Genomic DNA, 57,671 nt, shown 5'->3' with positions numbered 1-57,671 from the left:
GTGGCATTACACCATCATCAGCTGCAACAACCAATACCACGATGTCAGTTGCTTTCGCACCACGTGAACGCATCGCTGTAAATGCTGCGTGTCCTGGTGTATCTAAGAAGGTAATAATACCTTTGTCGGTTTGTACGTGGTAAGCACCAATATGCTGGGTAATACCACCGGCTTCGCCTGCTGCCACTTTGGCACGACGAATACGATCTAGCAATGATGTCTTACCATGGTCAACGTGACCCATAATCGTTACAACAGGAGGACGAGTCGTTTGAACACCACGTGCCTCTTCTGCTGCTTCAAGTAAGTTATCTTCGGCTTGAGTATCTGAAACCAATACTGGGTTATGGCCCATTTCTTCAACTACAAGTGCCGCGACTTCCTGCTCAATCGCTTGGTTTTGCGTAACTAACTCACCCATTTTCATGAGTGACTTAATTACTTCGCGCACCTTAATAGCCATTTTTGCTGCAAGATCAGCGACAACAATGGTTGCACCAATTTCAACATCATAAACTTGTTTTTTAACTGGTTTTTCAAAGCCGTGCTTATTCGCTTGACTAGTTTTTAAACCACGTTTATGCGGGTTTTGGCTAAACGATTGCTCTTCTTGACCACGACGGCCACCTTTTTTCGGTGAACGTGTATTGGTAGTATTGGTACCACGTTTGATTTCGCGGTCTTCTTTCGCGAATGAATCTTCATACGCTTGACCAACCAAACCAGCGGCCAATGGAGAATCATCTACCACGCGAATAGTTGCAGTAGCATCTTCATTTGAATATTTAGATGCCATCTGACGCATTTGTTCAAGCGTACGTTGCTGCGCTTCTTCAGCTGCCTTACGACGTGCTGCTTCTTCAGTCGCTTTCAACTGTGCCGCTTGTGCTTCACGCGCTTTCTTCTGTTCAGGTGTTTCAGTCACCTTCACCGCTTGCTTCACAATTGGCTTGTTGGTTGACTTACGTTTCACCACAACCGCAGCTTTAGCCACTTCTTGCTTCGCTGTTTCTTTTTTTGCTGCTGCACGCATTGCATCTAAAGCTTGTTTTGCTTTTGCTGCACCTGCTTGCGGCGCATCAGCTTTTGCTTGTACTTTTGCAGTCGCTTGTGATTGCTGTTCCGCACGAGCTTTTTCAGCTGCTTCAGCCTGTGCTTTTGCCAGTGCTTCCGCTTTAATTTGTTCAGGGTCTGGCTTTACAAACGTATGTTTCTTACGAACTTCTACATTAATCGTTTTCGCCTTGCCCGAAGTACTTGCCACTTTAGCCGTACTGGTGGTTTTACGTTTCAACGTGATTTGTCCTGCATTACCCTCTTGACCGTGAACCTTTTTCAAGTGGTTCACTAGGGTATTTTGTTGTTCAGTGGAAATAATATCGTCAGCCTTACGCTGTGGTAAACCTGCGTCACGAACCTGTTCCAGGAGCTTCTCAACTGGACGACCTACACTGAGCGCTAACTCTTTAATCGACTTGTCCGTCATACATTACCTCCTAGTTAAACCATGATTCGCGCGCTTTCATAATCAATTGACCCGCTTTATCTGAACCTAAACCTTCAATATCTTCGATATCGTCAGTTGCTTGGTCAGCTAAATCATCAACTGTGATGACACCACGAGCGGCAAGCGCATAAGCGATCTCTTGTGTCATGCCTTCCATTGCCAGAAGTTCGTCACTCGGATCTTGAATATTTTCTTGCTGTTGCAATGCATCTGCCAATGCCACTTCTTTGGCACGGCTTTGTAGCATTTCAACGATTTCTTCATCTAAATCAATTTCGTCAAATGTTTCCGCAGGAACATACGCAATTTCTTCTAATGAAGTGAAGCCCATTTCAACCAAAGCCATTGCCAAGTCTTCAGCAATGTCTAAACGTGAAACAAATAAATCTAAGTACTGTTGTGCTTCGTTTTGCTGACGTGCGTGATACTCTTCTTCAAGCATCATATTCAGCTTATAACCTGTAAGTTCAGACGCTAAACGTACGTTTTGACCTTGTGAACCAATTGCACGTGCTAACTGATCACTGGTTGCAAAAATAATGTCAGCCGTACGTTCTTCTTCATCAATCACAATACCCGATACATCGGCAGGCTCTAAAGCGCTGGCAATATATTGAGCTGGATCATCAGACCATACCACGACGTCAATACGCTCACCATTCAACTCTTGTTGTACTGCTTGGATACGTGTACCACGCATACCAATACATGCACCTACAGGGTCAATACGATGGTCGTTGGTTTTTACGGCAATTTTTGCACGTACACCTGGCTGACGCGCTGCTGCTTTAATCTCGATGATTTCTTCAGAAATCTCTGGAATTTCTTTCTTCATCAAAGCAATCAGCATTTCAGGCTTAGCACGTGACAACAATAATTGTGCACCACGACCTTCACGGTTTACGTTGTACAAAATTGCATTCACACGTTGCTTAGGACGCAAAATTTCTTTGGCAATCATTTCTTCACGTGCCAAATACGCTTCTGCGTTATCGCCTAAATCAATAATAAAACCATCTTTAGTTTGCTTTTTCACTTCACCGTAAATCAGCTCGCCTACTTTGGCTTCATAAGCATCTGCAACCAATGCGCGTTCTGCTTCACGAATTTTTTGCACAATCACTTGTTTAGCGATTTGTGCCGCAATACGACCGAAGTCAATCGACTCAACCTCAAGTTCGCGAATATCGCCAATTGACCATTGTGCAGGGTCTAGATCAGAAATCGCATCTTGGCATGCAGGCATTTCATGATCTTCATCTGCCACAACTTCCCATTGACGGAAAGTGCGGTAGTCACCTGTTTTACGATCAATTTCCACACGCAAACGTGCTTCTTCTGAGTTTGTGCCTTCGTAGAATTTCTTTTTCGTCGCAGCAACAAGAGCCTGTTCAAGCGCCTCAAAAATTGCCTCACGACTTACACCTTTTTCGTTACTAACCGTTTCAACGACGGTAAGAATTTCACGTGCCATAAGTCACCTATTCGTTCAGATTCTTATTAATTTGATTAATCTTGGTAGATCAGGTTTGCTTTATCAATATTGTGACTGTCAATCTCCAATACTTGCTGCCTTTCAACTTCAACCTGAATGGTTTCATTTTCTAGATCTACCGCAACCAATTTCGCTTGAAATTTACGACGGTTATCTACAGCACTGATCAAACGTAACGCGACAGTTTGCCCAATATAAGCAGGCAACTGCTCAAGTTGGAAAAACGGACGATCCCAACCAGGAGATGACACTTCAAGTGCATATTCACCTGAAATTGGGTCATGCACATCCAACATTGCGCCAACTTGCTGAGTCACACGCACGCAGTCTTGCACACCAATACCACGGCCTTGCTCTAACTCACCATCTTCATTTAAGACAGGTTCAGCATTTTCATCGACCGCTTTGTCGATATAAATACGCAATAAAGAACGCTTACCTTGTGGAATAAATTCGATTCCCCAAAGATCCACATCACATGCTTGCACTGCTGGCGCAATTAAGTCCTGAAGTGCTTGAGTTTTATTTGATAGCTTCATTTACTCTCGTCATTCTGCTGCGGTTCAATGGTCTTATTTGACCACTACACATTCATACAAACTATAGTAGTAGTGAAACATGACACTTTGACTTTAGGCCGCGCACGGCTTGTATCGACACTACACGATAGCCAATAAAAAAGGGCGTAATCGCCCCTATTCTTACACAGCAAAACCAATGTCCACTGTGCAAAAAGGCCCACCTTGTTGTGAGCCTCTTAAGAAATTTGGTAATGGAAACTGGGTCTGAACCAAGTATCTTCGCTAGTAATTTAAAGTCATGCTTGAGTAGCGACTTATCAATAAACAGCGTTACCATACTTTCAAAAATGGTAGCGGGAGCTGGATTTGAACCAACGACCTTCGGGTTATGAGCCCGACGAGCTACCAGACTGCTCCATCCCGCATCAACGTGCAAAAATTATATACAAAAATGAATAAGTTTTCAATCAAACTTAGCATGTTTGCCTGACTAAGTTGCACCTTAATCAGTTAAGTCTAACAAGCTTAAGGCTTATTACACTTTTAAATCTTGGTAGCGGGAGCTGGATTTGAACCAACAACCTTCGCCAAGTTATAAAAGCTGAGCCCAATGAGCTACAACGCCTTACAACTAAACCTTACCACCTTAAATCTTGGTAGCGGGAGCTGGATTTGAACCAACGACCTTCGGGTTATGAGCCCGACGAGCTACCAGACTGCTCCATCCCGCAACAATATGCAAAAATTCATCTCAACTTTAAATTAAGTTGCCTAAGTTTATTTGCAATTAAACTTAAGATTTGATTGGTAACGGGAGCTCGGATTAAACAAAACCACCTCCGCTAAGTTATAAAAAGCTAAGTCCGACAAGCGAGCATCTCATTTTATGAATAGCAATACCAAACCATTAAAAATGGTAGCGGGAGCTGGATTTGAACCAACGACCTTCGGGTTATGAGCCCGACGAGCTACCAGACTGCTCCATCCCGCATCAACAGATTTGCTGCTCACACCAACTTATGTTCTGGATTACAAGTTGGTGCGGAAGGGGGGACTTGAACCCCCACGCCCGAAAGCACTACCACCTCAAGGTAGCGTGTCTACCAATTCCACCACCACCGCAGCTGTGACGCATTCTAGTCGCATCATGCGCAAAAAGAAAGTGCTAAATAAAATTATTCAGCGCTTTTAGGCGCAGTTGGTGAAGTTTCAGGCGATACAGGTTGTGCTGGTACAGTATTTTGTACGGTCTGCAAACTATATGCACCTGTCGTTTGTTTTTTGGCAAAGACAGCCAAAGTTAAACTGGTGGCAAAAAATAATGCCGTTAAAATTGCGGTCAAACGGGTCAAGAAGTTACCCGAACCCGAAGCACCAAATACAGTTGCAGCACCACCGCCACCAAAAGAAGCGCCCGCATCTGCACCTTTACCATGTTGAACCAAAATTAGTCCAATCATTAAAATGGCCAAGATAATATGTACTACCAGCACAAATGTTTGCATGCTGAACTCCTCATTATTGTGTATTTGCAAAGGCTTGTGCAATGTGATGGAACGATGCTGCATTCAGTGATGCACCACCCACCAAGGCACCATTAATGTCTGGGCAAGCTGCTAACTCTACGGCATTTTCTGGTTTTACACTACCACCATATAAAATCGGTAAAGTCACGGCAAAACTAGTTATTTGGCTTAAACCTTCACGAATTTTAGCATGCATGGCTTGAGCATCTTCAGGAGATGCTGTTTTACCCGTACCAATAGCCCAAATTGGCTCATAAGCAATTACAATTTTCTGCCATTGTTCTGCTTCAACCACTGCAGCGATATCACAAATTTGCTGTAATACCACCTGCTCTGCCTGACCATTTTCACGCTGTTCCAAACTTTCGCCAACGCAGTAAATAACAGTCAACCCCGCCTGCAAGGCATTTTTTACTTTTTCATTCAAAATGGCTGGTGTTTCTGCAAACAGCTCGCGGCGTTCAGAATGTCCGACCAACACATATTCAACCTGGCTATCTTTAAGTAATTCTGCACTCACCTCACCCGTGTAAGCCCCCAAGCCTGCAATACGTGAAAGGTCTTGCGCTACGGTATAAACAGGACGCACTGCATCAGCCAATGCCTCCTGCGTTTGCGCTAATGCCAACGTTACAGGGGCAACACCCAAATGACACTTTTCAGCATCTACAGGACTTTCTTGTAATAATGTTTTAAATTCAGAAATAAGTTGCTGAGCGTCGGCATGCATCGGATTCATCTTCCAATTGCCAACCACCCAAGGCTTAATCGTCGTAGCCGACATAGAATAACCTACAAAAACAATTCATTTAATCGCGCACATTCTACACGCAAATCACATTTCTGCTGAGTTTTTTGTGCAAGCTTTGCATCAAAGCTCAGCATGAAGTATCTTTTCAGGGCAAGACTTACAATTTTTTTAACAGATTAATGTAACTGGTTCATGCTTTTAAGCGATACTTAGGTGGTGACAGCACTTTCAGATATGGTATTTTTATGCAACAAAAGTATAATTTTACGATACCAATTATAAACAATCTTAAATTTGAGGACGTTGGGGAATGTCAGTACAACAAGCTACACCTAGATTCACAGGTTTTATTCGGCGTTTGGTCGAAGATGGGCTCGTTTCTGCTGAAAACATGCAAACTGCGATTGCCTCTGCACAAAAAGAAAAAATTGACATTGTTCCCTATCTCATTCAGAACCTGAATATTTCACCTTTGCTGATTGCTGAAAAAATTTCCAATGAATTTGGTGAACCTATTTTTGACTTAGGTGTCTATGATTCCGCTTTGATTGTGCGTGAAGGCATCGATGAAAAGCTGTTCAGCAAATATTGCCTACTGCCTATTTTTAAACGTAATAATTTACTTTACGTTGCGACCAGTAACCCAACCAATATCGAAGCGATGGATGCGATTCGTTTCAACAGTAAAATGAATGTTGAAGCAATTGTGGTTGAACATGACAAACTGGCCAAACTGATTGAGCAGAACTTCGCAGGTGAATCTGCTTTTGAGTTTGAAGATGATGACTTTGAACTCAACTTTGACGAAGGCGACAACGAACAAGAACAAGCCACAGAAGATGAGCCACAGGGCGATGAATCCCCTATCGTCAAATACATCAATAAATTACTGATTGATGCGATTCGTATGGGTGCCTCGGACTTACACTTTGAACCCTATGAAAAAACCTATCGCGTGCGTTACCGTGTCGATGGGGTCTTACGTCAAATTGCCAATCCACCATTACAGTTAGCCAATCGTATGGCATCACGCTTGAAAGTCATGTCGCAAATGGATATTTCTGAAAAACGTGTGCCGCAAGATGGTCGTATTAAACTTAAACTGTCTAAGAATAAATCCATCGACTTCCGTGTTAACTCCTTGCCAACCTTGTTCGGTGAAAAAATTGTACTGCGTATTTTAGATCCATCTAGCGCCATGCTTGGGATTGATGCCTTGGGTTATGAGCCTGAACAAAAAGCTTTGTTTATGGAAGCTCTGGACAAACCGCAAGGTATGTTACTGATCACAGGTCCAACAGGTTCAGGTAAAACGGTATCGCTCTATACAGGTTTAAACATTCTAAACCGAGAAGACACCAACATTTCCACTGCCGAAGACCCTGTGGAAATTAACCTTGAAGGGATCAATCAGGTTAACGTCAACAATAAAGTTGGTCTGACCTTTGCTGCAGCGCTGAAATCATTCTTACGTCAAGACCCTGACATTGTTATGGTGGGTGAGATTCGTGACTTAGAAACAGCAGAAATTGCAATTAAAGCAGCACAAACGGGTCACATGGTGATGTCAACACTGCATACCAACAGTGCACCAGAAACTTTAACCCGTTTACGCAACATGGGAGTACCATCCTTTAACATTGCGACTTCAGTCAATATGGTGATTGCACAGCGTCTGGCTCGACGCCTATGCTCGTATTGCAAAACACCGTCAGATATTCCAAAACAAAGCTTATTGGAAATGGGTTTTACAGAAGCCGACTTGAACAATCCAGAGTTTCAGGTCTACCAACCAGTAGGCTGTGCTGAATGTCGTGAAGGCTACAAAGGACGTGTCGGTATTTATGAAGTGATGAAAGTCACACCAGAAATTTCCAAACTTATTATGGAGGATGGCAATGCCATCCAAATTGCTGAAGCATCGGCAAAATTGGGGTTTAACAATCTACGTCGCTCGGGGTTACTTAAGGTCATGCAGGGGGTGACTTCACTTCAAGAAGTCAATCGTGTGACCAGTGAATAGATGTAATATTTAAAATAAGGATAAATACGCATGGCTGTCAAAAAAGCACAGATGATGCCCACCTTCGTTTATGAGGGGATTGACCGCAAAGGGGCTAAGCTTAAAGGGGAAATTCCAGCGCGTAATATGGCTTTGGCAAAAGTCACATTGCGTAAACAAGGAATTACCATCAAGACCATTCGCCAAAAGAAAAAGAATATTCTTGATGGCTTAATGAAAAAACGGGTGTCAACGCTCGACATCACGATTTTCACGCGTCAGCTTGCCACGATGATGAAAGCAGGTGTGCCTTTGGTACAAAGCTTTGAAATTGTTGCCGAAGGTCTAGAAAACCCTGCCATGCGTGAAGTGGTACTGGGCATTAAAGGCGAGGTTGAAGGCGGGAATACCTTTGCTGGTGCATTGCGTAAATATCCTCAATATTTTGACAACTTATTCTGCTCTTTAGTGGAATCTGGTGAACAATCAGGTGCGCTGGAAACTATGCTAGATCGTGTTGCGATCTATAAAGAAAAGAGCGAATTGTTAAAACAAAAAATCAAAAAAGCCATGAAATACCCTGCAACGGTCATTGTAGTGGCTGTGATTGTGACCATTATTTTGATGGTAAAAGTTGTTCCTGTATTTGAAGAATTGTTTAGCTCTTTTGGTGCAGACTTACCTGCCTTCACTAAAATGGTGGTAAACATGTCACAATGGATGCAGAAATATTGGTTCCTGCTGATTATTGTAATTGGTGTCATTATTGCAGGTTTCCTCGAAGCTAAAAAACGGAGTAAAAAATTCCGTGATTTCTTGGACAAAGCTGCACTCAAAGCACCTATTTTTGGTGATTTGGTCTATAAAGCCATTATTGCACGTTATAGCCGTACCTTAGCCACGACCTTCGCTGCGGGTGTACCATTAATTGATGCTTTGGAATCAACTGCAGGTGCAACCAACAACGTGGTCTATGAAGAAGCGGTCATGAAAATTCGTGAAGATGTCGCCACAGGTCAGCAACTACAATTCGCCATGCGCGTTACCAATAAATTCCCAGCGATGGCCGTGCAAATGGTGGCGATTGGTGAAGAGTCTGGTGCACTCGATGCCATGTTAGATAAAGTCGCAACCCACTATGAAAACGAAGTAGATAACGCAGTAGATGGTTTAACCTCGATGATGGAACCTCTGATTATGTCTGTGTTAGGTATTTTAGTCGGTGGTTTGGTTGTGGCTATGTACCTTCCAATCTTCCAAATGGGTTCTGTGGTTTAATGCAAGAATTAATCGCGTATTTTATTCAAAATCCAACTGCGTTGTACATCGCAGTTGGACTTTTTAGTTTATGTATTGGCAGTTTTTTGAATGTGGTCATATACCGCACACCAAAAATGATGGAGCAGGAATGGCGTACAGACTGCCAAATGCTGTTACATCCAGAACAAGCTATTATTGATGAAAGTAAAATCACACTGAGCAAACCCGCCTCGACTTGCCCTAAATGTCATACACCTATTCGTTGGTATCAGAATATTCCTGTACTGAGCTGGTTAGTTTTACGTGGCAAATGCGGGCACTGTCAAAACCCTATCAGTATGCGCTATCCACTGATTGAAGTTTTAAGCGCAGTTTGTGCGCTGATTGTGGTTGCCGTATTTGGCCCAACTGTACAAATGCTGTTCGGTTTGATACTGACCTATATCTTAATTGCCCTCACCTTTATTGATTTCGACACTCAACTCTTGCCCGATCGCTATACCCTACCTTTGGCTGCATTGGGCTTAGCAATCAACAGTTATGCCATCTACACCTCACCTACCTCTGCTATTTGGGGTTATGTCATTGGCTTCTTATGCTTATGGGTAGTGTATTACCTGTTTAAAATTATTACAGGCAAAGAAGGCATGGGCTATGGCGACTTTAAACTCCTTGCAGCCTTAGGCGCTTGGATGGGTCCAATGATGTTGCCGCTGATTGTGCTTTTATCTTCTTTGGTTGGCGCTATTATTGGCATTATTCTGCTAAAAATCCGTAAAGAGAACCAACCTTTTGCATTTGGCCCTTATATTGCAATTGCAGGCTGGATTGCCTTTTTATGGGGCGAGCAAATCATGAAAGTTTATTTAGGACAATAAGGACAGCACATGCGTTTTGTTTTGGGTCTAACGGGAGGAATTGGCAGCGGTAAATCTGCAGCCAGTGCATGGTTTGAGACCCAAGGCATTCACGTGGTCGATGCTGATGTTGTCGCACGAGAAGTGGTACAAAAAGGACAACCCGCACTGACCCAAATTCAACAACAATTTGGTGACTGGGTTTTACTTGAAAATGGCGAACTTGACCGCCGTGCCTTACGTGAACATATTTTCAAAGAACCGAGCGCCCGCCAAGCCTTGGAAAAAATTACTCATCCTGCAATTCGTGAGTCAATTATTCAGCAATTGCAGCAGGCCAACAGCCCATATGTGATTTTAGTTTCACCATTGCTCTTTGAAACCAATCAACATCAACTGACGCAACACACTTTACTCATTGATGCGACCGAAGCATTACAAATTCATCGAGCATCTCAACGAGATGGTCAAACGGTTGAACAAATTCATAAAATTATTCAGGCACAAATGCCACGTGCTGAAAAACAGCGCTTGGCCAATGATATTGTGCTGAATGATGGGCATTTAGATCATTTGTATAGCAAACTGGAGGTATTACACCAACAGTATTTAACTCGAGCCAATCAATCCTCACACTAATCTGTGTGTGTTTTTTGCTGCTCTAGTTGTGCTTTTAAGCTATCAGGTCTAGCCCACCAACGCCAAGGTTGCAACGCGCCAATCCCCATCCCCAATAAACCACACAAAATTGCCAAGCTCAAAGGCTCACCCAACAACGGCACTGCAAGAATGGCGGCAATAAATGGCGCCAAAGTAACAACACTACCCGCTTTAAATGCACCTAAACGCTTAATTGCTTCAACATACGTTAAGGTGGCAATAATCACGACGAATACACCATGAAAAATGGTTTGTAGCAATAAATGCATGGGTTCGGGTGCGCCAAGTTGTTTTGGGAAAAACAGCAGGTAGATTGGCACATAGACGATTGCCGACCAGATTGCTACACCTGCCATGGCATGCCATGCCGAGAGCTTCCATTGTCTAAGTAAAACAGTAAAGATGCCCCACCAGATGGCACTGATGAAAAACAAGCCATCCCCCAAACCAAAGGCGACACCTGTTTCTTGATACATCAACACACTCATACTGGCAATTGCGGTAAGCATAATCGCAATGCTGATCCAAGTATGTCGATCAAATGGAATACGGAACAACACCCAAGCGGCAATAGCTGTACAGACAGGAATACAACCATTCAGAAAGATAGCTGCATGTGCGGCAGGGACATAATGAAATGCACTATAGGCGGTCAGGCAATAACCCACCCCACCAATCATTGCCAAAATAAATGGCTGTTTTTTCCATAAAAATGCCGTATCTTTTTTCCAGATCAAGATCGGCATTAAAATACAAAAAGCCAAGGCAAAACGTAAGGCAGTAATATCCCAAGCACTGATCTGCCATTGTGCATTGAGCCGTGCGGTTAAGGTAAAACCACCCCAAATACACATGGTGACCAATACCAAGGCATAGCCCTGCTTTTGGGGAGATAAATGAATCACAGTGTTAAGGCATCAATCCAATAAAAATTCAGTATCTGTACTTAAGCTTGGCGCTGGCGACAGGCTTCATAAAGTGCCATCCCTGTTGCAACACTGACATTTAAACTTTGCAAATTGCCTGCCATCGGAATAAATACGGTTTGATCGCATTGTGACTGAGTAATTGGACGTAAGCCCGTATCTTCTGCTCCCATTACTACACACACCGCAGTACCGGTAAAATCGAACTGCTGAATTGGTAAGGCTTTTTCATCCAACATGGTACCCACCACACGCACATTAAACTCTTGTTTCAAATGTGCCAAAGTACGGGCCAAATTGGTGACTTGAATAAATTTGACTTTTTCTGCACCACCTGCAGCCACTTTGCGTGCGGTTGGGGTCAAACTTGCAGAACGATCGCGTGGCACAATCACTGCAGCAACACCCATTGCGGCAGCCGTACGAATACAGGCACCTAAATTATGTGGATCAGTCACTTGATCGAGTGCTAAAAGTAATGGCTGAGCATCCGCTTGCAACAAACTATCTAAGTCTTTTTCATTCAAGCTTGGATGTGGGCGCACTGCCGCCACCACCCCTTGGTGAAAAGGTAGACCTGCTAATTTTTCTAAACTGTCACGGCTGGCTTTTTGCACACTAATGCCAAATGGCTCTGCCAGTTCCAGAATTTTTTGCAAACGTTGGTCTTCACGCCCTTTTAAGGTAAATAAAGTTAAAACGCGCTCTGGCTCAAGCTCCAATAATGACTCCACCGAGTGAACGCCATAATAATATTCAGGTTTTGCCATGAACGACCTCTAAATTAATGCACCAATAAAACAGCGAAAACGAAAAATCCTGCAAAGCTGACTTTACAGGATTTCAATAGAGCTAGTTTAACCGATTCAGGGGAAAATTTCTTAACTCAATTTCTCTGATTATTTGACAGGCAAACTGTGTTGAGAATGTAAAATACCCTACTCTTGATTAACCTTCGAAATGACACACGTAATCTAAAACATCGTCAGTTTCGATGGTAAAGCGGCTGCTACCTTGCACATAGAATGACTGACCTGCACGGAACAATTCACTTTCTTCGCTGTCTGCAATTTTCACACGACATTCACCAGAAATAATTTCCATGCGTTCAGGCACATGCGTTTCAAAAGTTAAGGCTTGTTCGGTCGGTAAAATCACCCCTAATGTTTTTTTGGTGCCGTCTTCAAACTGCACAGTATGACTGATGCATAGCCCACCAAAATAGACATTCGATTTTTTTACAACTGATACATGATCAAACTGAGCTGACATGCGTAATCTCCAGGTAACGCGTTTTTATATTTTTGACTGATGTAGTTTAATTCTGTCCTCAGAACTAATCAATCTGTGTTTACAAAGGGGCTAGCGTAAAGTTGACCATCCCCCAGACAATGCAGAGCACGCTATACATGCTGTCTAAGGTCTTGCCGCTCCTATCCACAAATATGCACCAAGCTCCCGCGACTAAAGTGCTAAAGCTGAATGTGAAATAGTTCACCCATTCTGCCTAGACAGGCACATCTTCCCCGCTCAAACTGCACTTAAAACTCCCCAAGTAAAGCATGCCCTGATTCAATGACCATAAGATGAAATGATCTGGACTTTGCTGCATTTTTTGTTGTTTGCGCTGTAATTTAAGCTAGAATTAAATAGACTCGAAGATGCTTTGATTGAAAATAACAGCCGCAATGTGGCATATCAAAAAACTTGACTCTTTTTAACTGCCACTTTTCGCAGCTTGGATGCGTTTATGCTGACTCACTTAACACTGATTAACTTTGCCCTTGCCGATCACCTAGCCTTGGATATTGAAACTGGGTTTAACGTCCTAACTGGGGAAACTGGTGCAGGTAAATCCTTACTTTTAGATGCGCTTTCTGCCTGTTTAGGTGAACGTACCGATACCAATTATGTACGTTTTGGTGCAGATAAGGCTGATGTAACTGCCAGCTTTAGCTATCAGGAACACAGCCCCGAAGCACTATGGCTCAAAGAACATGAGTTAGCAGACGAGTCCGGAGAAATCCATTTACGACGTGTGATTTTTGCCACAGGACGCAGCAAGGCTTGGATTAATGGTCGTCCAAGTAGTTTGGCAGAGCTCAAAGAAATTGGGCGCTTGCTGGTACAATTGTATAGTCAGTATAGTCAGCAACAATTGCTTGAGCCGCCTTATCCAAAGCATTGGCTCGATCGTTATTATAATTTTTATGCGCCCGCCCAAGCGGTGCGTGATGCCTATAGCACTTGGCAAAAAAATATCCGTCAGCATCAAGCCGCACTGGATGCGCAAGCCACCCGTAAACAACGCATGGAAACGCTGAATTTACAGTTGGAAGAACTCGAAGACTTGGTGCAATTAGATTACAAAGAGATTGAGCAAGAGTTTGATCGTCTAAGCCACCATGAACATATCATGCAAGATTGTAGTTACAGTCTAAATGCACTAGATGAAGCTGAACCGAATATCACCCAAGAAATTGCATCTATTATTCGACGTTTGGAATCACATGCGGGGCGAAGTGAGCAACTGTCCGAAATTTATAATTCTCTGCTCAATGCGCAAAGTGAATTGGATGATGCAACAGCAAACTTGCGCCAATTTATTGACCGTCAAAGTTTTGACCCAGAGCGTATGGAAGAACTCAATCAGAAACTTGAGGTTTTCCATCGTTTAGCACGCAAGTATCGTACTCAACCCGAATTACTCAAACAGGAATACGAAACGTGGCAAGCCGAACTCACTGCGCTGCATGAATTGGAAGACCCTGAAACTTTGGCAGAACAAGTTGAAGTGGCGCATCAGGACTTTTTAGCCAAAGCGCAGCATTTAGATGATATTCGTCGTGAGGCAGCCGCTCCATTGGCCAAACAACTGACCGAGCAAGTCAAACAATTGGCACTGCCTGAGGCACATTTTGAATTTAAATTTGAACCTCTGGAGCAAGTTTCTGCCGAAGGCTTAAGCTTTATTCAATTGCTATTTACCGCCAATAAAGGTATTCCAGCTCAACCTTTAGCGCGTGTGGCTTCTGGTGGTGAGTTATCGCGTATTGCCTTGGTGATGCAAGTTATGAATGCCGAAAAAACTGAAGCCGAAGTCTTGGTTTTTGATGAGATTGATGTCGGCATCAGTGGTGGTACTGCGGAAATTGTCGGACGCTTATTGGCAGGTTTGGCACAACATGTACAGATTTTATGTATTACCCATCAGGCACAAGTGGCGGCACAGTCCGATCAACATCTTTTAGTGAAAAAACGTCAAACTGATCCCGCTAGCAGCACCATAGTTGAATTAGAAGAAGATGAACGTATTTTAGAACTGGCACGCATGACGGGCGGTGTTGAAATTAGCGACACTACCTTGCAACATGCCAAACAATTACGTCAGTTGAAGTTTCAACAGGCTTAAAAAACCAACTCTGTCACAAAAAGAGCTTGGTGAAATCGCAAAGCTCAAGTAACGTGTACCCTAAAGGAATAGGTTTTTTCTAGAAGCAACTGTTTTTAAGGAGAATTGCTTAGGTGACCAAACAATATCTGACGCATCGCTGTCTCATTGCCCCGCCCGATATGAATGACGATTTTTTTGCAAATACCGTTATTTATTTGGCTCGTCATGATGAAGATGGTGCGCAAGGCATTATTATCAACCGTCCTTCTGGCATTCAGATCAAGGAATTACTGAATGATTTAGACATAGACGCCGATAATGTGCATCCTCACGAGGTTTTACAAGGTGGCCCATTGCGACCTGAGGCAGGTTTTGTTTTACACACTGGTCAGCCAACTTGGCATTCGTCTATTGCAGTGGGTGAAAACGTCTGTATTACCACCTCTAAAGATATTTTAGATGCAATTGCCCACAACGAAGGCGTAGGTCGCTATCAAATTGCACTAGGCTATGCCAGTTGGGGCAAACAACAACTAGAACAGGAAATTGCTCGAGGCGATTGGCTAATTTGCGAATCAGACATGGACTTGATTTTTAATTTACCCTATGACGACCGCTGGGATGCTGCCTATCGGAAAATGGGCGTAGACCGCACTTGGTTATCTTCAGAGATTGGTCATGCCTGAAACATCATCAGCACAGAGCATTATGGCCTTTGATTTTGGTACACAAAAAATGGGCATGGCGGTGGGACAATCCCTGATTGAAAGTGCCAGCCCTTTGGCGCTGTTCCCTATGAAAGATGGCATTCCTCAATGGGATGCTCTGCTTAAAATTGTGCAGCAACATCAACCCAACTTATTTTTGGTGGGTCTGCCTTTAAATATGGATGATAGCGAATCAGAGCTGTCTACCCGCGCACGAAAGTTTGCCAAACGTCTGCGTCACCAAACCAATATTCAAACTTTTATGGTGGATGAACGTCTGACCACACGTGAAGCACGTGATGAACTTGAACACTATCAAGCACAAGGTCGGGGCAAAAAATTAGCGGCAGATAGTATTGCTGCAGCCTTGTTGATTGAAAGCTGGTATCGTGATCCGCAGGCAATCAATCCTTAAAGGTTAGTCCTAAAACAGCATTGATCGCTGGAATGCCTAAAGCCATCTGTAAAAAGTCTATTTGTTCGGCTATTTTTTGATATAAAGTAACATCATTCTTTTGGTGTGAATGAGTAAATCCGCATGGCACTGTCTAGCTTTGGCAAGATTCTCACGGTCTTAGACTTATTTTCGACCTCACGTCCTGTGATTAATGTCGATACCATTAGTGCAGAACTCGGTTTATCTAAGCCCACCAGTTATCGCTATTTAAAAGAATTGGTGTCTGCAGAACTACTGCAACGCATGAGTGGTACATCTGGGGATTACACCCTTGGGCCCAAAATTGCGGTATTAGATTATATTTCCCGCACCACAGACCCATTGGTCACCATCAGCACACCGTTTATGAAAAAAATTGCAGAGCGCACCGAGTTTTGCTGTTTACTGACCCAGCTCAATCAAGATTCGTGTATTGATGTGCACCATGAAATTTTCAAAGACACACCATTACTCTCGTATGGTCGTGGTTGCCCACGTCCTGTCTATGTTGGCTCATCCCCTAAAATTATTATGGCGCACTTGCCCAAGCAAAAAATTTTAGACTATTACCAGCGTTTTTCTACTGAATTGGCACAAGTCAACTTTGCACAGAATGAAGATGACTTTTTGCAACAGATGCGCAAAATTAAAAAACAAGGCTATTATTTTTCAAATGGCGAACTGAGTGCAGAAATTGCAGGCTTGTCTGTCCCGATTCGCTTTTCATCTAAAGATGCACCTTATGCCTTAACGTTGCTGGCTTCAAAAAACCGTTTTGAATTTGTGAATTTGCAAAAGTTGATTGAAATTTTGCAGGATAATGCCCAACAAATTGAAAAACAGGTTGAAACCCTGAATACAGATTTAGGCCTAGATGTGAACTAGGACTAGCATGGCAAAATTTTAATCTGAGGATAATCTTATTTAGAAATGCTATGAAAATAGCGAAACGTGAGATTAATTCTGGGTTGTAAAATTTTACTCGATTTAATTAAAGCATGTTTCCAATGCTGCTGTGTTTGTCCTCGCATCACGAGCAACTGACCACTCTGCAATAAAAGCTCCACTTTATTTGCCGTACGTTTATGCTTAAAACTGAACTTACGGGTTGCACCAAAACTCAATGAAGCAATAACGGCATTTTTTCCTAAATTTGGCTCATCGTCACTATGCCACCCCAAGCCCTGCGTACCATCTTGATATAAATTTGCCAAACACGAATTAAAGGGATGCCCCACCCAACGCTCAACTTGCTGTTTTAGTCGCCACAAAGCAGGTTGCCAAACATGAGCTTGCTTTAAAGCACCCGAATACCGATATTGATACTGTTCATCGCCATACCATGCCACTTGGCGCTGTGTCCGATAATACTGACCAAATAGCAGGCCTTCATCGGCTTGCCATGCCAAATGCTGTAAAAAATATTCCAAATAACGTGCGCTATGCTCTGCACTTAGCACTACGCCATAATCCTGAACAATACCATCGTAAGGCAACACATTGTCACATCGTTCAGGTGCAAACAACTCCAGATTCATGGCAGTTCCAGTAATTAGCTTTATTTAGCATCTAACTTAAAAGTTAAACGAGAAGATTGCACACAAAATGATACAGGATCTTGGCTTGTGAGTAGATGGCTTCATCCTTAGACTTAAAGCAAACCTGCTTATAAAAATAACAGCCTATGAATTTATGGAATTTGTTTCAGAAATTGCGTCCCTTTGTTCGTCCCTACCGAATGTTGGTGGTCGCAACCCTGATTTTGACCTTAATTGGCTCATTCACCGCCCAAGTCAATGCACTCACTTTACAATATGCAGTCGATAGCATTAATGCCTTAATTGAAGCAGGACAAGGACTTGCGGCAGGCTGGCATATCTTAATCACCATTTCAGCAATTTTACTGGGCAAAGAAATCATCAATGCCTTTGTGCAATTTGGGCAGAAGTTTTACGGTGAAAAACTACGTATTTTTGTCTCACAAGATTTAGCTCAAGGCATTATTGAAAAGTTTTTACGTTACCGTTTGGCTTTTTTTAATCAAGACAACAACCAAGCAGGCAAATTACAAACACGTATAGACCGCGGGATTGGTTCACTCACCCGCTTAGTCCAAATTTTCTTTATTGATATTTTACCGCTATTTACCAGTGCATTCGTGGCCTTAGGCTTGATGTATTATGCCAATGTATATGTAGGCTTGGTCGCTACAATTATTGTTCCGATTTATTTTTGGCTGACCTATCTGCAAGCGCAAAAGTTAGGCAGTTGGCGACGTAATTTGCGTGATGGACGTGAGAAAAAAAGCCAAGGGATTCTCAGCATCATTAACTCGATTACCGTGATTAAATCCTTTAACCGAGAAAGTATAGAGGCAGAAAAACAACTCACGCTGCAAAAAACACTCACGCATAACCAAATGCAAACCCGCCAAACCAGTTTTTTATTTGATGGTCTCAAAAGCTTTATTGAACAAATTGGGGTGGTGCTGATCATTATTTTAACGGCTTATTTTGTCTTGGATGGGCAAATGAGCATTGGCATGATCATGTATCACGTGTTGCTGTTTAGCAACGTTTCTGCGCCAATCCGTTCATTGCATCGTATTTATGATGAAGTGAATGATGCCATGATCTATTCAGAAAGCTTCTTCCAAATTCTGGAAGCCGATGATGAAATCGAGCCGAGTGGTACACAAAAGCCAGTCATTCGCGGGCAGTTTGACCTCAAAAACATTAACTTTTTTTACCCCAATGGACACCATGCACTCAAAGATATTCAGATGCAGATTCAACCCAATAAAATTACCGCTTTGGTCGGCTTGTCTGGGGCGGGAAAATCGACTCTGATTAGTTTATTAGATAAATTCTATGAACCACAAAATGGTACGATTCAACTCGATGGAATAGACATACAACAGATCGACACCCAGTATTTACGTGATCATATTGGCTTGGTCTTACAAAAGAATCATATTTTCCAAGGCTCTATTTTTGAAAATATTCGTTATGGCAAAACCGACGCCAGTTTAGAAGATGTCATACAGGCTGCCAAAAAAGCCTCTATTCACGAACAAATTTTACAATTACCACAAGCTTATGATGCAGATGCCCTGATGCTTTCTGGTGGTCAGCAACAACGGATTGCCTTGGCTCGAATGTTCCTTAAAAATCCGCCAATTATTTTTTTAGATGAACCCACTGCAAGTCTGGACGCTATTGCAACTGAACAAATCAAGCAAAGTCTGGATGAAATCAAACAGGGACGTACGGTTATCATCATTTCACACAGCTTATCGCAAATTATTGATGCCGATTACACTTATGTCATGAAGGAGGGCAGAATTGCAGAACATGGTGAACATGACACGCTTTATCATCAAAATGGGGTCTATAAAGAAATTTTTGATGCGATGGCAAAGAGCTTAAATATTGAAAAAATTGCCAAAACCTTTGAAGACGATGCCGAAGAAGAAACTCATAGCTAATAAAAAGTGCTTCAGGATAGAAGCACTTTTTTATGAGGAAGCTCTGTGTAAAGCCTGCTTTAAGGCTGTTTCAAATAAGGCCAAGCGGCTTTTAAGTAAATAAACATCGACCAAAGCGTTAAAATCACAGCGGTATAAAGCAGTAAATACGCCAACATTTCTAAAGGTTGCCAGTTCAATAAAAATACTGAAATTGCAATCATTTGAAATGCAGTTTTGTATTTACCTACAGTAGACACGGCCACACTTGTACGTGCGCCCAATTCGGCCATCCACTCACGCAATGCAGATACAGTAATTTCACGAGAAATAATTACAATCGCAGCAAAAGCCATAGAAATAGTGGGTTGCCATTGCACCAACACAATCAATGCCGCAGCCACCATCAGTTTATCTGCTACAGGGTCTAGGAAACGCCCAAATGCAGAAGTCTGATTTAAAGAACGTGCCAAATAGCCATCAAACCAATCTGTAACAGCAGCGATCACAAAAATAGAAGTCAGCAGAATATGACGTGTCATACCACCATCGTAACCATTTACGCCCATTGCAGGCGGCCAATAAGCCACCAACAAAAATACAGGAATCAAGGCGATTCGAGCCAAAGTTAATATATTTGGAATGTTCAGGATACGACCTGTTGTCATAGACACCGCCAATGTTTCCCCTCTATACGCTGTTCATTCACAAGTTTTTTGAGGATTTGTCATCATGAATAGGCTTCACTTTATACGAAATGGCAGAATGTGTCACTAGGCAAACACGGTGATGGTCTGTCGGGCAATTGCAATCAAACGATTCTGCTCATCCCAAAGGTGTGCGTATTCGGTGGCATAACCATGACTGGCATGATCGGTAAATACTTTATATTTCATCCAGTCATGTAACTGATTTTGCAAAGGATTGACATAGGTTACATGCCACGTCAAAGAGCTGGCAGGTGCAAGTTGACTAAACATCGGCAATACCCCAGGTGGCCACATATCAAATGCCACCATTAAATCTGCAATATTCATGGCGCGATTGCTGTGCTGTTCAGGCTTAAAGCGCATCCACCCTGCAAAATCAGGTTTATGGCTGGCACTGAATGGATATTGCCCTTCTGCCCAGACCAAATCCATTTGCTGAAAACACTCAGGTGCTAGGGGGTGATGCTGCGTGACGGGTAATTCACTGACAGGTGCAAAGTTTGGTGCAGTACGTTCTTGCTGCACCACAATACTAGATTCACGTGCTACGCCAAAACTGGCAATCAAAATGCTTTGTACGGCATCATCCTGCCACAAACGCACCTCAATGCTAGTGACTGACTTACCCTGCCGCAGAATTTCAGCTGTAAGACGTGCCCGACCTTGTTGTACAGGTCCAACAAAAGTCACGCTGCTACTGAGTAAGCGCTTTTCAGGATCAGCAATACAATACTGAGCTTTTTGCATCATCAAGCCTGCCACCAACCCACCATAAATGGTGCGTCCTTGTAACCAACCCTGCGGAATATCGATCCATTCTTGTTCGGCAATGGCCTGATAGGTCTGTAGCAACGACATGGTTTTTCCTTAAGCGATGATGTTGTCGATATTACAGCGTTTCGATTGGATGTGAATGTTCAATGACGGCAGAGTCAATGCGCTTTTTTGCTATTTACCTTTGCAGAAATACTGCTTTTATGGATAAAACCATCACTCATGCAGCACTTTATAAATAGTACGTGCCATCACCTCGCCCAGTCCTGGCACTAAGGTCAGCTCTTTTTCAGAGGCTTTAAGTACCCCTTGAATGCCACCAAAATGCGTGAGCAAATCACGACGGCGTTTTGGCCCTAAACCCGGAATCACTTCCAGTACCGATGAACCACGCTTTTTATCACGTTTGGCACGATGTTTGGTAATCGCAAAACGGTGTGCTTCATCACGTACCTGCTGAATCAGATGCAAGGCTTTATGATCTTCAGGCAACTGAATTTTATTGCCATCGGTAAAATGTAGGGTTTCTAACCCAGGTTTACGTCCTTCACCTTTAGACACCCCTATCATAAAGGCATCTAGCCCTAATTCCTGCATGACTTCCATCGCCATATTCAACTGCCCTTTGCCGCCATCAATCAGCAATAAATCGGGCAACATGGCTTTTTTATAACGGCGGGTCAGTGCTTGACGCATGGCGGCATAATCATCTCCCGCCTGAATATCCTGAATGGAAAATTGTCGATAATCACGTTTGCGAATGCCGCCACTGTCAAACACCACACAAGATGCCACCGTGTCTTCGCCCATAGTGTGTGAAATATCAAAACATTCAATTCGATCAATAGGCCGTCCAACCACTTGCTCAAGTTGATAAAAACGCTCATTTAATTCAAAATGATTGGCCAGTTTACCTTTAATGGCATGCTGCACATTCATTTGCGCCAGCTCTTGCCACTCGGCACGGGTTTCACGCACCTTATGCTTAATCTGGACTTTTTTATCGAAGTGTTGCTGTAAGGCTTGTTCTAGCTCTTTGCAATCTGCTACATCCACATTCACAATCAATTCAGCTGGAATTTCATCGGCCACCTGAAAGTAAAAGTTGGCAATAAAGTCGGCCAGCATTTGCCCTAAATCATCACCTAGCATGTCTGGAAAATAACTTTTCCCACCCAGCATTTTGCCATTTCGCACATGCATAATTTGCACGCAGGTCACCCCTGCCTGATATGCAATGGCAATAATATCGGCCTCACCTTTGAGTTTGTAAATGGCTTGCTGTGCCTGCACATCACGTAGCAATGCCATACGGTCACGGTAAAAGACCGCTTTTTCAAACTCCAATGCTTCGGCAGCGGCTTCCATTTTGCTAATCAATTGCTGATTCAGCTCTTTACTGTCGCCCTGTAAAAAACGGATCGAATTATTGACATCTTCTTTATATTCTTCAGGTGAAATGAGTCCCACACACGGCGCCGAACAACGCTTGATCTGATATTGCAAACATGGGCGCTGCCGCTGGGCAAAATAACTATTTTCGCACTGCCGCACATTAAACAACTTTTGTAACACCACCAAAGTATCACGAGCATTATAGGCACTCGGATAAGGCCCAAAAAACTTCCCGACCTGATGCTTGCCTTTGCCACGTCCACTGGCAATACGCGGGTATGGCTGATCTGCTGAAACAAAAATGTAAACATAAGACTTATCATCACGCAGCATAATATTGTACGGTGGGCGATGCAGCTTAATCAGATTTTGTTCAAGCAATAAGGCCTCAGTTTCCGAACGCACCACCAAAGTTTCAATATCATAAATACGTGCAACCAAGGCTTGAGTTTTCGGATGCTCAATGGTCTTAATAAAATAACTCGACACACGATTTTTTAAGTTTTTGGCTTTGCCCACATACAACAACTCTCCGTCTTTACCCAACATACGGTACACCCCAGGCAACTGGGTCATGTTTGCCAAAATTTTCTCAATATGCTCACGTGCGTTTGGGTTCACGAGTCATCCTATAATCGCTGCATTGTCTACATGATGTGATGCTTCAGCTGACTTTTTCAAGCTTTATCCTGTAGCCAATTACAGGATCTATCCACAAAAACAATCAACTCAGTGCTAAAAGCGATTAGTTCACAACACAAGGTTTGCTATGCTCAGGCATCTTGTCAGCAAAACAAAGGTGCAGGATGACGACCACGCAACACGGCCTACATATTATTCAACCCGCGACCTCCGAACCCACCCGTCCTAATCCACACAACTCTGAAAAAGATCGCCTGATTGGTCAACCACGCTTTCATTTTGAACCTGCGCACGTCATGCAGTTGTTGCGTCAGCGGATTATTGGACAAGATGCTGCACTGAATGAAATTGAAAAAATGCTGTATGTGGTCAAGGCCGATTTTTCCAGCACAGAACGACCACTTTCTGTGACCTTAATGCTTGGCCCAACAGGTGTGGGAAAAACTGAAACAGTACGCCTGATAGCTGAAGCCATTTACGGCCGTCCCGATGCTTTCTGCCGTATTGATATGAATACCTTGGCGCAGGAACATTATGCTGCAGCACTGACAGGTGCACCACCGGGTTACGTCGGCTCCAAAGAAGGACACAGTTTATTTGACGAAACAGCCATTGCAGGCTCACATACCCGTCCAGGCATTATGCTGTTTGATGAACTGGAAAAAGCGTCAACTGAAGTACTCCGTGGCTTAATGAATGTATTGGATACAGGCAAACTGACGTTGACCGCAGGCACCAAAACCATCGACTTTCGCAATTGCATGATTTTTATGACCAGCAATGTGGGGGCACAGGCTGCACAGCAATACTTGGATAAACTAAATTTGTTGCCGCAAAAGCTGCAGCAACTGTGCCTAACACGCATGCCAACTCAACGAATCATTGAAAAAGTCATGCAACGCAGATTTGACCCTGAATTTTTAAATCGGATTGACCGCAGCTTGCATTATCAGGCTGTATCTGCCGATGCTTTACCTCAACTGGTTGAAATTGAGTTGGAAAAATTAAATCATCGCCTGCAACATCAACAGCGCCAAGTTCAGCTGACAGCTGCAGCCAAAGCATATTTTTATCAGGGGCATGATATTCGTTACGGCGCTCGGCATTTGGGGCGCAAAATCCGTACCGAGCTAGAACCCATTTTAGCGTTGTATTTTTTAAGCCACCCAGAACGGACAAAGCTGTGTCTGGATTGCAACGCAGGCGCATTACACATTCAAATAGATTGATCTTTGGTTGAGGATGATAATGCTCATCCTCAATGCTTTGACATTTATATATCGTGATGTGTATGGGGCGATACTTTCAAATTCTGTAGATTAGTCAATAATTTCTATTCCCAATGCCTGACTAAACTTGGCTTGATCTTTAGGCGAAACCAAGACAAATTTTGACTGCCCTGCTTGCACATAATCAATTTTTAAACGTTTTAAAGATAAGGCGGGTGATGCCACAGAATTATTGGTTTTAGATATTCTCTGAATATTGGCACGTGGAATATCCCACTTTAAAAACATACAGCGAATCTGCAAGCGTTCTGCATCGACCTGATAGCGAGTATTAAAAATAGGCCACCACAACACAAAAATTGTGATGATATATACCCCCGTATGTACTGGAAATGCAGGCATCGTGCCTTTGGCATACATGGTCAGCAATAATTGAATTAATAAGCCTGACATACAAATCACAAAGGCCAAGACCCACCAATCTTTTTTAGAACGAAACGTTTGCATAAATTTTCCCCTAAGTTGCTTCATTCTATACATAAAAGCAGCGTGAAATTGAAGCTTGACGCTAAAATTATGGAAAAATGCCATAAAAAAACGCCCCGAAAGGCGTTGTGATGATTTAAAACAGATAAGGACGAATAAAAATTAGGAAGAAAATACCTAACATCAAAAACCATTTTAGAAAGTAATACAAACGGCTATTTCTGGCCTTTAAAGCTTTGGCTTTTAAACGCACTTGGTAAACATAACCAAAGACTTTATTTAAGCCGCCCGTTTGGTCACCGGCTTCATTTGGAGAACTGGCTGCAGTCATGACATTCTTACCAAACCAGTGATTAAACTTTTGCATCAAGCGCGATTTTAACGGACGCTCAACATCGGCAAAGAAAATAATACGGTTTTGATCAGTGCCATTTTCGGCATAGTGAATATAGGTTTCATCAAACACCACACTTTCACCATCACGCCATGAATAGCGCTCACCATCTACATCAATAAAGCAGCGCGCGTCATTTGGTGTCATCAGTCCCAAATGGTAACGCAATGAACCTGCGTACGGGTCACGATGGCGCACCAAGCGACTGTCAGGTGCAAGCTCGGTAAACATGGCTGCCTTAATGCTTGGCAAGGTTTTTAATAATGCTTGGCAAGGTTTTTAATAAAGCTGTGGTTTTTGGGCATAATTCTGCTGCAGATGGATGTGCCGAGTCATACCATTTTAAATAAAAGCGCATCCAGCCTGTTTTAAAGAATGAGTTAAAACCCAAGTCATCGTAGGTACTTGAGGCTTTAATGCCACCCTGCTCATACAGAGCCTTGGCTTCATCACGAATCATTTCCCAATTTTCGTCCAGTACTTTTAAATCTTGAAAGTACTGCGTGTCGATATACGGTTGATTCGGCACTTTTGAAAACAGATACATTAAATAGTTAATCGGTGCCAAAATCGTAGAATGGTCAAAGAACTGACGATAAAAACTATGACGCACCTTACCACGCTGTTGAATATACAACGCTGAAGCGATAAAAATCGCCAAAATAATCCACTTCAACATAGAACAACCAAAGTTGTTGAACACAACTCAAAATTTAAAATGCCGAATATTTTAGCCAATTTGCCGCAAGCGGTCATATCCAAAAATAGAACACAGCATTGCAGCTGCTAATTTTTTCTACAGATACTGCTCAAAGTTTTGCTGGAATTACCGTGAATTGACTTTTCTGCCGAAAATAGCATCGCAATACTGTATTATTTTTAAGCTTTTCAAGGATTCACCTGCAACTGTTCAAAATTAAAAATAAAATAGAAAACAAACACTTTCATAGAACTTTAAAAAAACAGTTTTAAAATTAGGTCAAAAAGCAATTCAATGCTGCGATAAAAATCATGACCCTTGCGTCACGGCTTGATACAACTTGCTATATTTTTTTTCGATATAGTTATCGTAAGATTAGCGAGGCATATATGTGTGCAGGACTATCGCACACGCTTCATAACATCAACTTAGAAGTCCTCCAAAATAAAGGAGATCAGGCATGATCCACGCTGGCAATGCCATTACCGTCCAAATGCTTTCGGACGGAATTGCAGAATTCCGCTTTGACTTACAAGGTGAGTCGGTCAACAAATTTAACCGTGCAACGATTGAAGACTTTAAAGCTGCAATTGAAGCTGTTAAAGCAAACAGCGAAGTAAAAGGTTTAATTGTCACTTCAGCTAAATCGACCTTCATCGTAGGTGCAGACATCACCGAATTTGGTGCAAACTTCGCTCAAGGCGAACAAGCAATTGTGGATTGGGCATTGCCTGTTCACGACATCTTCAATGCTTTTGAAGATTTAGAAGTTCCTAAAGTTGCTGCAATCAATGGTATGGCATTGGGCGGTGGCTTTGAAATGTGTTTGGTATGTGACTACCGTGTGATGTCTGACCAAGCACAAGTGGGCTTACCAGAAATTAAACTGGGTATTTTCCCAGGCTTTGGTGGTACGGTACGTTTAAGCCGCGTTATTGGTATCGACAATGCCGTTGAATGGATGGCAATGGCGAACCCTAAACGTCCAGATGCAGCACTCAAAGATGGTGCTGTAGATGCCGTAGTTGCTGCAGACAAATTGCAAGATGCTGCGCTTGACTTGGTTAAACAAGCCATTGCAGGTCGTTTGGACTGGAAAGCAAAACGTCAGGAAAAATTAGACCCTGTTAAATTGAACCCACTTGAACAAATGATGGCGTTCAACACAGCAAAAGGTGCGGTACTGGCAAAAGCAAACCCTGCACAATACCCTGCGCCAAAATTGATGCTTGATTCTTTACAAGCCGGTGCAAGTTTACCACGTAACGAAGCACTTAAAGCTGAAGCTGAAGGCTTTGCTAAAGCGGCTGTAACACCACAAGCAGGTGCGTTGATTGGTTTATTCATCAACGACCAAGTGGTGAAGAAAACTTCTAAGAAATATGAAAAAGGTGCACACCCTGTCAACCAAGCGGCTGTGCTAGGCGCGGGTATCATGGGTGGTGGTATTGCTTACCAAGCGGCAAGCAAAGGCACACCAATCATCATGAAAGACATTGGTAATCCTCAACTTGCTTTGGGTATGAAAGAAGCCAATGGCTTATTGACCAAACAAGTTGAACGCAAAAAGTTAACCCCTGCAAAAATGGGTGAAACTTTGGCACGCATCCGCCCAACTTTAAGCTACGACGAGTTTAAAGAAGTGGATATCGTGATTGAAGCCGTGACGGAAAATCCAAAAATCAAAGGCATTGTACTCAAAGAAACTGAATCTAAAGTACGTGAAAACACGATTATTGCATCGAATACATCGACCATTTCAATCACACGTTTGGCTGAAAACCTAGAGCGTCCTGAAAACTTCGTCGGTATGCACTTCTTTAACCCAGTGCACATGATGCCATTGGTTGAAGTGATCCGTGGTGAAAAAACTTCTGCTGAAGCGATTGCTACCACTGTTGTTCTTGCTCAAAAAATGGGTAAAACACCAATTGTTGTAAACGACTGCCCAGGCTTCTTGGTAAACCGCGTATTGTTCCCTTACTTCGGTGCATTCGACTTATTACTTAAAGACGGTGCAGACTTCCAACAAGTCGACAAAGTCATGGAAAAATTCGGCTGGCCAATGGGTCCTGCATACTTAATGGACGTGGTCGGTATTGACACGGGCGTTCACGGTGCAGAAGTTATGGCTGAAGGTTTCCCTGACCGCATGAAGCCTGACTATAAAGGCTCAATCCAAGTCATGTACGAAAACAAACGTCTTGGTCAAAAGAATGACGTTGGTTTCTACAAATATGAATTGGACCGCAAAGGCAAAAAAGCCAAAGTGGTTGATCCAACTGCATACGAGCTTGTGGCATCTGTTGCAACTGCTGAAAAACGTGAATTTGATGCACAAGAAATCATTGACCGTATGATGCTGGCTTTCTGTAACGAAACTGTTCGTTGCTTAGAAGACAACATTGTGGCAACACCATCTGAAGCAGATATGGCCATGATTATGGGTGTAGGTTTCCCTCCATTCCGCGGTGGTCCATGCCGTTACATCGACCAAACAGGTGTTGCTGAATACGTTGCACTTTGCGACAAATATGCACACTTAGGAAAAGCTTATGAAGCGCCACAAATGTTGCGTGACATGGCTGCTAACAACAAAAAATTCTACGGTTAAGGAGCAACGTGAATGGCTACTTTAAATCCACGTGACGTTGTCATCGTTGATGGCGTACGTTCAGCAATGGGTAAAACCAAAAACGGTATGTTCCGCAATGTACGTGCTGACAGCCTATCGGCTGAATTGGTTCGTGCTTTAGTTGCTCGTAACCAGTTTGATGTTAACGAAGTTGAAGATGTGATCTGGGGCTGTGTCAACCAAACCCTAGAACAAGGCATGAACATTGGCCGTAATATTGCGTTATTGGCTGATCTTCCAAAAACTGTTGCAGGTCAAACTGTAAACCGTCTGTGCGGCTCTTCAATGCAAGCCATCCACACGGCTGCGGCACAAATTGCAACTAATCAAGGTGATATTTTCATCATTGGTGGTGTAGAGCACATGGGCCACGTAGGCATGATGCACGGTATCGACATCAACCCTGCTGCATCTAAGCACTATGCCAAAGCATCTAACATGATGGGCTTAACTGCTGAAATGTTGGGCCGTATGAATGGTATTTCGCGTGAAGAGCAAGATGCGTTTGGTGTGGAATCTCACCGCCGTGCTTGGGCTGCAACGCAGGAAGGTCGTTTTAAAAACGAAATCATTGGCATTGAAGGTCATGACGCAAACGGCTTTAAACAGCTTTGCGACATTGACGAGGTAATTCGTCCTGATGCCAACCTTGAAGCATTCCAAGCGTTACGCCCTGTATTTGATCCGAAAGGCGGTACAGTAACTGCAGCAACATCTTCAGCATTGTCTGATGGTGCATCTGCAATGCTACTTATGTCTGCTGAACGTGCACAAGCTTTAGGTTTAAAACCACGTGCTGTGATTCGCTCTATGGCAGTTGCAGGCTGTGATGCAGCTATCATGGGTTACGGCCCTGTACCTGCAACGCAAAAAGCACTGAAGCGTGCAGGCTTATCAATTGCCGACATTCAAACTTTTGAATTAAACGAAGCATTTGCTGCACAAGGTTTGTCTGTACTGAAAGGCTTAGGCATTTATGACAAGCAAGACCTTGTTAACTTGAACGGCGGTGCAATTGCACTCGGTCACCCATTGGGCTGTTCAGGTGCGCGTATTACCACTACGTTGTTAAACGTAATGGAACAACAAGATACGCAAATCGGTCTTGCGACCATGTGTATCGGTCTTGGTCAAGGTATCGCGACCATTATTGAACGTGTGTAATTTGTTTTAAGCAATAAAAAATCCTCGCAATATGCGGGGATTTTTATTTTATTGTTTTCAGAATTTATAATTTTAAGATTTTATTCTTTTGCATAGTTATATTTGAATATAAATGCTTGATCACGCAACTAAATCAGCAACTCCCCCATCAACCAAGTCATATAACGGTCTTTATCCATAAAGTCTGGCGCACTACCTGTATCTAGACAGTAATATTGCTGATTAAATTCAATCACGATTTGTTCAGTTTGATGCCAGTCTTCAATCAAATGAAAGTGCTGATTGAAAAAGAAACGGTTTTTTCCCCAATTATTTAAGTTTTCCAGTTTAGGGTAGTTTCTATTTTCTAGAAATTGTAAATACAGTTGTTGAATGTCATCAAAGACTTGAATGTTGTTCATCTCAAACCTGCCTATACCAAGCTGTTAAATCAACAGGCTCAGTCTAGGCAAGACAGTTGAACAGCAGATGACATTCTTTTGACAATTTGATGTAAGTGTTTAAAACAACTGCACTATAACTTGGCTTGCAAAGCACGTTGATGATGCTGACTGATTTGCTGCATTTGGTGATTTAATTGCACAATTTCTTGATAAACTGTATTAAATTCTTTTAATGGTGCATCTTCATAAAACATGAAAGTCTTATTTTTCAGCTCCCATTTATTATTTTTTAAAATGGCAAATAACACATAAGCTTTGCCCAAGTTCTGTTTTTCCAACTCATACAAAGCATGTCCCTGATCATTATGGCGGCTTTCAATTAAAGATTCTGCCAAATGACGGCGTAAACTGTTGTCAATGGGCAAGGCCTCAATTTGCTCCAATGCCATTGCTTCATGTTGTTCTAAATGCTCCTGATACAATTCCACCATAGCACGTACTTGTGCCAGCATGGCTTCGGTGTCAGCATAGTCCTGTTTTTTATCTTCAGCCAAACGCTGTGGATCTAAAAACTGATCCCAATTTAAAGCTTTGAGTTCACGCAAATAGCTATTTCTAGCTTCAGCACTTTGTACCATATGGCTCAGCACAAAACTGGCCATGACCTGATAATCACCCTCTAAGCGTGAGTCTTGTACATTAATCTGAATCGGTTTAGACCAATCCTGTGCCTGTACAAAAATCTGTTCCGCTTTTTCATAAATCACGTTTTGATAGGCGTGTAATTGCGTCACTTGTTTTTGCTGACTGCTGTATTGATAAAACATCCACCCAAAAATAATAACCGTTACACATCCAATGATTAGCACTATCCGTCGCATGAGTGCCCTCTTATTTTTAATATTTGCTTTATCTTACCGTGAAGCCCATCACATTTGTATAGATTTCATACTTATTTTATTACTAAGCTATTGGAATATACCAATTTCTATTTGACCAGACACTCAAAAACAAGTTTCCTTTAACTTGCTGCTTTAAATTTTGTACAGCATCCCCATCTTAGTAAAAAATAGAATTTGAGATTTTTCATGCGCGTTGATATTTGGTCAGATATTGTTTGCCCTTTTTGCTACATCGGGAAAAAACGTTTAGAAGCTGCAGCTCAAGAGGCAGGTGTGGAATTAGAAGTGCACTGGCACAGTTTTGAACTTGATCCAGATGCCCCACCTCGTCAGGAAGTTTCCAATTCTGAACGCTTGGCACAAAAATATGGTCGTAGTGTAGCCGAAGTTGAAGACATGCAACGCAATATTGCTGAAATGGCCAAAGCTGAAGGCATTGACTTTCAATGGGAAAATGCCAATTCAGGCAATACCTTTAACGCACATCGCTTGGTGCATTTGGCGCAAAGTAAGGGCTTGGGCAATGAAGCCAAAGAAGCGTTTTTCTATAGTTATATGACGCAAGGTCTTGCTATTGGTGAGCGTGAAACACTGGAAGATGTGGCAGCACGAATTGGTCTAAATCCCGTAGAAGTGGATGATGTGCTCAATTCAGATGAGTATGCAGATTTTGTTAAATTTGACCAAGAAGTTGCCCGTGATCAATTGAAAGTCACAGGTGTACCATTTTTTGTATTTGATCAACGTATTGCTTTGGCAGGTGCACAACCCCGTGAAGTGTTTTTGCAAGTCATGCAAAAAGCCTTAGAAACAGCACAAAATCTAGACATTGAAGATGCTGCAAGCTGTGATAGCGAACAGTGTGATTTGCCTGAGCCTAAAGCTTAAGTATGAAATATAGGCTATGCTAAATAGCGCTATTTCTAAAAACTTAGACCTACAAAAAAATCCCGAAACGGGATTTTTTTGTGCTTTTAAGCGATTTAAATATTATTCAACCAAAAAGCTAATTTTTAAATTTACACGATATTCAGTAATTTTATTGTCTTTAATCACCACTTTTTGTTCATTAATCCAAGCACCTTGGACATTCTTAACCGTTTCCGTCACTTTGGCGATGCCTGTCTGAATGGCATCTTCAAAACTTTTTGCACTACTTGAATTAACTTCTACTACTTTTGCAATTGCCATGATGGTCTCACTGTCCTTTATCGTTATTGCAGATTCATCATAGAATAAAAATGCAGCATTTTTGCTATTGTTTAACCAATCACAGCCAAAACATTACATGTTTTCACAGTGCCAAAAATTGACATAAATTTTCTGTTATTACATTTGCTTAAAATTGAATTTTGTTAATATCTCAATCACTTAAAGCAGCACTAAAAACTAGAGTTAAAACTCTAATACATTGTTTTATATTGTTATTTTTATAAAAATTGCCGAAACGATCATTTTGTAAATTTCAAACTTTGTTATGATTCATGTGAATTTTTTATTTCACTTTATCTCCCTCACCTCCCCTTTCTATGTATAGACATAGAAATGTTGAATGGACATTCTCATGAATATGCTTAAATCTGTTTTAGTGGTTTCAATTTTGGCTATGGCTGCAAATGTTTCAGCTCAAATTGTACATGTACCCGATTTTCCTACAAAAAAAGCTGCGACTGAAACCGTTGCTTCTGAAGCAGCAACCTCAGAAACAGCAGACAAGAAAGCAGCCTAAGTTTTCTAGTTACTGCATGGCGTAACAAACCATTTTATCTCCCATTCTTTTCTCTCCCAAAAAGCAGCTGTCATCAGCTGCTTTTTTTATATGCTGAGTGAAATAAAAGAGAGCTGCTTTCAAACTGAATATAAGTTAAATCTCATCCTATTTAAGTTCAAATTGGCTTTTTAAAGCCATGCTTTGCATTCAGTCTCAGAAAATTTTCAATATTTGTTATAGAAACACCGCACTTTTTGTCAATAATGTCAAAAAAAGCACAAAAGCTGACAATTTTTTGCATGTATTTTTTTATTAAATGCCTATAATTAAACTGATTTGTTTTCATTGCTTTAGCCAATGCCTATGCAACAACTTCAAGCACTTATACAAAAGAAAATTTCACCACAAGACATTGATGTGAATCATTTGGTTGAGTTAGCCAAGCGCTACCCTCAACCACAATCGGCTGAATATAAACTGATCGAGTTGGCCTTGAATATCGTCTTAGCCAGCTATTTAGAAAAAGCGCAACAACATATTTAAGTGTGCATCTATGAATACATTAGAAAAATCACTGCTTATTAAAGAATTACATGATTTAACCAGTGCGTTATCGCTTAAAAAATTAAGTCTGTACGAAACAGCCAAAGCTAAAACACGCATCAAAGAAATTTTTATGCGTTGTGATGAACCTGTTTTTCAAAAACAATTGCTCGCGTTTAAAACACAGCTTGATCCTATTCAGACGGCGCAAGAATTTGCACAACAAAGCTTATATGCACAGTCTTTCCGCGGGATATTTACTCAAGTTGAAGCATTGGAAACTGCACTGTATCAACAACCTGAGTCTGGCTGGGCGATGCTGTATCACGCCCGTACAGGTTGGCAAATTTGGTTAATTCCTGCAGAACATCGCAGCGCATTACTGAGTGAATTTCAAGATTTAGAACAGACGTATCGCTGGCTGTTAGAACAACAGCAACAATACAACTGCCTAAAAACAGATGCTGAACTGAACCAAGCGGCACAACTTACTCAATTACAAGTAGCAGAGCAACAGATACCACAAGTTCTACCACCCGTGGCTGTGACAGAAGTAGATACAAGTAGCACAACGGAGAACATAATTAGTTTTGATCTGATCATAGAACCTACACTTGTCTCTAAGGCTGACTCTCTGCAAATAGAGCCTACGGAAGATAGCCCGCCAGAAATGGCACTTGAGCCTATTGAAAATCAAGTTATGGCGACGCCAATAGTAAGCGAAGCAAACAATAGCACTGATACCACATCAGCCTTACTGAGTACTGCTCAAGCTACAGCAATTGTAAAACCAAGCTCAAATAAAGTAAAAATTTTGCAATTAAATCAATATGATTGCCCAATTTCCGCATTAAACTTAGTGCAAAACGAATCCGCTGAGCTATATCGGGTGTTTGTTCCCGAAGTTCCTGAACTCACTCAATATGCCGATGTAGTGGTGCATCTGTCTACGCCAGAAGAAGATCAACAACAGGTTTTGGCTCGTGCTGTCTATGTAGCTGAACAAACCGATCTTCATGGGAAATTCGTCAAATATGTGGTCTTGCTTGGTGCTTTAGATCAAATGCAGGCCATTCGGCTGATGCGCAGTTTTTGTGATCAGTTTGAACATGAACTTGCTGCAGTCCGTGAAATATCTTGGGAAAAACTACAGTCTCATTTATTTGACTTTGATCGTTTATTTGAATGTTATAGCCATACTGCACAAGTGGTCTGGCAACAAGAAAATTATTTTCCTTTTATTCCGGTACAACATGTTCACGCCACAAAATTTATTCAGTTTGAAGAAAGTGAAGCACAAAGTCAGACGCCATTAATTTTATTGAAAGAGCGCCAAAAAAATCGCCTGATTCATGGGCAAAAGCGCTTGCAGCTCTCACGCACAGAGCAAGCCGTTCCGCATATCCTACTTGACCGTCAACACGGTATTAGCTGGCAAATGATTCAAAAAATCATTTCACAATTACAACAACCCATTGATGCGTTACAACTCTGCCAAGCGATTCAAATGCATCAAGAAAACTAAAACAGATACTCAAATAAACCTTTGTATTATGATTTTGTAGCTAGGGCTTGCTTTTATCTGACAGATTTTCAACACTAACGAAAATAGCTTAAAGATCAGTAAATAATGTCAAGAATAAAGCATACTTCACCCTTTATATTAAGCTGTCTCTTGAGTGGGGTTACTGGCATTACATTTGCCCAAGAATCTAACCAAATCACTGTAGATACAGTTACACCAACACCACCTTATGAACTGCCTGTGGTTCCACCAAGTTCGGCAGAAAAAAACAGTTTTTATTACACTATTCCACGTTGGGTGGATGCAACACCTACCATTTTACCTGAACAGTCCAATGACCCGATTGTACCCAGCACAGCTGATACTGAGCATTTAACATGGTTTGATCAACGCCAAAAAAAGATTCGTCTTTGGGCAGATAAAACAGCACATAAACTTGACAACTGGTTTGGCGAGCCAAGTCCTGAAGAACCAGCATCTGCTACGTTACGTGTTTTAGTGGATAGCCGTTGGGATAAATATAATGATTATGAGGTTAAACCACGTATTCGAGGTAAAATCGATTTACCCACGCTTGAAAAGAAACTCAGTGTGGTTTTTGGTGATGACTCTCTCGATAACGAATTGCAAAATAACGTCGCCATAACCAATGAAAACCCTGCCAATGCTGAAGACAAAACAGTAGATGGTAAACGTAGCCGTGAAGATAACAGCTCTTTAGCCTTACGTTGGTCTAACTTTGCCGAACATCTGCCTTTCGAGACTGATGCCGATTTAGGGGTGCGTTCAGGCGATGATATTTATGTGCGTTTAAAAGCCTCTAAAGATTGGACGCTGGAAAATGATTTCTCGTTCCATGCCGAACAAATTTATCGTTATGGTATCGACAGCGAAAACTATCTCAGAACCAACTTAGAACTTATCCATGCGCGTCCTGATCATGCCTTTTTATCCAATCAATTCAGCCTGACTTATGCCGATGCACAAGAGGATGATTTACGCTGGGATAACTACACCTTTAGACAACACCAATTCTTTGCAGGCAACCGCTTTAACTACGGCGTTTATACGGGGGGTTATTACCATGATGATGACTTACGTTTAAACAGTTGGGGGCCGTTTGTTTCTTGGCGCCAACCTTTTTTACGTGAATGGTTCTTTATTCAGGGCGATGTCAATTATTTGAATGATGATCGCGAAGATCGTAATCATTATTTAGGGGCTTTAGTTCGTTTAGAGGCAATTTTCTAAACGATCTATGACTTAAAATATTACAGCCTCCCATAAAAAGACCAAGCCCTGATGTCATCAGGGCTTGGTCTTTTCCACTGATTCACTGCATACCACACAGTGAATCAAGTTTAAAACAGCGTTTTAACAACTTATTTTAATAATAAACTGTTAATGCGTTTCACGTATTCAGCAGGGTCTTCAGGTAAACCACCTTCAGCAATCACAGCCTGATCAAAAATCACATGTGCCAAATCATCAAACTGATTTGAAGCCTGCAACTTTTGCACCAATGGATGCTCAGGATTGATTTCCAAAATTGGTTTGCTCTCAGGTACAGGCTGACCTGCATCTTTCAACATACGAATCAATTGTGGCGAGAGTTCGCCCTCACCTGTTACCAAACATGCAGGTGAATCTACCAAACGTGTAGTTACACGTACTTCTTTGGTTTTAGCGCTTAAAGATGCAGACAATTGTTCAATCACTGGTTTAAATTGTTCCGCTGCCGCATCTAAAGCCTTTTTCTCTTCGGCATCTTGCAGGTCACCTAAATCGACCGCCCCTTTAGATACGTTTTGCAATGGCGTACCGTCAAACTCTTGGACAAAATTCATCGCCCATTCATCTACACGTTCTGCCATTAACAACACTTCAATGCCTTTTTTCTTAAATAACTCAAGTTGCGGTGAGTGTTTAGCAGCATTCAGACTATCAGCCGTTACATAATAAATTGCTTTTTGGCCTTCTTTCATTCGCGCTTTATAATCCGCCAATGATGTACTCATTTCATCATTATTCGAGGTCGCATAACGCAATAATTTCAGGATACGCTCACGATTACCAAAGTCTTCACCCAAGCCTTCTTTTAAGACTGAACCAAACTCTTGATAGAATTGCTTGAATTTTTCTTGGTCTTTTTCATCTTCTGACTTAGCTAAATTATCCAACATGTTCAGAACACGGCGGGTATTGCCTTCACGGATGGTTTTCACATCACGGCTTTCTTGAAGTAGTTCACGACTGACATTTAACGGCAAATCTGCACTATCAACCACACCTTGCACAAAGCGTAGATAATTTGGAATCAGGTTATCTGCCTCATCCATAATAAAGACACGTTTTACATATAATTTAATGCCCGCTTTGGCTTCACGGGTAAAAATATTGTGTGGTGCTTTACTTGGCACATACAACAACTGGGTATATTCCGTACTGCCTTCCACACGGTTGTGGGCCCATGCCAAAGGTGCATCAAAATCGTGGCTTAAGTTTTTATAAAACTCAATATACTGTTCTTCGCTGATCTCGCTTTTATTACGTGTCCATAAGGCACTGGCCGAGTTAATCGCTTCCCATTCATCCGTTTTAACATATTGTCCAGCTTTGGGTGCTTCTCCCTCAGCAACTTCTTCTTGCTGCCAGATTTCTTTCTGCATTTGAATTGGCAAGCTAATATGATCAGAATATTTATTCACAATCTGCTTTACTTTATAGCTTTCTAAATAATCCAATGCATCATCACGCAAATGCAAAATGATGTCAGTACCACGCTCTGCCTTATGAATTTGCTCAACATCAAATTCACCTGTACCGGCACTGCTCCAACGCACTGCCTCATCTGCAGCAAGGCCTGCACGGCGCGATTCTACGGTAATTTTATCGGCCACGATAAAACCTGAATAGAAACCCACACCAAATTGACCAATCAATTGTGCATCGGCTTTTTGATCGCCCGTTAATTTAGACATAAAGTCTTTGGTGCCCGATTTTGCAATCGTGCCTAAATGATCAATCGCTTCCTGTTGGCTTAGACCAATGCCGTTATCTGAAATGGTTAGGGTTTTGTTTTCTTGATCTAGACGAATACGTACACGTAAATCAGGATCATTTTCATAATATTCAGGATGATTGATGCCCTCAAAACGTAATTTGTCACAGGCATCTGATGCGTTAGAAATAAGTTCACGCAAGAAGATTTCAGGGTTGGAATAAAGAGAATGGGTCACCAAATGTAATAATTGAGCCACTTCGGCTTGGAAACTATGTTTTTGGCTATGCTCGCTCATTCATCACTCCTTAAATTCATAAACATGGTTATTGTTGGATGTGTTAATGAATTGGAGTGATGTCCTGATTTTTCAAGCCTAAATCTAGAAAAATTTAAAAAGGTGCGCGTTGATAGAGACGATTCAGATGCTCATCCAATTTTTGCTGACGTAGATCATACACCTGAGTTAAACACGATAGTGAACTGCCGCAACGATCACGTAATTCTAACCAACGAAATTGCTCATCACGAATTTGTGAGCGTGTACCCATCGCAACTAAACGACTGACTATACGATAGGTGGTGGCCATTTTCACATCGGCATCATTGACAGCGCGGTGCTCACAAATGGCATGTTCGGTTTGTGTTTTGGCTTTTTCACAAGAAAAACTGGCTGCATGACTAAATGAACTGAGCATGAAACAGGCACAAAAAATCCAACTATATTTTATAAACATGATATTTCCTTATTTTTCATACTCTACTTTATTCTTCAAAATTTAAATGAACATTGCCTATACGCTCAATCTTTTCATTTTGCACATTTGTTATTTTTTGCAATAAAAAACCCCATCATAAAGATGGGGTTGCGCTGATTTTTATTATTATAAAGGGCTAGCAATTATTAGAATTTGTAGCTATAACCGATGGTATATACCATTGGGTCGATGTCTAAATCAAACTTCTGAACACGCAATTTTTCAGCTGTATCATCAGCTAACGTAACTTCAGGGCTCAATTGTGCATAACGTGCATCAAAGAAGACACCCCAGTTTTTCGCATCAGCTGGTTGGAAGTTAAAACCAATTTGACCTGCAAAGCCAAAGTCTTCTTTTACGTCTTTAGCAACACCTTTTTCATCCCAAGCAACAAATGCTGTACCACCCACACCAATGTATGGGGTAAAACGGGTTGAATTTTTAAAGTGATATTTAGCTGTTAAAGTTGGCGGTAAATGCTTAATTTTTGCAGCTTTATCACCATTTACCAACACATCATGGCTGATTGGTGTAGCCAATAGAAGCTCTGCAGAGATATTGTCATTAAAGAAATATTCTACAGATGGTGTAAATGCATATTCATGATCTGCTTCAGCAACAACGCCAAAAGCCACTGTTGTATCTTGAGTTGGCGCTAAAACCGAACCACCAACTTTAACTTGCCATTGACCTGCCATTGCAGAAGCAGACATACCCATTAATGCAATTAGAGCAACTTGCTTTAACATTTTAAAACCACCTTTAGAATAAAAATCTTAACGCTTAATTAATATTAAACATGACTGCTATTAATATGCAACACATATTAAACATATATTTTAAATTATTTTACAACTCATTCATTATTATATAAATTTATTTAAATTAGACTAAAATGATTGGTATTTAAAACCAAGCTTATTTATCAACTATTTAGTATTATATTCCGAGTAGAATACTCTATTTTAATTCAAAATATTAATAAAGATTCATTTAAAATACACCTTTTAATTATTTTAAAATTCACATAGATTTATTTTAATTTGATTAATTTACTCAGCTTTATTGCAATACATTCGTAGAATAAAATTCCATCAGCTTAAATTTTGTAAATGTAAATAAAGAGAATAGAAATCATCTGCAATAATGATTGGGTAATACAGTAATTGGATCTATTTTTAATTGTATTGCATGAGGCCTAACAACGTAGATTGCTAAAAAGATTTGGTTAGATGATCTCTTTTTTTTGAATTTATAATTTTTATTGTGGCTTTGATTTTGATCAAGATTGCCATGCTTCGTAAAGCATGAACAATCTTGTATGTGATTCAATTAGATAGACTTAAAGAAAATAACTAGATGCTGCGCTTACTACAGCACCATGGCCGCAATCCAACCAAAAATCATCAATGGAATATTAAAATGAATAAAGGTCGGCACGACGCTGTCTTTCATGTGGTCATGCTGACCATCCATATTTAATCCTGAAGTTGGGCCTAAAGTTGAATCTGAGGCTGGTGAACCTGCATCACCTAACGCCGCGGCTGTACCAATAATGGCAATGGTTGCCGCAGGGCTAAAGCCAAACTGTAAACACAATGGTACATAAATAATCGCTAAAATTGGTACCGTCGAAAACGATGAACCAATGCCCAGCGTAATGAGCAAACCAATCAGCAACATTAAAAAGGCTGCTAAAGCCTTGCTATTACCAATCCATTCTACAGAGGCTTCTACCAAAGCGGGTACCTGATTGGTGGCTTCAATCACCGCGGCAAAGCCTTGTGCCGCAATCATAATAAAACCAATCAATGCCATCATACGCATACCCGTAATAATGACATCATCGGCTTCTTTCCATTTAAAAATTCCTGCACAGCTTAAAATGGCAACACCCACTAAGCCCGCCAAAATCATGGAATCCGAATAGAGTTGTACGACTAGCGTTGCAATAATCGCAAATACAGCCATCCACAAGGTAAATTTAGCAATCTGAGGTTTTTCAGTACCTTGCTCATTTGTATTTGAATTTAATTCACTGGAAATACTTTGGGTACGTTCTACCTGCACATCTTGATAGTGTCTTGGCTTGCGATAGCTCACAAACAACGCGATCAATAGCCCAATGAACATCCCAAATACAGGAATAAACATTGCGGCAGGAATATCTTGATTCTGAATGGCAAAGCCATAAGGTGCACCAAAAGTATTGATGTTATGCGCCAAAATATCGTTCAGGAAGATGGCACCAAAACCTACTGGTACGAACATATAGGTTGCCACCAAACCAAATGTGAGCAAACATGCCACAGCACGACGATCTAAATTCAAGTGATTGAATACACTCAACAGCGGTGGAATCAACACAGGAATAAATGCAATATGCACAGGAATCAGGTTTTGCGAGAACACTGCTGCCAAAGCCACAGTAAAGTAAATCAGATATTTGACCCGATTCTGAACTTTGCTGTTTTGACTGCCAGTTAAAGTACGAATAAGTTTATAGGCCAATAAATCAGGCAAACCTGAACGTGCCAAAGCCAATGCAAATGCACCCAAAATACCGTAAGCCAGCGCGATTTTCGCACCACCACCTAAGCCATTGTTAAAGGAATCTAAAGTTCCTTGTAAGCCCAAACCAGCCAGTAAACCACCAGAAACGGCACCAATCACCAAGGCAAAAACCACAGGCACACGAGCCAGCGACAATCCAAACATGATTGTGATGGCAGCAATAATTGCGAACATAAGAGATGAAAATTTAAAAAAGAAGCTATTTTATCAGAGATTATGAATGATGGAGTTGACCAAACATTCAACTCCGACAAATGAATCTAAGTATGATCAGGCAAAAATCACTGATTTTCATGCTTATAAGCAAAGTCACGGATGGCTGTAGCAACAGCTTGTGGCTGACTAAGAATTGCCCAATGATTAGCAACCAATTCCACCCGTTGAAAATGCTCAACCCAATGTGACATTTCATCGGCCAATTCAGGACTCACAAATTGGTCGTACTTCAATACAATTGCCTGTACAGGACAAACTGCATAACGCGGTCGTGGCTTGAGTAAGCGTGGAATAAAATTGGCGCGATACAACTGAACCCCGTGGCGACCATCCTGTGCAACATGTGGATTCATAGCAATATCTGTATGACGTTCTAAACGCATGACCACGTTGCGCCATTGCTCAGGTTTAAAAAAATGCCACAGCATAGGTGCAACCATTGGCAATTGAAATGCGGCAATATACCAAGACTTGCGGATTTGTTTCAGAAATTTGAGTTTGTGCTGTGCAAATTGCTTACGCATCCAGAATGCTGCATGATCTAAACATGGGCCCGAAATACTACTGTAAGATAAAATCCGCCCTTTAAATTCTGAGCTGGTCACAGCTTCCCAAGACTGAATTGAACCCCAGTCATGTGCGGCCAAATGAAATGCAGCACGCTGCCCCAACACTGCATTGGCCACATACATTAAATCTGTAGCCAATTGCGGCAAGCTATAAGCACGCATAGAACGTGGTGCCAAAGACTGCCCCGCTCCACGTACATCGTAACTCACAATATAAAAATCCTGTACCAACAGCGCAATGACCCGCTCCCAGACTTCTTGATGATCAGGATAGCCATGCACCAAGATCAGCGCAGGTAAGTGAGGCTCACCCCAAGTTTTGACATACAGTTTTTGTTTATCTGAAGTTTCAATCCATTGTGCTTGCGCTTGCATAAATATCCTTTTTATTGACCTTTGTTGCACTCAGCATAACAAAACATGCCATATTGATGCCTAAATTTTAGACTAATATAAGGCATCCAGACTTGAAAGTTATAGTTAAAATCACATGAATCTGCTTAAAAAACTACAAAGTATTCCACTTATTTCTAAATATTTTTTAAATCGTTATGCGCCCTATCGCGGTGCGGGTATCGAAATTGATCAGATTGATTTAGCTGAATATCATGTGCGGGTCAAAATGCCGCTGACCCGAAAAAACCAAAATATTGTTGGGGTGCATTTTGGTGGCAGCCTATATTCTATGGTCGATCCTTTCTATATGCTCATTCTGATGCATCACCTAGGTTCCAAATATATAGTTTGGGATAAAGCTGCGAGCATTCAATTTCTTGCCCCTGGTCGTAGCACGGTATATGCAGATATTCGCCTCAGCGCAGAAGAAATTAATGAAGTTAAGCAACTGACCGAAAATTATGCACCGATCACACGCCAATATAGCTTGAATATTTTGGATGAATCTGGCGTACGCATTGCCGAAGTACATAAGACGGTATATATCCGACGTAAAAAGCCCAAAGCCGTAGCAACATAATTTTTAGCTCACATAAAAACGCAGAATCATGAGATTCTGCGTTGTATGTATTGAAATATCATTTTAATCCAAAGACAAAAAATCGATGTCACCGACAAACTTTGCGACTCTTTTTTTAGCAGGTATGGATCAGTTAAAGTATTGCTGTTAATACATCAGTGGATCATAAAAATTATAAACATTGATGGTATTTAAAATTCAAGGATCATTAAAATGAAAAAAATTCTTGTGCCAATCTTTTCCCTACTTTGTTTTTATTCATCGACATCTATCCATGCTTTAGAGCCTAATACATTTACCAAAGTGCAGACTTTGAAAAATGTGGCTTATGGACCTCATCCTCAACAAGTGATGGATGTCTATTTCCCCGCCAAAGTACTCACAGATCAAACACCTGCACCGCTCATGATGATGGTCCATGGGGGTGCTTGGAAAATAGGTGATAAAAATCATGCTGCTGTGGTCAAAAATAAGCTGAGTTACTGGAACAAACAAAACTGGATTTTTGTGTCTATCAACTATAGATTAATTCCGGATGTGACCGTACAGCAGCAAACTCAGGATATAGCTCAAGCGCTTATTTATATCCAAAATCAGGCACCGCATTGGAATGCTGACTCAAAACGCTTGGTACTTATGGGACATTCTGCGGGCGCACATCTGGTCAGTCTATTAACCGTTCGTCCCCATTGGCTGGCCCCTCAGCCTAAACCTTGGCGTGCTACAGTTGCTTTAGATAGCGCGGCTTATGATATTGAAAAGATGATGCAAACACGTCATGCTCATTTTTATGATCAAGCCTTTGGTGATCAGCCCTCCAACTGGAAAGCCCTTTCTCCGATAGCTCAGCTGCACCAAGCTCTACCAGCATTTCTCGCTGTGTGTTCAACCATCCGCGCAGACCAACCCTGTACTCAAGCTCGGCAATTTATTCAACAAGCACAAAAATTCGGGACTCAAACCCAATTATTGCCTGTCCGACTTTCACATGCTGAAATCAACAAATCATTGGGGCAAAATAATCCCTATACTCAAGCAGTCAATCAATTTATCCAAACGCATTAATTTTTCAGCTCACATAAAAAAACGCAGAATCATGAGATTCTGCGTTGTATGTACTGAAATATAAGTACTTCAATAGGATGGTTTGGCTGTTCGTATTCAGATTAACGCTTTTGCTCGATCGCTGCACCAGCACCACCACCAACAGCACCACCGATTGCAGCGCCTGCGTTACCACCTATCACTTCTTTACCTAAAATTGAACCAATCGCACCGCCAATTCCACTATAGGTTGCGTTACGGTTAGAACCATCTTGGGTTTTACTTCCAACTGCCGCACCTGCACCTGCGCCTGCTGCTGCACCAACACTACCACCTACGCTGTTACCCGCTGCGCCACCAACGGCACCACCTAATGCTGCAGCGCCAATACGCTGGTCATTAGAACTCATGCTTTCACAACCTGCCATAAACATGGTCGATACTGTGGCAATTGCCAATACACTCAATACTTTTTTCATGGTGATTACTCCCCCTCGGTCTATTCGCTCTCAGCTTAGTGCATATTGCGGTAACAACTTTGAAAAAACTGTTACCAAGCACAGTAAGATGAAGGTATTTCTGTAAAAGACTTAAGGCTGAATAGATGATTCAGCACCATCTTCTTCCAAAAGCATGACATCTCTTGTGGTTTGTCCATCTTCAGTAAAAACTGCATGAGAAATCGTTTCTTTGGTTTCAGGTGTTTTTACCTGATCCAACTTCAAAGTACGGTGAATAGGTGCTTGTCCTTGCTTATATTCCACACCTTCCGCATCAATACTTTTGACTTCTGAAAGAATCTGTCCATCTTGTTTTAGGGTTTTATTCAGCTCAATTTTTGAAGTAGGAACAATCACACCGCCCTTTTGAATCACAGGTAAACCCAACTGTTTCTCTGAAAACTGGCTTTGATCATCATCAAATACCACTTCTTTGGCTACAATATCTTTACCCTGATTACTGACTTCAAAAATTGTCGATTCCACATGACGTACAGGTGGCTCACCTGCAACTTTACGAGTCACTTCAGTTTTCAATACAGGCACAATCGCTTTATCTTTCACCACAATACTATGCGGCATTGGTGCCGCAAGAATTGGCAAGCTGATCAACATTGCCGATACACCCAATACAATACCTGTAAATTTCATGTGTTATCCCCTAGTTTTTCATCATATTTTTAAATTGTTCTGATTCCACTATAAGAAATATTCTAGTTTTATTAAAGCAAAATCTGAGTTTAAAGTGACACATAAAAAAAGACGCCCCGAGAGGCGTCTTTTAGATTCATGTATTCAGTTTGAATTACAAATCGTTGAATTCATCGCTAAATGCTTGGCTTAATGCTTGGTCTACATCAGAGAAGTCATTAACCAACGCAATTTCTGCAGCTTCAGCTTCCTGACGACGACGTTCCAAGTGATACGCCAAACCAGTACCTGCAGGAATCAAACGACCTACAACCACGTTCTCTTTCAAGCCACGTAAGTCATCTTCTTTACCTGTTACAGCTGCTTCAGTTAACACACGTGTTGTTTCCTGGAACGATGCAGCAGAAATGAACGAGTCAGTTGAAAGCGATGCTTTGGTAATACCCATCAATTGACGTTCAAACTTCGCAGGGAACTTGTTTTGTGCCAATACTGCTTGGTTTTCTTGTACCACGCGGATGTAATCCACTTGTTCGCCTTTAATGAAGCTAGTATCGCCACCATCGGTGATTTCGACTTTACGCAACATTTGACGTACGATCACTTCAATGTGCTTATCGTTGATTTTTACACCTTGTAAACGGTAAACGTCTTGAACTTCATTCACGATGTAATTCGTTAACGCGACTTCACCTTTCAAGCGCAAGATGTCATGTGGATTTTGTGGACCATCAGAAATGGTTTCACCACGGTTCACATGCTCACCTTCAAACACGTTGATGCTACGCCATTTTGGAATCAACTCTTCGTAAATCTCAGAGCCATCATCCGGTGTAATTACCAAACGGTTCTTACCTTTGGTTTCTTTACCAAAGCTCACGATACCAGACACTTCTGCAAGAATCGCATGCTCTTTAGGTTTACGTGCTTCAAACAAGTCAGCAACACGTGGTAAACCACCGGTAATATCACGAGTACGTGAAGATTCTTGTGGAACACGACCAATGACGTCACCCACACCAATGCTTTCGCCATCACGCACAGAAAGAATGGTATTTTGTGGCAAGAAGTAGAATTGTTCACCACCATCTACAGTGTCTAATACGACTGCAGGACGTAAGTCTTTACCTGACGCAGGACGTGAAGTCACTGGCAAGATTTCAACTGTGGTCATACCAGTCGCATCATCTGTTTTCGAGGTTGCAGTCACGCCATCAGCAATCTGGCTGAAACGGATTTTACCCGCAACTTCAGTTACAAGTGGATGTGTGTGCGGATCCCAAGTCGCAACGATACCGCCTGCTTCTACAGCTTCGCCATCTTTTAGCAAGATTGAGGCACCGTATGGCAGTTTATAGCGTTCGCGCTCACGACCAAGCTCATCGGCAATACCAATTTCACCTGAACGAGATACAGATACCAAGTGGCCTTTAGCGTGTTGTACAGTTTTCACGTTGTGGAAACGTACTGAACCTTTATTACGCACTTGTACGCTGTTCGCTGCAGAAGTTCGGCTTGCTGCACCACCCACGTGGAATGTACGCATGGTTAACTGAGTACCTGGCTCACCAATCGATTGAGCAGCCATAACACCTACAGATTCACCTGGGTTTACCAAGTGACCACGTGCTAGGTCACGACCATAACACTTCGCACATACACCAAAGGTCGATTCACATGACACGACTGAACGCACTTTCACTTCATCGACACCTTGCTCTTCAAGGAAGTTTGCAAGTTTTTCGTCAATGAGTGTATTACGTGGCAGAATAACTTCGTCTGAACCCGCTTTCTTCACGTCTTCAGCAGTCACACGACCCAATACACGTGTACCTAGGTTTTCAATGACATCACCACCCTGAATGAATGGAGTCATCACTAAACCACCATAGGTACCACAATCTGGCTCAGTGATCACCAAGTCTTGTGCAACGTCTACCAAACGACGTGTCAAGTAACCTGAGTTCGCTGTTTTCAATGCGGTATCGGCCAAACCTTTACGCGCACCGTGTGTTGAAATGAAGTACTGAAGTACCGTCAAACCTTCACGGAAGTTCGCTTTAATTGGGGTTTCAATGATCGAACCATCTGGTTTCGCCATCAAACCACGCATACCCGCCAACTGACGAATCTGTGCCGCACTACCACGCGCACCAGAATCCGACATCATGTAGATCGAGTTGAATGATTTTTGCTTCTCGTCTTCACCCTGTTTGTTTTTCACAGTAGTGAATGACAAGTTGTCCATCATCGCTTTAGCAACTTGGTCGTTGGTACGCGCCCAAATATCGACCACTTTGTTATAACGCTCACCTGCAGTTACGAAACCTTGCTCGAACTGTTGTTCAATTTCACGAACTTCAGTTTCTGCCTTTTCAATAATTGCTTGTTTTTGTGGCGGAATAACCATGTCTTCCATACCCACAGACACACCTGAACGTGTCGCTTGACGGAAGCCCAAGTACATCAATTGGTCGGCGAAGATAACTGTATCTTTTAGACCCAATTTACGGTAGCAAGAGTTGATTAACTTCGAGATATTCTTTTTGTTCATCTCAAGGTTAATTTGCTCAAAGCTTAAACCTTCAGGCACAACTTCCCAAAGTAAGCAACGACCTGGTGTAGTGTCGACAACAATCGTTTGTTGCTCACGCTCGCCATTTTCATTGATTACAGTTTGGTGTACACGAGCTTTTACGCGAGCGTGTAAATCTACCTGACCTGTTGCAAGCGCACGGTTTACTTCGTGCGTATCCGCAAACACCATGCCTTCACCTTTGGCATTTACAGCATCACGTGTGATGTAGTAAAGACCCAAGACCACGTCCTGAGAAGGTACGATGATTGGCTCACCGTTCGCAGGAGACAAGATGTTGTTGGTCGACATCATTAACGCACGCGCTTCTAACTGCGCTTCAAGTGTTAATGGTACGTGTACCGCCATTTGGTCACCGTCAAAGTCGGCGTTAAACGCAGCACAGACAAGCGGGTGAAGACGGATCGCTTTACCTTCAATCAGGATCGGTTCAAATGCTTGAAGGCCTAAACGGTGAAGCGTTGGCGCACGGTTCAACATCACTGGGTGTTGACGAATCACAGATGCAAGAACGTCCCAAACTTCTGGCGTTTCACGCTCAACCATTTTCTTCGCAGCTTTAATGGTAGTTGCTTGACCTGAAGCTTGTAGTTTGGCAAAGATGAACGGCTTGAATAGCTCAAGTGCCATTTTCTTCGGAAGACCACATTGGTGCAGACGTAGGTTTGGACCTACAGTAATTACCGAACGACCAGAGTAGTCAACACGCTTACCAAGTAAGTTCTGACGGAAACGACCTTGCTTACCTTTGATCATATCTGCCAAAGATTTAAGCGGGCGCTTATTAGAACCAGTAATTGCACGACCACGACGACCGTTATCTAGCAACGCATCTACTGACTCTTGTAGCATACGTTTTTCGTTACGTACGATGATGTCTGGCGCTGCAAGGTCAAGAAGACGCTTCAAACGGTTGTTACGGTTAATCACACGACGGTAAAGGTCGTTCAAGTCAGAAGTCGCGAAACGACCACCTTCAAGTGGTACAAGCGGACGAAGGTCTGGTGGAAGTACAGGCAGTACATTCATCACCATCCATTCTGGCTTGTTGTTCGACTCTTTGAACGCTTCCATCAACTTCAAACGCTTAGATGCTTTTTTCAGCTTAGTTTCTGAAGTTGTTTGTGGAATTTCTTCACGTAAACGCGCAATTTCAGCTTCAAGATCGATGTCTTTCAACAAATCTTGAACCGCTTCAGCACCCATTTTCGCTGTGAATTCATCACCATGCTCTTCTAAAGCATTGAAGTATTCTTCGTCATTGAGAAGTTGGTATTTCTCAAATGGTGTCATACCTGGGTCAGTCACCACATAAGATTCAAAATACAATACACGTTCGATATCACGTAAAGTCATGTCTAACAATAGACCAATACGGCTCGGAAGTGATTTTAAGAACCAAATGTGTGCAACTGGAGAAGCTAGTTCGATGTGACCCATACGCTCACGGCGAACTTTTGCAGTCGTTACTTCTACGCCACATTTTTCACAAATGACGCCTTTGTATTTCATACGCTTGTATTTACCACACAAGCATTCGTAATCTTTTACTGGACCAAAAATTTTGGCACAGAATAAACCATCACGTTCTGGTTTGAACGTACGATAGTTAATGGTTTCTGGCTTTTTAACTTCACCGTGAGACCATGACTTAATCATTTCTGGTGACGCAAGACCAATACGGATGCGATCAAACTCTACTGGAGCATGACCGTCTGAATCCGTCTTTTTGCGCATGATATCGAGCAAGTCTTTCAATTTTTTTCTCCGTGTGCTGGGCGCTTGGTTTTCACAGCCCAACTGGGTCACAAATATTGTTTTTTAACTGAATCATCCACCCTTGCCCATTTAAAACGGTGAGAAGCTTGGCTTCGCAAGGGGGATGCAATGGTTACTTAGTCACCATTTTTCAGTTCAATGTTGATACCTAAAGAACGGATCTCTTTGGTCAATACGTTAAATGATTCAGGCATGCCCGGATCCATATAATGGTTGCCATCTACAATGTTCTTATAGATGCGGGTACGACCTTCAACGTCATCCGACTTCACAGTGAGCATTTCTTGCAGCGTATAAGCAGCACCGTATGCTTCAAGTGCCCAGACTTCCATCTCACCGAAACGCTGACCACCGAATTGTGCCTTACCACCTAACGGCTGTTGCGTTACAAGTGAGTAAGAACCTGTAGAACGTGCGTGCATCTTGTCATCCACCAAGTGGTTAAGTTTGAGCATGTACATATAACCTACAGTCACAGGACGGTCGAATTTCTCGCCTGTACGTCCATCATACAATACGGTCTGACCAGAACGTGGTAATTCAGCAAGTTCAAGCAATTCTTTGATTTGACCTTCTTCAGCACCATCAAATACTGGAGTAGCCAATGGAACACCTGCACGCAAGTTACCAGCCAATACCAAGATTTCATCATCAGTTAAACTGTCAAGATCTTCTTGCTCGCCACCCACTTTGTTATAAATCTTGTCTAGGAACGCACGTAGTTCAGCAATCTCACGTTGTTGTTTGAGCATCTTGTCAATTTGCTCACCCAAACCTTTGGCTGCCATACCCAAGTGTGTTTCAAGAATCTGACCCACGTTCATACGAGATGGTACACCTAGTGGGTTCAATACGATGTCAACAGGTACACCGTTAGCATCGTGCGGCATGTCTTCTACTGGCAAGATGTTAGATACAACACCTTTGTTACCGTGACGACCCGCCATCTTATCACCCGGTTGGATGCGACGTTTAACAGCCAAGTACACCTTAACAACTTTCAACACGCCTGTAGTGAGCTCATCGCCTGTAGAAAGTTTACGTTTCTTCTCAGCAAATTTCTCATCAATTTCAAAGCTCTTCTCTTTCAAGAAGGTTTGAATTTGCGTTAAGCGTTCAGCAATCGCTTCATCACTTGGTTGAATTTCAAGTAAATCCACTAAAGCCAAGCCTGACAACATATCTTCAGAAAGCTTGTCGCCACGTTTGGTTGTACCGCCACCGTTAGACTCTTGGCCTTTCAATAAACGGATGATACGTTCACGTGCAGCTTCTTCAAAGATTTTGTATTCTTCTTTCAAGTCTTTGCGATATGCATCTAACTGTGCTTTTTCAATTGCTTGCGCACGTTCGTCTTTTTCAAGACCATCGCGGGTAAACACTTGAACGTCAATCACTGTACCTTTAGTACCTGATGGCACGCGAAGCGATGAATCTTTAACGTCAGCCGCTTTTTCACCAAAGATTGCACGAAGCAATTTTTCTTCAGGTGTTAATTGCGTTTCACCTTTAGGTGTTACTTTACCTACAAGGATATCGCCCGCAGTCACTTCAGCACCAATATAAACAATACCTGACTCGTCTAATTTAGACAGTGCAGCTTCGCCTACGTTTGGAATATCAGCTGTGATTTCTTCAGCACCCAATTTGGTATCACGTGCAACACATGACAATTCTTGAATGTGAATCGACGTTAGACGGTCTTCTTGAAGTACACGCTCAGAAAGCAAGATCGAGTCTTCGTAGTTGTAACCATTCCAAGTCATGAACGCAACGCGCATGTTCTGACCAAGCGCAAGCTCACCGCCATCAGTCGATGGGCCGTCAGCCAATACATCACCACGACCAACCTTATCACCCATCTTCACCAAAACTTTTTGGTTAATACAAGTGTTCTGGTTCGAACGTGTGTATTTGATCAGGTTGTAGATATCCACACCTGCTTCACCTGCGATCATTTCTTCTTCGTTAACACGAATCACCACACGTGACGCATCAACATATTCAATACGACCACCACGTTTCGCGATCACACATACACCTGAGTCATGCGCTACGTTGGCTTCCATACCTGTACCAACAAGTGGCTTGTCGGCAATTAAAGTTGGAACCGCTTGACGTTGCATGTTCGAACCCATCAAGGCACGGTTGGCGTCATCGTGCTCAAGGAATGGAATCAGTGATGCTGCAACAGAAACAACCTGTTGTGCAGATACGTCCATGTGCGTTACACGCTCTGGTGGCATACGCACGAAATCACCTTGGTGACGTACAGATACGAATTCTTCTGTTAAGTTGCCATCTTGGTCTACGCTTGAATCCGCTTGCGCAATAATTGTGCCGACTTCTTCAATTGCAGATAAGTATTCAACTTCTTCAGTCACACGGCCTTCAACGACTTTACGGTATGGTGTTTCCAAGAAACCAAAATTGTTGGCTTTGGCATACACAGAAAGTGAGTTAATCAAACCAATATTTGGACCTTCAGGCGTTTCAATTGGACATACACGACCATAGTGAGTTTGGTGTACGTCACGCACCTCAAAGCCTGCACGTTCACGTGTCAAACCACCTGGACCAAGCGCGGATACACGACGCTTATGGGTGATTTCAGACAATGGGTTGTTTTGGTCCATGAACTGAGACAATTGGCTTGAACCAAAGAATTCTTTGATTGCAGCAGCCACTGGCTTCGCGTTGATTAAATCTTGCGGAGACAAGTTGTCTGTTTCAGCTTGAGACAAACGCTCTTTAACAGCACGTTCTACACGCACTAAACCAACACGGAATTGGTTTTCTGTCATCTCACCTACTGAACGCACGCGACGGTTACCTAAGTGGTCGATGTCGTCGACTTCACCTTTACCGTTACGGATTTCAATTAAGGTTTTCAGTACGTCGGTAATGTCTTCATTTGACAAAATACCTTCAACTTCACGCGACTTCTGATCTGTACCCACTTCGTAAGGACGACCCAAACGACGGTTAAACTTCATACGACCAACTGGCGATAAATCATAACGCTCAGAAGAGAAGAACAAGTTATTGAACAGATTTTCAGCTGCTTCTTTCGTTGGTGGCTCACCTGGACGCATCACTTTGTAGATTTCTACAAGCGCATCTTCACGACCCGTTGTAGTATCTGCACGTAAAGTATCGGCAATGAAAGAACCACGGTCGATGTCATTGGTGAACAGAATATTGAACTGTTTTACGCCGCCTTCAGCAATTTTAACCATGACTTCATGGCTTAACAGCGTGTTTGCAGCAATCACTTCGCCATCACGTAAAGCAATGTCTTCTGCCGTGATGCGTTCGTACAAGTATTCATCTGGAACTGAAAGTTTTTCTAGGCCAGCAGCTTCCATTTGACGTACGTGACGCGCATTAATACGTTTACCTTGTTCAACAATCACTTTACCGTCAGCATCAGTGATGTCGAATTGCGCCATTTCGCCACGTAAGCGTTCTGGTACAAGGTCAATCTGGTAGCTACCCATGTCTAAGTAGACAGGTACTTTCTCAAAGAACAAGTCTAGGATTTGTTCGTTGCTATAACCTAATGCACGCAATACCACAGTCGCTAATAATTTACGACGACGGTCAATACGTACATACACCAAGTCTTTGGCATCGAATTCAAAGTCTAACCATGAGCCACGGTAAGGAATGATACGTGCTGAATACAACACTTTACCGCTCGAGTGGGTTTTACCTTTATCGTGGTCAAAGAACACACCTGGTGAACGGTGTAATTGAGATACGATCACACGCTCGGTACCGTTAATTACGAAAGTACCGTTATCCGTCATTAAAGGCATTTCGCCCATATAGACTTCTTGTTCACGCACATCTTTGATTGATTTTGTTTCGCGATCTTTAATGATCAAACGAATTTTTACGCGCATTGGTGCCGCATAAGTTGAGCCGCGAAGAATACACTCACGCACGTCAAACTCAGGCTTACCAAGACTATACTCAACAAATTCTAAAGCAGCATTGCCAGAATAACTTTCTATAGGAAAAACTGAACGAAATGCGGCTTGGAGACCGATATCTTCGCGGCTTTTTGGAGTTTTGCCATCTTGTAGAAATGTACGGTACGAGTCGACTTGAATCGAAAGCAAGTACGGTGCATCCATCACTTGGGGCAATTTACCAAAATTCTTACGGATCCGTTTCTTTTCGGTATATGAGTATGCCATCTGGAGTCCTCGGAAAGTAAACTAAACCCGCCTGCAGAACGGGTTTAGAAGGAATTACGCAGGCCGATATGGCCACCACTCTTTACAAATGCTGCAATTTTTAGTGGTATTAAAACGCTTAACAATATTTTCAAATGTGGAAAAATATTGGTAAGCGTTTGATTATATTGATTTATATTCTTTTTGATGGTTTTTCCATCATTCAAACAAAAATCGAGCCGATAATTGTAACGCAAAAAGGCTGATGACCCAAGAGCCATCAGCCATTTTTTGGAGCCGATTGTAAAAAAATCGACTCCCCTTAAGATTACTTAAGTGTAACTGTAGCACCAGCTTCTTCAAGTTTCTTCTTAAGCTCTTCACCTTCTTCTTTAGAAACAGCTTCTTTGATCACTGAAGGAGCGCCTTCAACGATGTCTTTAGCTTCTTTAAGACCAAGGCCAGTAGCTTCACGAACTGCTTTAATTACAGCAACTTTGTTCGCACCGAAAGAAGTCAACTCAACGTTGAATTCTGATTGCTCTTCTGCAGCACCAGCAGCAGCGCCAGGAGCAGCAGCAACAGCTACAGCAGCAGCTGATACATTGAATTTCTCTTCAAAAGCAGAGATAAGTTCAACAAGTTCAAGAACAGTTTTTTCAGCAACTGCGTTTAAGATTTCTTCGTTAGTTAAAGCCATGAGAATAACTCCAAATGGAAATTGAATGGTGTGGAAATAAATTTCAGCTTATGCAGCTTCTGACTCGTTTTTCTCTTTGAGCGCAGTAATAAGGCGACCCAATTTCGAAATAGGAGCTTGAAGAACGTTTGCAAGCATAGTAAGCGCTTTTTCTTGGTTCGGAAGATTCGCAATTACGCTAACTTCAGCACCTTGGTAAAGTTTGCCGTCAAATGCAGCAGCTTTAAGTTCAAATGCTTTGTTTGTTTTAGCGAATTCTTCGAACAAGCGTGCAGCTGCACCCATGTCGTCTTCAGAAGTCGAGAAAGCTAAAATTGTTGGGCCAACAAGGTTGTCGTTCAAGATCGTGAATTGCGTATCTTGAAGAGCGCGTTTTGCCAAAGTATTACGTACAACACGTGTAGTAACGCCTAATTTACGCGCTTCAACACGTAGAGCCGTTAATTGCTCAACGCTTAAACCCTGATAGTCAGCAACAACAGCTGAGAACGCTTTAGAAGCAACTTCGTTTACTTCTGCTACGATCTGTTTTTTGTCTTCGATAAGAAGAGCCATTGTAAAACCTCCTAACGGTGATTTATGTACTTACACGAAGTACACTCCCAATTCGTAAATTCAAAACTGAATTTACACGCGGAGGATGAATAAATCACACCACCGCGTCTACCCAGGCTGGGATATTAAGAAAGCAGCATAAAACCACTTTCGCCTGAGGTCTTTGACGCTGATAAATTCTCATTTACCAATTCAAAGTCCGCCTGAATATCCCCTCTCCTGCTAGGAGAGGCTAGGGAGAGGTTTAACCCTCATCCCAACCTTCTCCCAGAGGAAGAAGGAGACTTTTCAGGACTTTAAAATTCTTGCTAAGTCAGACTTAGTTAGAAACGTTTTGTACATCAATAGTAAGACCAGGGCCCATAGTTGAGCTTAAAGTGATCTTTTTGATGTAAACACCTTTAGAAGTTGCAGGCTTTAACTTTTTCAAGTCAGCAACTAAAGTTTCAACGTTTGAACGAACAGCTTCAGCAGTAAAACCTACTTGGCCAATCGCAGCGTGGATGATACCCGCTTTGTCTACACGGTAACGTGCTTGACCTGCTTTTGCATTTTTAACTGCAGTTGCAACGTCAGGAGTTACAGTACCCACTTTAGGGTTTGGCATTAAGCCACGTGGACCAAGAATCGTACCTAACTTACCTACAACGCGCATTGCATCTGGAGCAGCAATTACAACGTCAAAGTCAAGATTACCCGCTTGGATGCTTTCAGCTAGATCATCGAAACCAACTACGTCTGCGCCTTCAGCTTTAGCCGCTTCTGCAGCAGCACCTTGAGCGAAAACAGCTACACGTACAGTTTTACCAGTACCTGCAGGAAGAGTCGTCGCACCGCGAACAACCTGGTCAGATTTACGTGGGTCAACACCTAGGTTTACAGCAACATCCAAAGATTCTTTGAATTTTGCAGCAGGAAGGCTGTTTAATACTTCAACCGCTTCTTCCAAAGTGTAAACTTTGTTCGCTTCTACTGCAGCTGCAATAGCTTTTTGACGCTTAGTTAACTTTGCCATGTCTTATAGCTCCACATCCAAGCCCATAGAACGTGCAGAACCAGCAATGGTACGCACACGCGCGTCTAAATCAGCACCAGTTAAATCTGGCTCTTTAGTAGTCGCGATTTCTTCTAACTGAGCACGAGTCAACTTACCAACTTTGTTTTTGTTAGGTACAGCTGAACCCTTTTGAATGCCTGCAGCTTTCTTAAGAAGAATAGCAGCAGGAGGAGTTTTCATGATGAATGTGAACGACTTGTCGTTGTACACAGTGATCACTACAGGAATTGGCAAACCTGGTTCAACTTTTTGTGTAGCAGCATTGAATTCTTTACAGAATGCCATGATGTTAACACCACGTTGACCTAGTGCAGGACCAATAGGTGGAGATGGATTCGCTTTACCAGCTGGGACTTGCAGCTTGATATAGCCGTCAATCTTCTTAGCCATTTCAAATTACCTCTGGGTACAAACGCCGCTAGGCTCCCCAATATTTTCAAGTAACGATACCGTTACAACAACAATGCCCGACTCATAATAAATCGGGCGTTTTACAACCAACCTAAATTAAACTGATTTTTCGACTTGGCGAAATTCCAGCTCAACCTGTGTAGGTCGGTTAAATACATTAATCGTCAACGTTAAACGTGACTTCTCATATTGAACTTCTTCCACCACACCTTTAAAGTCTGTGAATGGACCGTCAATAACAAGTAATTCTTCGCCTGGTTCAAACATCGTTTTTGGACGAGGTGCCTCACCAGTATTGCGTACACGTGCAAGAATCGCATCAGCTTCTTTTTGCGTAATTGGCGCAGGTTTTTCCGCTGTACCACCAATGAAACCTAAAACTTTTGGACATTCTTTAACAATGTGCCAAGTTTCATCGTTCATTTCCATTTCGACCAATACATAGCCTGGAAAGAACTTACGCTCTGACTTACGTTTCTTACCATCCTTCATTTCTACCACTTCTTCGGTAGGAACAAGAACTTCACCAAAGCTATCGGCAACAGCGCTACGCTGGATTCGATCATTAAGCGAACGCATCACTTGTTTTTCATAACCTGAATAGGCATGAATAATGTACCAACGTTTCATAGCTCTTTTACCCGATAATAAACTTGATTGCCCAGCCTAACAGATAGTCAAAACACCACAACACAATTGAGGTGACCACAACAACCACGAGCACTTGCCACGATGTGGTTACTGTTTCTTGCTTAGTAGGCCAAGTGACTCGACGCAATTCAATGCGCGAATCTTTAAGCAAACGAACAAAGCCTTTGCCTTGATGGGTGGCGTATAATAAACCTAATGCCACAACGATACAAGTCAAAATTACCCCAACACGCACCCAAATATCATTTGCTGGTGCCCAATATGCCGGAAGATGTTGATTTACCATCATCGCTGCGATGAATAAAACCAAGGCAACACCCCATAGCACATAGTCTAATGGAGAACCTGATTGAACAACTTCAGCAGAATTATTTCTTTGAGGGATTGGCGCGTCGCTTAATGCGTCACGCGATTTATCATTCGACATTTTTGTACTCGTCGTAGAATTCGCGACTTATTATATGACTAGATTAGCCGACATCAAGCTTCTTTTAAAAAAAGTGGCAGGCCAGGAGGGACTCGAACCCCCAACATTCGGTTTTGGAGACCGACGCTCTACCAATTGAACTACTGACCTACAGCACAGATCGAGAGCCAAAGCTCCCGACCTGTTTTACACATTCTATAATTATGCTGTTACTTTAGCAACAACACCCGCACCTACAGTACGGCCACCTTCACGGATCGCGAAGCGTAAACCAGCGTCCATTGCGATTGGGTGGATTAATTCTACTGACATTTCTACGTT

The 57,671-nt window shown here is 42.2% G+C and carries 50 protein-coding genes, 5 tRNA genes and 2 pseudogenes (1 of these 57 running past the window's edge); 19 read left to right on the top strand and 38 right to left on the bottom strand.

Features of this window, described 5'->3' with window-relative positions; all coding sequences use genetic code 11:
• The 9 genes from infB to tpiA form a co-directional block, all read right to left on the bottom strand.
• On the bottom strand, positions 1-1,486 hold the 5' portion of the coding sequence (gene infB, locus HHA43_RS00285) for a translation initiation factor IF-2 (RefSeq protein ID WP_168541331.1). Its footprint begins 1,238 nt before the window's first position; only the first 1,486 of its 2,724 coding nucleotides appear in the window; its start codon is at positions 1,484-1,486; the stop codon falls past the left edge of the window.
• Positions 1,487-1,496: 10 nt separating this feature from the next.
• Entirely contained in the window at positions 1,497-2,981 is a 1,485-nt protein-coding gene (nusA, locus tag HHA43_RS00280) for a transcription termination factor NusA (protein WP_168417579.1), read from the bottom strand.
• 35 nt (positions 2,982-3,016) lie between these two features.
• The gene (gene rimP / locus HHA43_RS00275; protein ID WP_168541329.1) at positions 3,017-3,541 is read right to left on the bottom strand and encodes a ribosome maturation factor RimP; all 525 of its coding nucleotides are present in this window, start codon (positions 3,539-3,541) and stop codon (positions 3,017-3,019) included.
• Between the two features lie 330 nt (positions 3,542-3,871).
• Positions 3,872-3,948: transfer RNA gene (locus HHA43_RS00270), tRNA-Met, on the bottom strand.
• Between the two features lie 229 nt (positions 3,949-4,177).
• Positions 4,178-4,254, bottom strand: a tRNA-Met gene (locus tag HHA43_RS00265).
• A 183-nt stretch (positions 4,255-4,437) separates the two neighbouring features.
• A tRNA-Met gene (locus HHA43_RS00260) sits at positions 4,438-4,514 on the bottom strand.
• Positions 4,515-4,560: 46 nt separating this feature from the next.
• Positions 4,561-4,645: transfer RNA gene (locus HHA43_RS00255), tRNA-Leu, on the bottom strand.
• A gap of 53 nt (positions 4,646-4,698) precedes the next feature.
• Entirely contained in the window at positions 4,699-5,028 is a 330-nt protein-coding gene (secG, locus tag HHA43_RS00250; RefSeq protein ID WP_168417581.1) for a preprotein translocase subunit SecG, read from the bottom strand.
• A 13-nt stretch (positions 5,029-5,041) separates the two neighbouring features.
• Positions 5,042-5,833, bottom strand: a complete 792-nt coding sequence (gene tpiA / locus HHA43_RS00245; RefSeq protein WP_168417582.1) for a triose-phosphate isomerase — start codon at positions 5,831-5,833, stop codon at positions 5,042-5,044.
• Positions 5,834-6,110: 277 nt separating this feature from the next.
• Here tpiA and pilB point away from each other — a divergent pair, with 277 nt between their 5' ends.
• From pilB to coaE, 4 genes are read left to right on the top strand one after another with little or no spacing between them, the layout of a single operon-like run.
• Positions 6,111-7,823 (top strand): type IV-A pilus assembly ATPase PilB, encoded by a 1,713-nt coding sequence (gene pilB, locus HHA43_RS00240; protein WP_168417583.1) that lies wholly within the window; start codon positions 6,111-6,113, stop codon positions 7,821-7,823.
• 30 nt (positions 7,824-7,853) lie between these two features.
• Positions 7,854-9,080: a type II secretion system F family protein gene (locus HHA43_RS00235; RefSeq protein WP_168417584.1), complete on the top strand. Its 1,227-nt coding sequence runs from the start codon at positions 7,854-7,856 to the stop codon at positions 9,078-9,080.
• On the top strand, positions 9,080-9,940 hold the full coding sequence (locus HHA43_RS13265) for a prepilin peptidase (protein ID WP_168541327.1): 861 nt from the start codon (positions 9,080-9,082) through the stop codon (positions 9,938-9,940). Before HHA43_RS00235 ends, HHA43_RS13265 begins: the two co-directional genes overlap by 1 nt.
• A gap of 9 nt (positions 9,941-9,949) precedes the next feature.
• Positions 9,950-10,558 (top strand): dephospho-CoA kinase, encoded by a 609-nt coding sequence (gene coaE / locus HHA43_RS00225; protein WP_168417586.1) that lies wholly within the window; start codon positions 9,950-9,952, stop codon positions 10,556-10,558.
• On the opposite strand, the gene HHA43_RS00220 is transcribed toward coaE, so the two are convergent.
• From HHA43_RS00220 to HHA43_RS00210, 3 genes are all read right to left on the bottom strand, one after another.
• Positions 10,555-11,484 carry a DMT family transporter gene (locus HHA43_RS00220; RefSeq protein WP_168417587.1) on the bottom strand — a complete coding sequence of 310 codons (930 nt, stop codon included), beginning with the start codon at positions 11,482-11,484 and terminating at the stop codon, positions 10,555-10,557. The genes coaE and HHA43_RS00220 overlap by 4 nt on opposite strands.
• A gap of 41 nt (positions 11,485-11,525) precedes the next feature.
• Positions 11,526-12,275, bottom strand: a complete 750-nt coding sequence (gene rlmB, locus HHA43_RS00215) for a 23S rRNA (guanosine(2251)-2'-O)-methyltransferase RlmB (RefSeq protein WP_168541325.1) — start codon at positions 12,273-12,275, stop codon at positions 11,526-11,528.
• A gap of 178 nt (positions 12,276-12,453) precedes the next feature.
• Positions 12,454-12,777, bottom strand: coding sequence for a pyrimidine/purine nucleoside phosphorylase (locus HHA43_RS00210; RefSeq protein ID WP_168417589.1), 324 nt, complete (start codon positions 12,775-12,777; stop codon positions 12,454-12,456).
• 478 nt (positions 12,778-13,255) lie between these two features.
• Between HHA43_RS00210 and recN the strand changes: the two genes are divergently transcribed.
• The 4 genes from recN to HHA43_RS00190 all read left to right on the top strand — a co-directional run bounded on the left by recN (position 13,256) and on the right by HHA43_RS00190 (position 16,927).
• A complete protein-coding gene (recN, locus tag HHA43_RS00205; protein ID WP_168541323.1) occupies positions 13,256-14,917 on the top strand; it encodes a DNA repair protein RecN in 1,662 nt (553 codons plus the stop codon).
• A 113-nt stretch (positions 14,918-15,030) separates the two neighbouring features.
• The gene (locus HHA43_RS00200) at positions 15,031-15,585 is read left to right on the top strand and encodes a YqgE/AlgH family protein (protein WP_168417591.1); all 555 of its coding nucleotides are present in this window, start codon (positions 15,031-15,033) and stop codon (positions 15,583-15,585) included.
• Positions 15,578-16,021: a Holliday junction resolvase RuvX gene (gene ruvX, locus HHA43_RS00195; protein WP_168417592.1), complete on the top strand. Its 444-nt coding sequence runs from the start codon at positions 15,578-15,580 to the stop codon at positions 16,019-16,021. The genes HHA43_RS00200 and ruvX overlap by 8 nt, the downstream gene beginning before the upstream one ends.
• A gap of 123 nt (positions 16,022-16,144) precedes the next feature.
• Positions 16,145-16,927: an IclR family transcriptional regulator gene (locus tag HHA43_RS00190; RefSeq protein ID WP_168541321.1), complete on the top strand. Its 783-nt coding sequence runs from the start codon at positions 16,145-16,147 to the stop codon at positions 16,925-16,927.
• Positions 16,928-16,962: 35 nt separating this feature from the next.
• On the opposite strand, the gene HHA43_RS00185 is transcribed toward HHA43_RS00190, so the two are convergent.
• Positions 16,963-17,580, bottom strand: coding sequence for an alpha-ketoglutarate-dependent dioxygenase AlkB family protein (locus HHA43_RS00185; protein ID WP_168541319.1), 618 nt, complete (start codon positions 17,578-17,580; stop codon positions 16,963-16,965).
• A gap of 146 nt (positions 17,581-17,726) precedes the next feature.
• On the opposite strand from HHA43_RS00185, the gene HHA43_RS00180 reads away from it, so the two are divergent.
• Positions 17,727-19,529, top strand: a complete 1,803-nt coding sequence (locus HHA43_RS00180) for an ABC transporter ATP-binding protein (RefSeq protein ID WP_168541317.1) — start codon at positions 17,727-17,729, stop codon at positions 19,527-19,529.
• 59 nt (positions 19,530-19,588) lie between these two features.
• Here HHA43_RS00180 and pgsA read toward each other — a convergent pair whose 3' ends face one another.
• The 3 genes from pgsA to uvrC form a co-directional block, all read right to left on the bottom strand.
• Positions 19,589-20,176, bottom strand: coding sequence for a CDP-diacylglycerol--glycerol-3-phosphate 3-phosphatidyltransferase (gene pgsA / locus HHA43_RS00175; protein ID WP_168460419.1), 588 nt, complete (start codon positions 20,174-20,176; stop codon positions 19,589-19,591).
• A 105-nt stretch (positions 20,177-20,281) separates the two neighbouring features.
• On the bottom strand, positions 20,282-21,076 hold the full coding sequence (locus HHA43_RS00170; protein ID WP_168460421.1) for a thioesterase family protein: 795 nt from the start codon (positions 21,074-21,076) through the stop codon (positions 20,282-20,284).
• A gap of 132 nt (positions 21,077-21,208) precedes the next feature.
• Positions 21,209-23,008 carry an excinuclease ABC subunit UvrC gene (uvrC, locus tag HHA43_RS00165; protein ID WP_168541315.1) on the bottom strand — a complete coding sequence of 600 codons (1,800 nt, stop codon included), beginning with the start codon at positions 23,006-23,008 and terminating at the stop codon, positions 21,209-21,211.
• Positions 23,009-23,193: 185 nt separating this feature from the next.
• Here uvrC and HHA43_RS00160 point away from each other — a divergent pair, with 185 nt between their 5' ends.
• Entirely contained in the window at positions 23,194-24,258 is a 1,065-nt protein-coding gene (locus HHA43_RS00160) for an AAA family ATPase (protein WP_168541313.1), read from the top strand.
• A 90-nt stretch (positions 24,259-24,348) separates the two neighbouring features.
• Here the strand turns inward: HHA43_RS00160 and HHA43_RS00155 are convergent, their stop codons facing one another.
• Positions 24,349-24,765: a PH domain-containing protein gene (locus tag HHA43_RS00155; protein ID WP_168541311.1), complete on the bottom strand. Its 417-nt coding sequence runs from the start codon at positions 24,763-24,765 to the stop codon at positions 24,349-24,351.
• Positions 24,766-24,880: 115 nt separating this feature from the next.
• Positions 24,881-25,817, bottom strand: a pseudogene (gene lpxO, locus HHA43_RS00150) (lipid A hydroxylase LpxO).
• A gap of 481 nt (positions 25,818-26,298) precedes the next feature.
• Here lpxO and fadB point away from each other — a divergent pair.
• Positions 26,299-28,452 carry a fatty acid oxidation complex subunit alpha FadB gene (gene fadB / locus HHA43_RS00145; RefSeq protein WP_168541309.1) on the top strand — a complete coding sequence of 718 codons (2,154 nt, stop codon included), beginning with the start codon at positions 26,299-26,301 and terminating at the stop codon, positions 28,450-28,452.
• A 12-nt stretch (positions 28,453-28,464) separates the two neighbouring features.
• Entirely contained in the window at positions 28,465-29,637 is a 1,173-nt protein-coding gene (gene fadA, locus HHA43_RS00140) for an acetyl-CoA C-acyltransferase FadA (RefSeq protein ID WP_168417603.1), read from the top strand.
• A gap of 128 nt (positions 29,638-29,765) precedes the next feature.
• Here the strand turns inward: fadA and HHA43_RS00135 are convergent, their stop codons facing one another.
• Both HHA43_RS00135 and HHA43_RS00130 read right to left on the bottom strand, forming a co-directional pair.
• Complete coding sequence (locus tag HHA43_RS00135; RefSeq protein ID WP_168417604.1) at positions 29,766-30,038, bottom strand: hypothetical protein; 273 nt, start codon at positions 30,036-30,038, stop codon at positions 29,766-29,768.
• 113 nt (positions 30,039-30,151) lie between these two features.
• Positions 30,152-30,901, bottom strand: a complete 750-nt coding sequence (locus tag HHA43_RS00130; protein WP_168525165.1) for a hypothetical protein — start codon at positions 30,899-30,901, stop codon at positions 30,152-30,154.
• Between the two features lie 207 nt (positions 30,902-31,108).
• Between HHA43_RS00130 and HHA43_RS00125 the strand changes: the two genes are divergently transcribed.
• A complete protein-coding gene (locus HHA43_RS00125) occupies positions 31,109-31,810 on the top strand; it encodes a DsbA family oxidoreductase (protein WP_168525163.1) in 702 nt (233 codons plus the stop codon).
• 102 nt (positions 31,811-31,912) lie between these two features.
• Here the strand turns inward: HHA43_RS00125 and HHA43_RS00120 are convergent, their stop codons facing one another.
• A complete protein-coding gene (locus tag HHA43_RS00120; protein WP_168417607.1) occupies positions 31,913-32,113 on the bottom strand; it encodes a dodecin family protein in 201 nt (66 codons plus the stop codon).
• 373 nt (positions 32,114-32,486) lie between these two features.
• Between HHA43_RS00120 and HHA43_RS00115 the strand changes: the two genes are divergently transcribed.
• From HHA43_RS00115 to HHA43_RS00100, 4 genes are all read left to right on the top strand, one after another.
• Positions 32,487-32,651, top strand: coding sequence for a hypothetical protein (locus HHA43_RS00115; RefSeq protein ID WP_168525161.1), 165 nt, complete (start codon positions 32,487-32,489; stop codon positions 32,649-32,651).
• Positions 32,652-32,996: 345 nt separating this feature from the next.
• Complete coding sequence (locus HHA43_RS00110) at positions 32,997-33,176, top strand: hypothetical protein (protein WP_168417609.1); 180 nt, start codon at positions 32,997-32,999, stop codon at positions 33,174-33,176.
• A 10-nt stretch (positions 33,177-33,186) separates the two neighbouring features.
• A complete protein-coding gene (locus tag HHA43_RS00105) occupies positions 33,187-34,701 on the top strand; it encodes a hypothetical protein (RefSeq protein WP_168541305.1) in 1,515 nt (504 codons plus the stop codon).
• A gap of 105 nt (positions 34,702-34,806) precedes the next feature.
• Positions 34,807-35,952 (top strand): hypothetical protein, encoded by a 1,146-nt coding sequence (locus HHA43_RS00100; RefSeq protein ID WP_168541303.1) that lies wholly within the window; start codon positions 34,807-34,809, stop codon positions 35,950-35,952.
• A gap of 131 nt (positions 35,953-36,083) precedes the next feature.
• On the opposite strand, the gene htpG is transcribed toward HHA43_RS00100, so the two are convergent.
• From htpG to HHA43_RS00075, 5 genes are all read right to left on the bottom strand, one after another.
• Positions 36,084-38,000, bottom strand: coding sequence for a molecular chaperone HtpG (gene htpG / locus HHA43_RS00095; protein ID WP_168541301.1), 1,917 nt, complete (start codon positions 37,998-38,000; stop codon positions 36,084-36,086).
• Positions 38,001-38,094: 94 nt separating this feature from the next.
• Entirely contained in the window at positions 38,095-38,439 is a 345-nt protein-coding gene (locus tag HHA43_RS00090; RefSeq protein ID WP_168541299.1) for a lysozyme inhibitor LprI family protein, read from the bottom strand.
• Positions 38,440-38,606: 167 nt separating this feature from the next.
• Positions 38,607-39,209, bottom strand: coding sequence for an OmpW/AlkL family protein (locus HHA43_RS00085; RefSeq protein ID WP_168541297.1), 603 nt, complete (start codon positions 39,207-39,209; stop codon positions 38,607-38,609).
• 622 nt (positions 39,210-39,831) lie between these two features.
• Entirely contained in the window at positions 39,832-41,208 is a 1,377-nt protein-coding gene (locus HHA43_RS00080; protein ID WP_168541295.1) for a Na+/H+ antiporter family protein, read from the bottom strand.
• A 107-nt stretch (positions 41,209-41,315) separates the two neighbouring features.
• Complete coding sequence (locus HHA43_RS00075; protein ID WP_168541293.1) at positions 41,316-42,194, bottom strand: alpha/beta fold hydrolase; 879 nt, start codon at positions 42,192-42,194, stop codon at positions 41,316-41,318.
• 115 nt (positions 42,195-42,309) lie between these two features.
• Between HHA43_RS00075 and HHA43_RS00070 the strand changes: the two genes are divergently transcribed.
• Both HHA43_RS00070 and HHA43_RS00065 read left to right on the top strand, forming a co-directional pair.
• Entirely contained in the window at positions 42,310-42,795 is a 486-nt protein-coding gene (locus HHA43_RS00070; protein ID WP_168541291.1) for a DUF4442 domain-containing protein, read from the top strand.
• Positions 42,796-43,008: 213 nt separating this feature from the next.
• On the top strand, positions 43,009-43,860 hold the full coding sequence (locus HHA43_RS00065; RefSeq protein ID WP_168541289.1) for an alpha/beta hydrolase: 852 nt from the start codon (positions 43,009-43,011) through the stop codon (positions 43,858-43,860).
• 101 nt (positions 43,861-43,961) lie between these two features.
• On the opposite strand, the gene HHA43_RS00060 is transcribed toward HHA43_RS00065, so the two are convergent.
• The 12 genes and pseudogenes from HHA43_RS00060 to HHA43_RS00005 all read right to left on the bottom strand — a co-directional run.
• On the bottom strand, positions 43,962-44,318 hold the full coding sequence (locus HHA43_RS00060; protein ID WP_168417618.1) for a DNA transfer protein p32: 357 nt from the start codon (positions 44,316-44,318) through the stop codon (positions 43,962-43,964).
• A gap of 111 nt (positions 44,319-44,429) precedes the next feature.
• On the bottom strand, positions 44,430-44,990 hold the full coding sequence (locus HHA43_RS00055) for a hypothetical protein (protein WP_168541287.1): 561 nt from the start codon (positions 44,988-44,990) through the stop codon (positions 44,430-44,432).
• Positions 44,991-45,144: 154 nt separating this feature from the next.
• Positions 45,145-49,344: a DNA-directed RNA polymerase subunit beta' gene (gene rpoC / locus HHA43_RS00050; protein ID WP_168461828.1), complete on the bottom strand. Its 4,200-nt coding sequence runs from the start codon at positions 49,342-49,344 to the stop codon at positions 45,145-45,147.
• Between the two features lie 137 nt (positions 49,345-49,481).
• Positions 49,482-53,570, bottom strand: a complete 4,089-nt coding sequence (gene rpoB, locus HHA43_RS00045; RefSeq protein ID WP_168417621.1) for a DNA-directed RNA polymerase subunit beta — start codon at positions 53,568-53,570, stop codon at positions 49,482-49,484.
• 307 nt (positions 53,571-53,877) lie between these two features.
• A complete protein-coding gene (gene rplL / locus HHA43_RS00040; RefSeq protein ID WP_168417622.1) occupies positions 53,878-54,249 on the bottom strand; it encodes a 50S ribosomal protein L7/L12 in 372 nt (123 codons plus the stop codon).
• A gap of 48 nt (positions 54,250-54,297) precedes the next feature.
• A complete protein-coding gene (gene rplJ, locus HHA43_RS00035; protein WP_019836123.1) occupies positions 54,298-54,804 on the bottom strand; it encodes a 50S ribosomal protein L10 in 507 nt (168 codons plus the stop codon).
• Between the two features lie 319 nt (positions 54,805-55,123).
• On the bottom strand, positions 55,124-55,819 hold the full coding sequence (gene rplA, locus HHA43_RS00030) for a 50S ribosomal protein L1 (RefSeq protein ID WP_168461829.1): 696 nt from the start codon (positions 55,817-55,819) through the stop codon (positions 55,124-55,126).
• A gap of 3 nt (positions 55,820-55,822) precedes the next feature.
• Positions 55,823-56,251 (bottom strand): 50S ribosomal protein L11, encoded by a 429-nt coding sequence (rplK, locus tag HHA43_RS00025; protein WP_168417625.1) that lies wholly within the window; start codon positions 56,249-56,251, stop codon positions 55,823-55,825.
• Positions 56,252-56,368: 117 nt separating this feature from the next.
• On the bottom strand, positions 56,369-56,902 hold the full coding sequence (nusG, locus tag HHA43_RS00020; protein WP_004975770.1) for a transcription termination/antitermination protein NusG: 534 nt from the start codon (positions 56,900-56,902) through the stop codon (positions 56,369-56,371).
• Positions 56,903-56,909: 7 nt separating this feature from the next.
• Positions 56,910-57,350, bottom strand: coding sequence for a preprotein translocase subunit SecE (gene secE / locus HHA43_RS00015; RefSeq protein WP_168417626.1), 441 nt, complete (start codon positions 57,348-57,350; stop codon positions 56,910-56,912).
• Between the two features lie 74 nt (positions 57,351-57,424).
• Positions 57,425-57,500 (bottom strand) — tRNA-Trp (locus HHA43_RS00010).
• A gap of 51 nt (positions 57,501-57,551) precedes the next feature.
• Positions 57,552-57,671, bottom strand: a pseudogene (locus tag HHA43_RS00005) (elongation factor Tu); the annotation flags it as partial.

This window comes from Acinetobacter sp. A2 (assembly GCF_012371325.1).
Classification (GTDB): Bacteria; Pseudomonadota; Gammaproteobacteria; order Pseudomonadales; family Moraxellaceae; genus Acinetobacter.
Note: the sequence above shows the minus strand (reverse complement) of the source record. Positions and strands in the feature narration are given on the sequence as shown.

Excerpts from the sequence above, each read along its gene's own strand:
- nusA (WP_168417579.1), bottom strand. The coding sequence starts at position 2,981 with ATGGCACGTGAAATTCTTACCGTCGTTGAAACGGTTAGTAACGAAAAA.
- rimP (WP_168541329.1), bottom strand. The coding sequence starts at position 3,541 with ATGAAGCTATCAAATAAAACTCAAGCACTTCAGGACTTAATTGCGCCA.
- secG (WP_168417581.1), bottom strand. The coding sequence starts at position 5,028 with ATGCAAACATTTGTGCTGGTAGTACATATTATCTTGGCCATTTTAATG.
- tpiA (WP_168417582.1), bottom strand. The coding sequence starts at position 5,833 with ATGTCGGCTACGACGATTAAGCCTTGGGTGGTTGGCAATTGGAAGATG.
- pilB (WP_168417583.1), top strand. The coding sequence starts at position 6,111 with ATGTCAGTACAACAAGCTACACCTAGATTCACAGGTTTTATTCGGCGT.
- HHA43_RS00235 (WP_168417584.1), top strand. The coding sequence starts at position 7,854 with ATGGCTGTCAAAAAAGCACAGATGATGCCCACCTTCGTTTATGAGGGG.
- HHA43_RS13265 (WP_168541327.1), top strand. The coding sequence starts at position 9,080 with ATGCAAGAATTAATCGCGTATTTTATTCAAAATCCAACTGCGTTGTAC.
- coaE (WP_168417586.1), top strand. The coding sequence starts at position 9,950 with ATGCGTTTTGTTTTGGGTCTAACGGGAGGAATTGGCAGCGGTAAATCT.
- rlmB (WP_168541325.1), bottom strand. The coding sequence starts at position 12,275 with ATGGCAAAACCTGAATATTATTATGGCGTTCACTCGGTGGAGTCATTA.
- HHA43_RS00210 (WP_168417589.1), bottom strand. The coding sequence starts at position 12,777 with ATGTCAGCTCAGTTTGATCATGTATCAGTTGTAAAAAAATCGAATGTC.
- recN (WP_168541323.1), top strand. The coding sequence starts at position 13,256 with ATGCTGACTCACTTAACACTGATTAACTTTGCCCTTGCCGATCACCTA.
- ruvX (WP_168417592.1), top strand. The coding sequence starts at position 15,578 with ATGCCTGAAACATCATCAGCACAGAGCATTATGGCCTTTGATTTTGGT.
- HHA43_RS00190 (WP_168541321.1), top strand. The coding sequence starts at position 16,145 with ATGGCACTGTCTAGCTTTGGCAAGATTCTCACGGTCTTAGACTTATTT.
- HHA43_RS00185 (WP_168541319.1), bottom strand. The coding sequence starts at position 17,580 with ATGAATCTGGAGTTGTTTGCACCTGAACGATGTGACAATGTGTTGCCT.
- HHA43_RS00180 (WP_168541317.1), top strand. The coding sequence starts at position 17,727 with ATGAATTTATGGAATTTGTTTCAGAAATTGCGTCCCTTTGTTCGTCCC.
- pgsA (WP_168460419.1), bottom strand. The coding sequence starts at position 20,176 with ATGACAACAGGTCGTATCCTGAACATTCCAAATATATTAACTTTGGCT.
- HHA43_RS00170 (WP_168460421.1), bottom strand. The coding sequence starts at position 21,076 with ATGTCGTTGCTACAGACCTATCAGGCCATTGCCGAACAAGAATGGATC.
- HHA43_RS00160 (WP_168541313.1), top strand. The coding sequence starts at position 23,194 with ATGACGACCACGCAACACGGCCTACATATTATTCAACCCGCGACCTCC.
- HHA43_RS00155 (WP_168541311.1), bottom strand. The coding sequence starts at position 24,765 with ATGCAAACGTTTCGTTCTAAAAAAGATTGGTGGGTCTTGGCCTTTGTG.
- fadB (WP_168541309.1), top strand. The coding sequence starts at position 26,299 with ATGATCCACGCTGGCAATGCCATTACCGTCCAAATGCTTTCGGACGGA.
- fadA (WP_168417603.1), top strand. The coding sequence starts at position 28,465 with ATGGCTACTTTAAATCCACGTGACGTTGTCATCGTTGATGGCGTACGT.
- HHA43_RS00135 (WP_168417604.1), bottom strand. The coding sequence starts at position 30,038 with ATGAACAACATTCAAGTCTTTGATGACATTCAACAACTGTATTTACAA.
- HHA43_RS00130 (WP_168525165.1), bottom strand. The coding sequence starts at position 30,901 with ATGCGACGGATAGTGCTAATCATTGGATGTGTAACGGTTATTATTTTT.
- HHA43_RS00125 (WP_168525163.1), top strand. The coding sequence starts at position 31,109 with ATGCGCGTTGATATTTGGTCAGATATTGTTTGCCCTTTTTGCTACATC.
- HHA43_RS00120 (WP_168417607.1), bottom strand. The coding sequence starts at position 32,113 with ATGGCAATTGCAAAAGTAGTAGAAGTTAATTCAAGTAGTGCAAAAAGT.
- HHA43_RS00115 (WP_168525161.1), top strand. The coding sequence starts at position 32,487 with ATGAATATGCTTAAATCTGTTTTAGTGGTTTCAATTTTGGCTATGGCT.
- HHA43_RS00110 (WP_168417609.1), top strand. The coding sequence starts at position 32,997 with ATGCAACAACTTCAAGCACTTATACAAAAGAAAATTTCACCACAAGAC.
- HHA43_RS00105 (WP_168541305.1), top strand. The coding sequence starts at position 33,187 with ATGAATACATTAGAAAAATCACTGCTTATTAAAGAATTACATGATTTA.
- HHA43_RS00100 (WP_168541303.1), top strand. The coding sequence starts at position 34,807 with ATGTCAAGAATAAAGCATACTTCACCCTTTATATTAAGCTGTCTCTTG.
- htpG (WP_168541301.1), bottom strand. The coding sequence starts at position 38,000 with ATGAGCGAGCATAGCCAAAAACATAGTTTCCAAGCCGAAGTGGCTCAA.
- HHA43_RS00090 (WP_168541299.1), bottom strand. The coding sequence starts at position 38,439 with ATGTTTATAAAATATAGTTGGATTTTTTGTGCCTGTTTCATGCTCAGT.
- HHA43_RS00085 (WP_168541297.1), bottom strand. The coding sequence starts at position 39,209 with ATGTTAAAGCAAGTTGCTCTAATTGCATTAATGGGTATGTCTGCTTCT.
- HHA43_RS00080 (WP_168541295.1), bottom strand. The coding sequence starts at position 41,208 with ATGTTCGCAATTATTGCTGCCATCACAATCATGTTTGGATTGTCGCTG.
- HHA43_RS00075 (WP_168541293.1), bottom strand. The coding sequence starts at position 42,194 with ATGCAAGCGCAAGCACAATGGATTGAAACTTCAGATAAACAAAAACTG.
- HHA43_RS00070 (WP_168541291.1), top strand. The coding sequence starts at position 42,310 with ATGAATCTGCTTAAAAAACTACAAAGTATTCCACTTATTTCTAAATAT.
- HHA43_RS00065 (WP_168541289.1), top strand. The coding sequence starts at position 43,009 with ATGAAAAAAATTCTTGTGCCAATCTTTTCCCTACTTTGTTTTTATTCA.
- HHA43_RS00060 (WP_168417618.1), bottom strand. The coding sequence starts at position 44,318 with ATGAAAAAAGTATTGAGTGTATTGGCAATTGCCACAGTATCGACCATG.
- HHA43_RS00055 (WP_168541287.1), bottom strand. The coding sequence starts at position 44,990 with ATGAAATTTACAGGTATTGTATTGGGTGTATCGGCAATGTTGATCAGC.
- rpoB (WP_168417621.1), bottom strand. The coding sequence starts at position 53,570 with ATGGCATACTCATATACCGAAAAGAAACGGATCCGTAAGAATTTTGGT.
- rplL (WP_168417622.1), bottom strand. The coding sequence starts at position 54,249 with ATGGCTTTAACTAACGAAGAAATCTTAAACGCAGTTGCTGAAAAAACT.
- rplJ (WP_019836123.1), bottom strand. The coding sequence starts at position 54,804 with ATGGCTCTTCTTATCGAAGACAAAAAACAGATCGTAGCAGAAGTAAAC.
- rplA (WP_168461829.1), bottom strand. The coding sequence starts at position 55,819 with ATGGCAAAGTTAACTAAGCGTCAAAAAGCTATTGCAGCTGCAGTAGAA.
- rplK (WP_168417625.1), bottom strand. The coding sequence starts at position 56,251 with ATGGCTAAGAAGATTGACGGCTATATCAAGCTGCAAGTCCCAGCTGGT.
- nusG (WP_004975770.1), bottom strand. The coding sequence starts at position 56,902 with ATGAAACGTTGGTACATTATTCATGCCTATTCAGGTTATGAAAAACAA.
- secE (WP_168417626.1), bottom strand. The coding sequence starts at position 57,350 with ATGTCGAATGATAAATCGCGTGACGCATTAAGCGACGCGCCAATCCCT.